This window comes from Agromyces sp. NPDC056965 (assembly GCF_042673425.1).
GTDB lineage: Bacteria > Actinomycetota > Actinomycetes > Actinomycetales > Microbacteriaceae > Agromyces.
Genome location: NZ_JBHURI010000001.1, coordinates 57,672 through 112,561, shown reverse-complemented (window position 1 = coordinate 112,561; position 54,890 = coordinate 57,672). Strand labels below are relative to the sequence as shown.

General features: G+C 70.8%; 55 protein-coding genes (2 of these 55 cut by a window edge). 33 read left to right on the top strand and 22 right to left on the bottom strand.

Features of this window, described 5'->3' with window-relative positions; genetic code table 11:
- Positions 1–744: the 3' end of a TM0106 family RecB-like putative nuclease gene (locus ACFTQE_RS00520; protein ID WP_376923225.1), read on the top strand. It extends 2,835 nt beyond the left edge of the window; the window shows 744 of its 3,579 coding nt (coding positions 2,836–3,579); the start codon falls outside the window, past its left edge; its stop codon occupies positions 742–744.
- 4 nt (positions 745–748) lie between these two features.
- Here ACFTQE_RS00520 and ACFTQE_RS00515 read toward each other — a convergent pair whose 3' ends face one another.
- Positions 749–1,177 (bottom strand): YdeI/OmpD-associated family protein, encoded by a 429-nt coding sequence (locus ACFTQE_RS00515; RefSeq protein ID WP_376923224.1) that lies wholly within the window; start codon positions 1,175–1,177, stop codon positions 749–751.
- Between the two features lie 152 nt (positions 1,178–1,329).
- On the opposite strand from ACFTQE_RS00515, the gene ACFTQE_RS00510 reads away from it, so the two are divergent.
- Positions 1,330–1,605 (top strand): glutaredoxin family protein, encoded by a 276-nt coding sequence (locus tag ACFTQE_RS00510; protein WP_375835633.1) that lies wholly within the window; start codon positions 1,330–1,332, stop codon positions 1,603–1,605.
- A gap of 154 nt (positions 1,606–1,759) precedes the next feature.
- Complete coding sequence (locus ACFTQE_RS00505) at positions 1,760–2,329, top strand: hypothetical protein (protein WP_376923223.1); 570 nt, start codon at positions 1,760–1,762, stop codon at positions 2,327–2,329.
- Here the strand turns inward: ACFTQE_RS00505 and ACFTQE_RS00500 are convergent.
- Complete coding sequence (locus ACFTQE_RS00500; RefSeq protein WP_376923222.1) at positions 2,298–3,296, bottom strand: LLM class F420-dependent oxidoreductase; 999 nt, start codon at positions 3,294–3,296, stop codon at positions 2,298–2,300. The genes ACFTQE_RS00505 and ACFTQE_RS00500 overlap by 32 nt on opposite strands.
- A 123-nt stretch (positions 3,297–3,419) precedes the next feature.
- Between ACFTQE_RS00500 and ACFTQE_RS00495 the strand changes: the two genes are divergently transcribed.
- A complete protein-coding gene (locus tag ACFTQE_RS00495) occupies positions 3,420–3,767 on the top strand; it encodes a hypothetical protein (RefSeq protein ID WP_376923221.1) in 348 nt (115 codons plus the stop codon).
- Positions 3,768–3,831: 64 nt separating this feature from the next.
- Here ACFTQE_RS00495 and ACFTQE_RS00490 read toward each other — a convergent pair whose 3' ends face one another.
- Positions 3,832–5,016, bottom strand: coding sequence for a hypothetical protein (locus ACFTQE_RS00490; protein WP_376923220.1), 1,185 nt, complete (start codon positions 5,014–5,016; stop codon positions 3,832–3,834).
- An 84-nt stretch (positions 5,017–5,100) separates the two neighbouring features.
- Positions 5,101–6,543, bottom strand: coding sequence for an FAD-binding oxidoreductase (locus ACFTQE_RS00485; RefSeq protein ID WP_376923219.1), 1,443 nt, complete (start codon positions 6,541–6,543; stop codon positions 5,101–5,103).
- 278 nt (positions 6,544–6,821) lie between these two features.
- Here ACFTQE_RS00485 and ACFTQE_RS00480 point away from each other — a divergent pair, with 278 nt between their 5' ends.
- A complete protein-coding gene (locus ACFTQE_RS00480; protein WP_376923218.1) occupies positions 6,822–7,907 on the top strand; it encodes an LLM class flavin-dependent oxidoreductase in 1,086 nt (361 codons plus the stop codon).
- Between the two features lie 162 nt (positions 7,908–8,069).
- Positions 8,070–9,827, top strand: a complete 1,758-nt coding sequence (locus ACFTQE_RS00475) for a PHP domain-containing protein (RefSeq protein ID WP_376923217.1) — start codon at positions 8,070–8,072, stop codon at positions 9,825–9,827.
- 49 nt (positions 9,828–9,876) lie between these two features.
- Here the strand turns inward: ACFTQE_RS00475 and ACFTQE_RS00470 are convergent, their stop codons facing one another.
- Positions 9,877–10,116 (bottom strand): PLDc N-terminal domain-containing protein, encoded by a 240-nt coding sequence (locus tag ACFTQE_RS00470; protein WP_376923216.1) that lies wholly within the window; start codon positions 10,114–10,116, stop codon positions 9,877–9,879.
- Positions 10,117–10,328: 212 nt separating this feature from the next.
- On the opposite strand from ACFTQE_RS00470, the gene ACFTQE_RS00465 reads away from it, so the two are divergent.
- Complete coding sequence (locus ACFTQE_RS00465) at positions 10,329–12,692, top strand: arylsulfatase (RefSeq protein WP_376923215.1); 2,364 nt, start codon at positions 10,329–10,331, stop codon at positions 12,690–12,692.
- A 57-nt stretch (positions 12,693–12,749) separates the two neighbouring features.
- Here ACFTQE_RS00465 and ACFTQE_RS00460 read toward each other — a convergent pair whose 3' ends face one another.
- Positions 12,750–13,166 carry a transferase gene (locus ACFTQE_RS00460; protein WP_179551228.1) on the bottom strand — a complete coding sequence of 139 codons (417 nt, stop codon included), beginning with the start codon at positions 13,164–13,166 and terminating at the stop codon, positions 12,750–12,752.
- Positions 13,167–13,378: 212 nt separating this feature from the next.
- On the opposite strand from ACFTQE_RS00460, the gene ACFTQE_RS00455 reads away from it, so the two are divergent.
- The 3 genes from ACFTQE_RS00455 (at position 13,379) to ACFTQE_RS00445 (ending at position 18,741) form a co-directional block, all read left to right on the top strand.
- The gene (locus ACFTQE_RS00455) at positions 13,379–15,172 is read left to right on the top strand and encodes an ABC transporter ATP-binding protein (RefSeq protein WP_376923214.1); all 1,794 of its coding nucleotides are present in this window, start codon (positions 13,379–13,381) and stop codon (positions 15,170–15,172) included.
- On the top strand, positions 15,169–16,062 hold the full coding sequence (locus tag ACFTQE_RS00450; RefSeq protein WP_376923213.1) for an energy-coupling factor transporter transmembrane component T: 894 nt from the start codon (positions 15,169–15,171) through the stop codon (positions 16,060–16,062). The genes ACFTQE_RS00455 and ACFTQE_RS00450 overlap by 4 nt, the downstream gene beginning before the upstream one ends.
- A 198-nt stretch (positions 16,063–16,260) precedes the next feature.
- Complete coding sequence (locus ACFTQE_RS00445; protein ID WP_376923212.1) at positions 16,261–18,741, top strand: N-acetylmuramoyl-L-alanine amidase; 2,481 nt, start codon at positions 16,261–16,263, stop codon at positions 18,739–18,741.
- Between the two features lie 63 nt (positions 18,742–18,804).
- On the opposite strand, the gene ACFTQE_RS00440 is transcribed toward ACFTQE_RS00445, so the two are convergent.
- Positions 18,805–19,761, bottom strand: coding sequence for an FKBP-type peptidyl-prolyl cis-trans isomerase (locus tag ACFTQE_RS00440; protein WP_376923211.1), 957 nt, complete (start codon positions 19,759–19,761; stop codon positions 18,805–18,807).
- A gap of 180 nt (positions 19,762–19,941) precedes the next feature.
- Here ACFTQE_RS00440 and ACFTQE_RS00435 point away from each other — a divergent pair, with 180 nt between their 5' ends.
- From ACFTQE_RS00435 to ACFTQE_RS00420, 4 genes are read left to right on the top strand one after another with little or no spacing between them, the layout of a single operon-like run.
- A complete protein-coding gene (locus ACFTQE_RS00435) occupies positions 19,942–20,763 on the top strand; it encodes a class I SAM-dependent methyltransferase (RefSeq protein ID WP_376923210.1) in 822 nt (273 codons plus the stop codon).
- 51 nt (positions 20,764–20,814) lie between these two features.
- On the top strand, positions 20,815–21,156 hold the full coding sequence (locus tag ACFTQE_RS00430) for an ArsR/SmtB family transcription factor (protein WP_376923209.1): 342 nt from the start codon (positions 20,815–20,817) through the stop codon (positions 21,154–21,156).
- Between the two features lie 3 nt (positions 21,157–21,159).
- Positions 21,160–21,666 (top strand): SRPBCC family protein, encoded by a 507-nt coding sequence (locus tag ACFTQE_RS00425; RefSeq protein ID WP_376923208.1) that lies wholly within the window; start codon positions 21,160–21,162, stop codon positions 21,664–21,666.
- Complete coding sequence (locus ACFTQE_RS00420; protein ID WP_376923207.1) at positions 21,666–22,283, top strand: dihydrofolate reductase family protein; 618 nt, start codon at positions 21,666–21,668, stop codon at positions 22,281–22,283. Before ACFTQE_RS00425 ends, ACFTQE_RS00420 begins: the two co-directional genes overlap by 1 nt.
- A 30-nt stretch (positions 22,284–22,313) precedes the next feature.
- Here ACFTQE_RS00420 and ACFTQE_RS00415 read toward each other — a convergent pair whose 3' ends face one another.
- From ACFTQE_RS00415 to ACFTQE_RS00395, 5 genes are read right to left on the bottom strand one after another with little or no spacing between them, the layout of a single operon-like run.
- Positions 22,314–23,153: a sulfurtransferase gene (locus ACFTQE_RS00415; protein WP_376923206.1), complete on the bottom strand. Its 840-nt coding sequence runs from the start codon at positions 23,151–23,153 to the stop codon at positions 22,314–22,316.
- 50 nt (positions 23,154–23,203) lie between these two features.
- Positions 23,204–24,496, bottom strand: coding sequence for a Gfo/Idh/MocA family protein (locus tag ACFTQE_RS00410; protein ID WP_376923205.1), 1,293 nt, complete (start codon positions 24,494–24,496; stop codon positions 23,204–23,206).
- Positions 24,493–25,311, bottom strand: a complete 819-nt coding sequence (locus ACFTQE_RS00405; RefSeq protein ID WP_376923204.1) for a carbohydrate ABC transporter permease — start codon at positions 25,309–25,311, stop codon at positions 24,493–24,495. The genes ACFTQE_RS00410 and ACFTQE_RS00405 overlap by 4 nt, the downstream gene beginning before the upstream one ends.
- On the bottom strand, positions 25,308–26,255 hold the full coding sequence (locus tag ACFTQE_RS00400) for a carbohydrate ABC transporter permease (protein ID WP_376923203.1): 948 nt from the start codon (positions 26,253–26,255) through the stop codon (positions 25,308–25,310). Before ACFTQE_RS00400 ends, ACFTQE_RS00405 begins: the two co-directional genes overlap by 4 nt.
- A 10-nt stretch (positions 26,256–26,265) precedes the next feature.
- Positions 26,266–27,582, bottom strand: a complete 1,317-nt coding sequence (locus ACFTQE_RS00395; RefSeq protein WP_376923202.1) for an ABC transporter substrate-binding protein — start codon at positions 27,580–27,582, stop codon at positions 26,266–26,268.
- A gap of 185 nt (positions 27,583–27,767) precedes the next feature.
- On the opposite strand from ACFTQE_RS00395, the gene ACFTQE_RS00390 reads away from it, so the two are divergent.
- The 5 genes from ACFTQE_RS00390 (at position 27,768) to ACFTQE_RS00370 (ending at position 33,887) form a co-directional block, all read left to right on the top strand.
- On the top strand, positions 27,768–28,883 hold the full coding sequence (locus tag ACFTQE_RS00390; protein ID WP_376923201.1) for an ROK family protein: 1,116 nt from the start codon (positions 27,768–27,770) through the stop codon (positions 28,881–28,883).
- Between the two features lie 245 nt (positions 28,884–29,128).
- Positions 29,129–30,322 carry an ABC transporter substrate-binding protein gene (locus ACFTQE_RS00385; RefSeq protein ID WP_376923200.1) on the top strand — a complete coding sequence of 398 codons (1,194 nt, stop codon included), beginning with the start codon at positions 29,129–29,131 and terminating at the stop codon, positions 30,320–30,322.
- Between the two features lie 10 nt (positions 30,323–30,332).
- Positions 30,333–31,202, top strand: coding sequence for a branched-chain amino acid ABC transporter permease (locus ACFTQE_RS00380; RefSeq protein WP_074259791.1), 870 nt, complete (start codon positions 30,333–30,335; stop codon positions 31,200–31,202).
- Between the two features lies 1 nt (position 31,203).
- Complete coding sequence (locus ACFTQE_RS00375; protein ID WP_376923199.1) at positions 31,204–33,186, top strand: ATP-binding cassette domain-containing protein; 1,983 nt, start codon at positions 31,204–31,206, stop codon at positions 33,184–33,186.
- Positions 33,183–33,887 (top strand): ABC transporter ATP-binding protein, encoded by a 705-nt coding sequence (locus ACFTQE_RS00370; RefSeq protein ID WP_056011741.1) that lies wholly within the window; start codon positions 33,183–33,185, stop codon positions 33,885–33,887. Before ACFTQE_RS00375 ends, ACFTQE_RS00370 begins: the two co-directional genes overlap by 4 nt.
- A 68-nt stretch (positions 33,888–33,955) precedes the next feature.
- On the opposite strand, the gene ACFTQE_RS00365 is transcribed toward ACFTQE_RS00370, so the two are convergent.
- Together ACFTQE_RS00365 and ACFTQE_RS00360 are read right to left on the bottom strand one after the other, a co-directional pair.
- Positions 33,956–34,564, bottom strand: a complete 609-nt coding sequence (locus ACFTQE_RS00365) for an ankyrin repeat domain-containing protein (protein WP_376923198.1) — start codon at positions 34,562–34,564, stop codon at positions 33,956–33,958.
- A gap of 131 nt (positions 34,565–34,695) precedes the next feature.
- Positions 34,696–35,706 carry an SMP-30/gluconolactonase/LRE family protein gene (locus ACFTQE_RS00360; RefSeq protein WP_376923197.1) on the bottom strand — a complete coding sequence of 337 codons (1,011 nt, stop codon included), beginning with the start codon at positions 35,704–35,706 and terminating at the stop codon, positions 34,696–34,698.
- 148 nt (positions 35,707–35,854) lie between these two features.
- Here ACFTQE_RS00360 and ACFTQE_RS00355 point away from each other — a divergent pair, with 148 nt between their 5' ends.
- The 8 genes from ACFTQE_RS00355 to mnhG all read left to right on the top strand — a co-directional run bounded on the left by ACFTQE_RS00355 (position 35,855) and on the right by mnhG (position 44,220).
- Positions 35,855–37,081, top strand: a complete 1,227-nt coding sequence (locus ACFTQE_RS00355; RefSeq protein WP_376923196.1) for a sensor histidine kinase — start codon at positions 35,855–35,857, stop codon at positions 37,079–37,081.
- Positions 37,078–37,704 (top strand): response regulator, encoded by a 627-nt coding sequence (locus ACFTQE_RS00350; protein ID WP_376923195.1) that lies wholly within the window; start codon positions 37,078–37,080, stop codon positions 37,702–37,704. The genes ACFTQE_RS00355 and ACFTQE_RS00350 overlap by 4 nt, the downstream gene beginning before the upstream one ends.
- 164 nt (positions 37,705–37,868) lie before the next feature.
- A complete protein-coding gene (locus tag ACFTQE_RS00345; RefSeq protein WP_376923194.1) occupies positions 37,869–40,922 on the top strand; it encodes a Na+/H+ antiporter subunit A in 3,054 nt (1,017 codons plus the stop codon).
- Entirely contained in the window at positions 40,919–41,425 is a 507-nt protein-coding gene (locus ACFTQE_RS00340) for a Na(+)/H(+) antiporter subunit C (RefSeq protein WP_376923193.1), read from the top strand. The genes ACFTQE_RS00345 and ACFTQE_RS00340 overlap by 4 nt, the downstream gene beginning before the upstream one ends.
- Positions 41,422–43,002 carry a Na+/H+ antiporter subunit D gene (locus ACFTQE_RS00335; protein WP_376923192.1) on the top strand — a complete coding sequence of 527 codons (1,581 nt, stop codon included), beginning with the start codon at positions 41,422–41,424 and terminating at the stop codon, positions 43,000–43,002. Before ACFTQE_RS00340 ends, ACFTQE_RS00335 begins: the two co-directional genes overlap by 4 nt.
- Positions 42,999–43,601 (top strand): Na+/H+ antiporter subunit E, encoded by a 603-nt coding sequence (locus ACFTQE_RS00330; protein ID WP_376923191.1) that lies wholly within the window; start codon positions 42,999–43,001, stop codon positions 43,599–43,601. Before ACFTQE_RS00335 ends, ACFTQE_RS00330 begins: the two co-directional genes overlap by 4 nt.
- On the top strand, positions 43,598–43,870 hold the full coding sequence (locus ACFTQE_RS00325) for a monovalent cation/H+ antiporter complex subunit F (RefSeq protein ID WP_376923190.1): 273 nt from the start codon (positions 43,598–43,600) through the stop codon (positions 43,868–43,870). The genes ACFTQE_RS00330 and ACFTQE_RS00325 overlap by 4 nt, the downstream gene beginning before the upstream one ends.
- Positions 43,867–44,220, top strand: coding sequence for a monovalent cation/H(+) antiporter subunit G (mnhG, locus tag ACFTQE_RS00320; RefSeq protein WP_074259783.1), 354 nt, complete (start codon positions 43,867–43,869; stop codon positions 44,218–44,220). The genes ACFTQE_RS00325 and mnhG overlap by 4 nt, the downstream gene beginning before the upstream one ends.
- Before the next feature lie 115 nt (positions 44,221–44,335).
- Here the strand turns inward: mnhG and ACFTQE_RS00315 are convergent, their stop codons facing one another.
- Complete coding sequence (locus ACFTQE_RS00315; RefSeq protein ID WP_376923189.1) at positions 44,336–45,121, bottom strand: enoyl-CoA hydratase/isomerase family protein; 786 nt, start codon at positions 45,119–45,121, stop codon at positions 44,336–44,338.
- A gap of 176 nt (positions 45,122–45,297) precedes the next feature.
- Between ACFTQE_RS00315 and ACFTQE_RS00310 the strand changes: the two genes are divergently transcribed.
- Positions 45,298–45,627 carry a hypothetical protein gene (locus tag ACFTQE_RS00310; protein ID WP_376923188.1) on the top strand — a complete coding sequence of 110 codons (330 nt, stop codon included), beginning with the start codon at positions 45,298–45,300 and terminating at the stop codon, positions 45,625–45,627.
- A 24-nt stretch (positions 45,628–45,651) separates the two neighbouring features.
- Here the strand turns inward: ACFTQE_RS00310 and paaE are convergent, their stop codons facing one another.
- From paaE to paaA, 5 genes are read right to left on the bottom strand one after another with little or no spacing between them, the layout of a single operon-like run.
- On the bottom strand, positions 45,652–46,839 hold the full coding sequence (gene paaE, locus ACFTQE_RS00305; protein WP_376923187.1) for a 1,2-phenylacetyl-CoA epoxidase subunit PaaE: 1,188 nt from the start codon (positions 46,837–46,839) through the stop codon (positions 45,652–45,654).
- Entirely contained in the window at positions 46,839–47,396 is a 558-nt protein-coding gene (paaD, locus tag ACFTQE_RS00300; RefSeq protein WP_376923186.1) for a 1,2-phenylacetyl-CoA epoxidase subunit PaaD, read from the bottom strand. Before paaD ends, paaE begins: the two co-directional genes overlap by 1 nt.
- A complete protein-coding gene (gene paaC, locus ACFTQE_RS00295; protein WP_376923185.1) occupies positions 47,390–48,259 on the bottom strand; it encodes a 1,2-phenylacetyl-CoA epoxidase subunit PaaC in 870 nt (289 codons plus the stop codon). The genes paaD and paaC overlap by 7 nt, the downstream gene beginning before the upstream one ends.
- Positions 48,256–48,561 carry a 1,2-phenylacetyl-CoA epoxidase subunit PaaB gene (paaB, locus tag ACFTQE_RS00290; RefSeq protein ID WP_375835668.1) on the bottom strand — a complete coding sequence of 102 codons (306 nt, stop codon included), beginning with the start codon at positions 48,559–48,561 and terminating at the stop codon, positions 48,256–48,258. The genes paaC and paaB overlap by 4 nt, the downstream gene beginning before the upstream one ends.
- Positions 48,561–49,550 carry a 1,2-phenylacetyl-CoA epoxidase subunit PaaA gene (gene paaA, locus ACFTQE_RS00285; RefSeq protein ID WP_376923184.1) on the bottom strand — a complete coding sequence of 330 codons (990 nt, stop codon included), beginning with the start codon at positions 49,548–49,550 and terminating at the stop codon, positions 48,561–48,563. The genes paaB and paaA overlap by 1 nt, the downstream gene beginning before the upstream one ends.
- A 117-nt stretch (positions 49,551–49,667) precedes the next feature.
- On the opposite strand from paaA, the gene paaI reads away from it, so the two are divergent.
- From paaI to ACFTQE_RS00265, 4 genes are all read left to right on the top strand, one after another.
- Complete coding sequence (gene paaI, locus ACFTQE_RS00280; RefSeq protein ID WP_375835670.1) at positions 49,668–50,078, top strand: hydroxyphenylacetyl-CoA thioesterase PaaI; 411 nt, start codon at positions 49,668–49,670, stop codon at positions 50,076–50,078.
- A gap of 135 nt (positions 50,079–50,213) precedes the next feature.
- Positions 50,214–51,473, top strand: coding sequence for a phenylacetate--CoA ligase PaaK (gene paaK, locus ACFTQE_RS00275; RefSeq protein WP_376923268.1), 1,260 nt, complete (start codon positions 50,214–50,216; stop codon positions 51,471–51,473).
- Positions 51,474–51,531: 58 nt separating this feature from the next.
- Positions 51,532–52,173: a TetR/AcrR family transcriptional regulator gene (locus ACFTQE_RS00270; protein WP_376923183.1), complete on the top strand. Its 642-nt coding sequence runs from the start codon at positions 51,532–51,534 to the stop codon at positions 52,171–52,173.
- Entirely contained in the window at positions 52,170–52,568 is a 399-nt protein-coding gene (locus ACFTQE_RS00265) for an STAS/SEC14 domain-containing protein (RefSeq protein WP_376923182.1), read from the top strand. The genes ACFTQE_RS00270 and ACFTQE_RS00265 overlap by 4 nt, the downstream gene beginning before the upstream one ends.
- A gap of 30 nt (positions 52,569–52,598) precedes the next feature.
- Here ACFTQE_RS00265 and ACFTQE_RS00260 read toward each other — a convergent pair whose 3' ends face one another.
- Positions 52,599–52,979, bottom strand: a complete 381-nt coding sequence (locus tag ACFTQE_RS00260) for a hypothetical protein (protein ID WP_376923181.1) — start codon at positions 52,977–52,979, stop codon at positions 52,599–52,601.
- A gap of 39 nt (positions 52,980–53,018) precedes the next feature.
- Complete coding sequence (locus tag ACFTQE_RS00255) at positions 53,019–53,234, bottom strand: hypothetical protein (RefSeq protein WP_376923180.1); 216 nt, start codon at positions 53,232–53,234, stop codon at positions 53,019–53,021.
- Between the two features lie 144 nt (positions 53,235–53,378).
- Here ACFTQE_RS00255 and ACFTQE_RS00250 point away from each other — a divergent pair, with 144 nt between their 5' ends.
- Positions 53,379–54,890, top strand: the 5' portion of a protein-coding gene (locus tag ACFTQE_RS00250) for a DEAD/DEAH box helicase (protein ID WP_376923179.1). 612 nt of this gene lie beyond the right edge of the window; only the first 1,512 of its 2,124 coding nucleotides appear in the window; its start codon is at positions 53,379–53,381; its stop codon lies off the right edge, out of view.

The following is a 54,890-nucleotide window of genomic DNA, read 5'->3' as shown; positions in this document are numbered from 1 at the left end:
GTGAGCCAGGGCAACCATCCCGAACCGATCGACACCTCGGCGCTCGGCTGGATCAGCGACGGCCACGACGTGCTGCCCGTCGAGTTCGGCTACTTCCTCGCCGAGAGCCGGCGCATGCACCCTGCCGTCGCCGAGCCCGTGTCGCGCCTCTCCTACGAGGGCGAGCTGCACTCGCACCCCGTGGCCTCCCGTCGCTCGCTCGAGGGCGTCCTCCCCGGCCTCACGGCCCTGCCCATCGAGCACTTCGGCAACACGACCTCGTCGCCCGAAGAGGCGCTCGCCGTCGTCGACCTGGCGCACTCCCTGCTCGAGCGCGACTGGGTCGAAGACGGGGTTCCGAACGACACTGCGCCGGGCGCGGCATCCGCTCGCCCGCTCACGCAACGCGACCTCATCGTCGTGACGCCCTACAACGCCCAGCTCACCGAGGTGCGGGCCGCGCTCGACGCGGCCGGGCTCACCGAGGTGCCGGTCGGCACGGTCGACAAGTTCCAGGGTCAAGAGGCCGTGGTCGCGATCGTCTCGCTCGCCGCGTCCTCGGCGGCGGCCGCGCCGCGCGGCGTCGAGTTCCTCCTCCTGAAGAACCGACTGAACGTGGCGATCTCCCGGGCGAAGTGGGCGGCGTACCTGCTCTACTCGCCGGGCCTGCTCGATGCCCTGCCGTACACGCCCGACGGCGTCGCGCAGCTCAGCGCGTTCGTGAGACTCGTCGGCGACCCGTCGCTCACGCCCGTGCGCGGCTGACGCGTCAGCCGAGCTTCGCCACGATGCCGTCGATGCGGCGCTGCCGGGTCTCGGCGGCCTTCGCACCCTCGACCGCCGTGACATGCGCCTTCCTCGCGCTCGGCGAGAGCGCGTCGAAGGCCGCACGCGCACCTGCACCGTCGAGCGCCGCCGCCAGGTCGGCCGGCACCTCGACCGTGCGCGGAGCCGTGTCGACCTCGACATCGACGACGATCGGGTCGCCGCCGCCGATGCCCGTCGCCGCTCGCTTGTCGGAGCTGAACGAGATCATGAACCGGCCGCCCATGACCGCGACGGTGCTGCGGTACTCGTAGCCGTTCACGACCACGACGACCGGGGGCTTCCTGCCCGCCCCGAGCGCCTCGATCACGTCGGGCGGCACCTCGATGCCGGTGTTGTTGCCGACCTGGGACATCGTCGTCTCGAATCGCATGCGCCCGAGTCTGCCACCACGCTCGTCTCACCGAAACAGGAACTCGACGCCACGAGCGACCGCTCCCACCTGTTCTCGGCGCGCAGACGGCGGAACGACCTGTTCTCGTGAAGCTGGGAATAACGGACAGGGTACCCACGTAGGTTATGGGTATGACTTCCCCTGCCACGGACCTGAACCCCGCCCGCGTCACGATGTACGGCGCCGAGTGGTGCAGCGACTGCCGCCGCTCGAAGCGCCTCCTCGACGCGCGCGGCGTCGACTACGAGTACGTCGACCTCGAGACCGTCGCCGACGGCGCCGACCGCGCCAAGGCGATCAGCGGCCGCACGCAGATCCCGGTGGTCGTCTTCCCCGACGGCACGCACTTCACCGAGCCGACCGACGCCGAGCTCTCGGCGAAGCTCGACGAGGCCGTCGCCGCGTAAGCAGCGCATGAGTGAACCGGCGCTCGGCGTTCGGATCGCGTAACAAACGGGAACGACGCCGACTCCGGGCGTAGAACTGAGGCATGCCTCCGATCACCGACCCGATTGCGGGTCTCGGACACCGAGACGGCGCTTCCGCGAAGGCGGACGGCCGATGACGCTCACGCGCATCCTGCCGACGCTTCGGCGTTCGATCCCCGACCCCATCTCGATGGATCGGTGGCCGGAGGCGACCAGCGTCACGACCACCGACGTCGCCGTGGGCGGCGTGTCGCTCCTGCGCCTCGCCGAGCTGTGCGGCACTCCCGCCGTGCACCTCGGCCGTGCGGTCGAGCCCGGCACCGGCGGCCGGGTCCCCTCGACCACGATGCACACGGGCGTCGCCGTGGTGCGAGTGCTCGAGGCATCCACGCGAGGCGGCCGCAAGGTCGTGATCGACGGCGACCTCTCGGCGCTCGACCCGGTGTGGGCAGAGGCCCGGCTCCTCGGGCGCGCCTCGGTGGCACGCGCGGTGCCGACGACGCTCAGTGCGGCGAGCGGATGCTCCGCGCCGGCGCCGATCGCGTTGCCGGGCGACCTCGAGGCCGGCGACCTGCTGGCGCTGCCCTACGCGGCGGTCACCGACGACGCGGGCGTCGCCCGACCGGCGAGCGGCTGGCACGCGAGCGACGACGGCTCCACCGGCGCGTGGGTCACCGCAGCGCGGGCACGACCTCTGCCGTGAAGAGCTCGAGTCCGGAGCGGTCGTAGGCCGCTTCGGGGAAGTAGTGGATCGCGTACCCGAGGCCGAGTTCGCGCCGCTCGGCGAGCTTCGCCGCCACCTCGGCCGGGGTGCCGACGGCGGCGTTCGGGGAATGGAAGTCCGCGATGTAGGCGGCGGTCTTCTCGGGGCCGAGGAACGGAGCGACCCTCGCCTCGATGACGGCCAGGCGCCGCGCGACGTCCGCTTCGTCGACGCCGACCACCGTGTTGAAGTTCGACGACCGGGTGATCGCCTCGAAGTCGGTGCCGAGGTTCTCGCAGTGCGCACGCAGCACCTCGCTCTTGTGCGCGAACTCCTCGGGCGTGCCCGTGAAGTTCGTGTACGAGGCGTACTTCGCCGCGATGCGGAGGGTCACCTTCTCGCCGCCGCCGGCGATCCAGAAGGGGATGCCGCCCGGCTGCACCGGCTGCGGCTGCACGACGGCGCCGTCGACCTGGTAGTAGGTTCCGTCGAGCGTCGCGCTGCCGGTCGTCCACGCCTGGTGCATGATCTCGACGCCCTCGCGAAGGCGCCCGAGCCGCTCGGGGATCGACGGGAAGCCGTAGCCGTACGCGCGCCACTCGTGCTCGTACCAGCCGCCGCCGATGCCCATCTCGAGGCGACCGCCCGAGACGTGATCGACCGTCGAGGCGACCTTCGCGAGGTAGGCGGGGTTGCGGTAGCTCATGCACGTGCACATCTGGCCGAGCCGCACGCGCGAGGTCGAAGCGGCGTACGCGGCCATGAGGCTCCACGCCTCGTGGGTCGCCTCGGTCTCCGAAGCCCGCGGCACGGTGTGGAAGTGGTCGTAGACCCAGATCGACTCCCATGCCGAGTCGGGGGCATCGGCGTACTCGGCGAGCGAGCGCATCGTCTGCCAGTGCTCGGCCGGCTCGATGCCGACGAGGTCGTGACGCCAACCCTGGGGAACGAACATTCCGAATCGCATGGGTTCCACCATATGGTCGCCGACGGGCTCAGCCGTTCGCGCCCGCCCTCCGTGGAACCCCGACCGTCGAACTCAGCGCCAGCACTGAGGTAGCCTCAGATTTCGCCCGGTACGTTCGGTCGAATGAACGGACTGCAGCACTGCGAATACTCTGCCGCCGACTTCGAGGCGATCGTCATCGAGACCACCGACACCCGACTCATCCTCGTCTCCGGCTACGGGCTCTGCGCGAGCCCGGGCTGGACCATCGAACTCGTCGCCGCGAATCCCGGCGTCGTGCCCCACCCCGAGAGCCTCTGGCTCGAACTCCGCGAGACGCCGCCCACCGGCGACCGGCCGCCCGTGCTCACCGAGACGAACGTCGAGGCGATGATCGAGGACGCGCACGCGCAGCAGGTCGTCATCCGCTTCCGCTGGCGCGATGGATTCGTGCTCCCGCTGCGCGAGCGGGTCGCCGCCGCGCGGCGCTGACGCGGGTCGCCGCCGCGCGACGCTGACGCGGGTCACCGCCGCGCGGAGCTGACGCGGCAGCTCCCTAGGCCAGCGCGAACCGCAACTCGGCCATCGCCGGACCCGACCACACCGTGCCGTCGAGGTCGTCGCTGCGCACCGTGACGACCTTGCCGCCCTTCGACATCACGAGCAGTGCGAGCTGCGGCAGCAGGTCGCCGGCATGGGTGCCGTCGCTGAGCTGCTCATCGGCCCCGTGCCCGCTCGCGAACTCGATCGCACCCGACTCGCGGTCGAGCGTGCCGTTCACCGAGGTCGTGAAGTCGAACCAGAACACCTCGACCGCGCCATCCGCCGCCTCACGGGCGATCGCCGCGAGGTCGCGCTCGACCCGGCCCGCCGTGCCCTCGGTCAGCTGACGCAGCGCCCCGTCGGCCTCGGCGACGTTCAGCCGCCCGAGCTGCACGCGCAGCGCCTCGTCGATCTCGGCGGCGCCGAGCCGGTCGGGAGCCCCCGGGACGGCGACGATGCGGCGGCCGTTGCGGATGCGGTCGATGAAGAGGCTCATCAAGGGCTCGGCGGCGAAGACGAAGAGCGGAACGCGGTCGTCGGGGTCGCGCTGCATGAGCTCCTGCCGCGTGGCGTCGGCGACGCGCTTCGCGTAGAGCTCGAAGAAGGCCTTGCGGCGCTCGTCGCCGCTCACGCCGCGGTCGCCGTGCTTGCCGCCGCGCGGCTTGTCATCGTTCTCGGGGTCGCGGTTGATGGCGTCGTCGAGGCTCTTGTCGTGCGACTCGTCGATGTCGAGGCGCACGGCCCGATCGGTCGGGGTCGCGTGCCACAGCGACCACTCGTTGGCCGACAGCGTGACCGCGAACGCCTCCTGGTCCTGACTCGGCGCCCGCAGCAGCTGGCCGAGGGTGAAGTGCGAGCCGACGTGCACGGCGTCGTCGAGCCGATTGGGCAGCACGAAGACCTCGCTGAACCCCGGGGCGACGAAGATCGCGATCGACCTGGCGAGTCCCGCCCAGATCTGCTGGTCGCCGATGATGGCATCGCGCTCGCGGCGGAGCGCCTCGAGTTCGGCGTTCGCGGCGCCCGACGACTTCACCCGTTCGATCGCCTCGTCGAACGAGCTCTTCACCGCCACCTCGGCACGCTCGCGCTCGCTCACGACGGGCGAGGTGGACGCGTAGATCGTGATCGACGGATGATGGAGCCCCGCCAGCGCGGTGAAGTCGGCTGCAGTGGGCAATGCGTAATGTACGGTCATCGTTCCTCCCCCAAGGTCGTGGCGACGACGATGTCGCTCGCACCCCAGCCTATGAAGGCCGAGGCGCGAGCGACAGTCCCCAACTCAGCCGATCGGGTGATTCGAACGGATCACCCGCGTCGGGTCGACCGCGGCCTTGACCGCGCGCAACCGCTCGAGATCGTCGCCGAAGAACCGCTCGGCGGGGCGAGCGCGCTCGGCGAAGTTCAGGTAGTCGATGCCGGCGCCCCACGGCTCGACGGCCGACAGCAGTCGGCGCAGCGACTCGGCGAGCGCCTCGCCGTTGTCGGGCATCACGATGCCGACGCCGAACATCAGGAATCCGGCATCGAACCCCGCGGTGACGCCGGGCTGCGGCGTGCCCTGAACGGATGCCGCAGCGCGCGCGACACCCGGATCCATCATGCCGCCGAGGTGGCGGACCTCGGCCGAGAGCAGTGCCGACGAGGCATCCGGACCCACCGCATCGACGAAGGCGCGGATCGCGGCCGGCGTCAGTTCGGTGAGCAGCATGCCGTCGCCGAGGCCGGGCACCGGCTGCGGCGGGTCCATGTGCAGCTGCAGGAGGTCGGCCGTCGGCTGCGGGTGCACCGTGTCGATCTCGGGCACGAGGGCGCGGAGCGGCGCGAGCAGCTCGTCGACCCGGGCCGGGTCTTCCTGCATCGCGACCTCGACGACGACGAGCGCACGGCCCGAGAGGAAGGGCGGCAGTTCCGGCATCGGCGGCAGGCGCAGCACGCGGGCGACCGAGGTGACCGAGGTCGGGAGACCGTCGGTCCATTCCGACCAGGCGGTGAACACCTCGGCGGTGCGCTCGATCGGCCAGAGCAGCATGCCGGCGCTCAGCGCGGGCACGTCGAAGAGGCCGAACTCGAGCGCGGTGACGACGCCGAGGTCGCCGCCGCCGCCGCGGAGCGCCCAGAACAGCTCGGGATCGTTCTCGGCGTCGACCCGGCGCGCTGCGCCGTCGGCCGTGACGAGCTCGATCGCGACGACGTGGTTCGCGGCGAGTCCGTGCGATCGGGCGAGCCAGCTCACCCCGCCGCCGAGCGTGTAGCCGACGACGCCGACGTCGTGCGCGGTGCCGGCGAGCGCGGTGAGGCCGAGCGGCGCGGCCGCGGCGACGACGTCGCCCCACTGGGCGCCGGCCTCGACCCGCGCGATGCGCGACTCGGCGTCGATCTCGACGCCCCGCATCTCGTGCGTGCGCAGGAGGATCGCGTCGGCGAGGCCGTCGGCCGCCGCGAGCGGGCCGGCATTGTGGCCGGTCGCCTGCGGCGCGACGGCGAGGCCGAGCTCCTTCGCCGCACGCACGGTGTGCACGACGTCGTCGGCGGTCGTCGCGACGACGATCGCGGCGGGGTGCTGGTCGACGGCGAGGTTCCAGGCGGAGCGGGCGGCGTCCCATCGCGGGTCGCCCGGGATGAGCACGCGACCGGCGATGCGGTCGTCGAGGAGCGCGAGCGCCTCGCGGAGCGAGAGCGTGGCGAGGTCGGTCGTTGCGGCCGACGGCACGGGGGTGTTCACGGATGCTTCCTTTCGGGGATCGTCGCGGGCCTGTGCGCGCACCTCGGGGCGGCGCTCCGACGGCCGCACTGGTCTCAGGCGGCGCTCGCAACGAGAACCCATACAACGTCGGCCCGGTCTCCCCCGCGTCAGGGGCCTCCCTCCGATCGTCTCAGTGGCAGCCCCGCCCGCCCATGGACCCAGGTCGCCGGTCGACCGCCGGCACCGCACGCACCGCACGGCACGGCACGGCACCGCACCGCGGAATACCCCGCGCCGCGGGCCGGTTGCCGTGAGGGATGACTCCTTCACCCCGACTCTCCGTGCTCGACCTCATCCCGGTGCGCACCGGCCAGACGAGTGCGGGTGCGCTCGCGGCATCCGTTCGCCTCGCGCAACTCGCCGACCGCCTGGACTTCACCCGGTACTGGTTCGCCGAGCACCACAACATGCCGGCCGTCGCCTCGACCACGCCGCCGGTCCTGATCGCGGCGATCGCGGCGAAGACCGAGCGCATCAGGGTCGGTTCGGGCGGCGTCATGCTGCCGAACCACGCCCCGCTCGTCGTCGCCGAGCAGTTCGCGGCGCTCGAGGCGTTCGCGCCCGGACGCATCGACCTCGGCATCGGACGCGCGCCGGGCAGCGACCCCGTCATCACGCAGCTGCTGCGCATCTCGGGGCCCACGGCCGATGTCGACCGATTCCCAGACCACATCGCCGACATCCTCTCGCTGCTCTCCCCCGACGGAGCGACGCTCCGGCTGACGAGCGGCCGCGAGTACGCGATCACGGCGACTCCGGCGGCGACGGATGTCCCGACGCTCTGGCTGCTCGGATCGAGCGACTACTCGGCGAAGCTCGCCGCGTCGCTCGGACTGCCGTACGTGTTCGCCAACCACTTCTCGGGCGACGGCCTCGAGCGGGCGCTCGAGCTCTACCGCACCGAGTACCAGCCGAGCGAGGCGCACCCCGTGCCCGAGACCTTCCTCACCGCGAACGCCTCGGTGGCTCCGACCCACGAAGAGGCGCGCGCCCGGGCTCTGCCCCAGATGCACTCGATGGCGCGGCTGCGCACCAACCGACCCATGCGGCCGCTCGAGACGGTCGAGGAGGCGCTCGCCGCCCCCGCCGACTCGATCGGCGACGAGCTCGTCGCGGCCATGGAGCAGCGCTGGATCATCGGAGACGCGGCGACCGCGGCATCCGAACTGCGCACCCTCGCCACCCGGCACGGAATCGACGAGATCATGCTCGCCCCCATCGGCGGCAGCTACGAGGGCGAACCGCTCGACGCGACCCCCGGGCGCGAGCAGACGCTCGAGCTGCTCGCCGGCGAACTGCTCGCTGGCGAACTGCTCGCGAACGACGCACCCGCTGCCGGCTGACCGAACCCGGCGCTGCGCGGGTCGTCATGGGCCCCGCGTCTCCGTTTTCGTTCGCGCGCCGGTCGACCGGGTGCAGCGATGCGTCCACCCTGCGTTCTCCCGGCAGCCATCTGCCGTTCCTACCGTACGGGCGTCCCCCGACGACTGGAGAAGCGAACGACCATGTGCGACCACAACGCCACTGAATGCACGGAGCCCCACGATGCCGACGCCGAGCTGGCGCGGCTCGGATTCTCACGCCGCGACATGCTGCGCACCGCGGGCATCGTGCTCGCCGCGGGCGCGCTGACCGGCGCGCAGTCCTTCGGAGCGGGAACCGCCCGCGCGAGCGCCCTCGGATCGACGGGAGGCGGCGGCGGGGACTCGGCGCTCACCTGGCTCGTCGGCGACCACCACGTGCACACCCAGTTCAGCCACGATGCGAAGTACCGCCTCGTCCAGCAGCTCGACGCGGCCGAGCGGTACGGCGTCGACTGGCTCGCCTTCACGGAGCACGCCAACTTCGCGCATGCGGAGCAGGGCGTCTTCTCGTCGCTCGAGCAGATCCAGCAGGAGCGGAACGAACGCGAACTGCTGATCTTCCAGGGTCTCGAGTGGTACATCCCCGCGGCCGAGCACGGTTCGGTGCTCGTGGCACCCGGTCCGGACTCCGCTCGCGTGCTGCGGGCCTTCGAGCTCGCGTGGGACGGCAAGCTCAATCGCTGGGAGCGGCCGGCGGATGCCGCGCAGCAGGCCGAATGGGAGCGCCGCGCCGCCGAGGCGATCGCCTGGCTCGGCGCTCAGAAGCGCGCCGGCGTCATCGAGGACGCCGTGGTGCTCGCGAACCACCCGCTCCGACTCGGCATCGATTCGCCGCACGAGCTCCGCGCCTGGCGGGACGCCGATCCCGACATCATGATCGGCATGGAGGGGGCACCGGGTGCTCAGGGCTCGGCGATCAGCCAGAACACCCGCGCAGGCGATCAGCGCGGCGAATACACCAACTCGCCACGCGCCGACAGCTGGCCGGGGTTCCCGGCCGACGCCTACCGTCCGTACGGCGGCTTCGACTGGGCGACCGCGACCGTCGGCGGCCTGTGGGATGCGATGCTCGCCGAGGGTAAGCCGTTCTGGATCACGTCGAACTCCGACAATCACCTGACCGTCAAGGACACCTGGGTCACGGGCGCCTATCCAGCAGGCGAGCCCTACGCGAGCCTCCCGAGCGAGTTCGACCGCTGGGCGGTGCTCGGCAAGCGCCCCGACCCCGTCGACACCGGCGCACCCCAGGGCGGCAGCGACTTCTGGCCGGGGCAGTTCTCACGTCTGCACACGGGGGTCACGACGCGCAGCTACGCGGGCGTGCTGCAGGCGATGCGCCTCGGGCGGATGTGGGTCGACCACGGACACCTGCTGAACGCCTTCGACGTGCGCGTGCGCGCGACCATGCCGGGCAAGGGTCGCGGTCGCGGCAACGGCGCGGGCAGCGGGTGGGGCAATGCGGCGGGCGCCGGCGCAACGCTGGGCGGACGAGTCGCCGCCCGGCGCGGGCAGGACGTCGAGGTGACGATCACCGTCACGACGACGGACTACGCCAACGCCGCGGGCATCGTGCCGCAGCTCGCGCACGTCGACCTCATCTCGGGTCCGGTGACCGGGGCATCGACCGACCCCGACGCGCTGCGCGCGCCAGAGACCCGCGTCGTGACGCGGTTCGACACGACCACGCGACGCGGCTCGTTCACGCTGACGCACGTGTTCGAGGACGTCGACCGACCGTTCTATGTGCGGTTCCGCGGCAGCGACGGCAAGCGTCAGGGCGCCGGGTACCACGGCGCCACGGTCGACCCGGGCGGCCCTCTGCGGCACGGCGACGGCGAGGGCGACCCGTGGCAGGACACCTGGTTCTACGCGAATCCGGTGTTCGTCGACGTGCAGTGAGGTGCGGGGGCGGCGACGCCGCTCCCGCTCCCCCCTCGCCTGGTTCCCCTCAGGCGAGCATCGCCTGATCTCCGCCTCGGCGGGACGACATGCCGCCGCCGCGCGTGATCAGGTAGACGATCGAGCCGACGAACGGCAGGACGAGGAGGAAGAGGATCCAGACGGCCTTCGCCCATCCGGTCAGCGTGCCGTCTCGGAAGATGTCGACGATCAGGAAGACGAAGATGCACAGGCACGCGATTCCGACGTAGACCCAGAAGAACACGGTCAGGTAGTCCCAGAGCGACATGGCCGTCCTTCCTCGCGGTCGGCGGAAACCGCCTGGATTCCCCTCGTGCGGCGCCGACAGCCTCATCGTGCTGGAGCGACCCCGCGCTCGCATCACGCGATCTGGGTGATTCGGCGGCTCGGGCACCCCGGTACCGTGACCCGGTCGCCACCGCCAGGAACTGCGGCCGCGGTGGCGACGGATGCCGCACTGCACACCCACGGGGGAACACCATGAAGCCAGATCGCCACGCGCGCACGATGCTGCCGATTCCCGACCGCCCGGCCCCCGGGCTCACGACCTACGACGCGAAGGACCCGGAGACGTCGTATCCGCCGATCGAGCCGCTCCTTCCACCTGAAGGCGCTCCGAACGTGCTCGTCATCCTGATCGATGACACCGGATTCGGGGCGTCGAGCGCGTTCGGAGGCCCCTGCCGGACGCCGAATGCCGAGAAGCTGGCGGCGCGCGGCCTGACGTACAACCGATTCCACACCACCGCGCTGTGCGCGCCGACCCGAGCCGCCATGCTCAGCGGTCGGAACCACCACTCGGTGGGCATGGGCAGCATCACGGAGACCGCCACGTCGGCACCCGGCAACAGCTCGCTGAAACCGAACACGAAGGCCCCGGTGGCGATGACGTTGAAGCTCAACGGCTACTCGACGGCGCAGTTCGGCAAGTGCCATGAGGTACCGGTGTGGCAGTCGTCGCCCATGGGACCGTTCGACGCATGGCCCACGGGCGGCGGCGGATTCGAGACCTTCTACGGATTCATCGGCGGTGAGAACAACCAGTGGGACCCCGCCCTGTACGAGGGCACCACGCCGGTCGAACCGCCGGCGACGCCCGAGGAGGGCTACCACCTCACGGAAGACCTCGCCGACCACGCCGTGAGCTGGATCCGCACCCAGAAGGCGCTGATGCCCGACAAGCCGTTCTTCGTCTACTTCGCCCCCGGCGCCACGCACGCTCCGCACCACGTGCCGAAGGAATGGGCCGACAGGTACAAGGGAGCGTTCGCCGATGGCTGGGACGCCCAGCGGGAGAAGACGTTCGCGAGGCAGAAGGAGCTCGGCATCATCCCCGCCGATGCGGAACTCACCGTGCGACACGACGAGATCACTGCGTGGGACGACATGCCCGCCGAGCTCAAGCCGGTGCTCGAGCGCGAGATGGAGGTGTACGCCGGCTTCCTCGAGCACACCGACCACCACGTCGGCCGGGTCATCGACGCGATCGACGGCCTCGGGGTGCTCGAGAACACCCTCATCTACTACATCATCGGCGACAACGGCGCGTCGGCGGAAGGCACCATCAACGGCGCCTTCAACGAGATGGCGAACTTCAACGGCATGGCCGCACTCGAGACGCCCGAGTTCATGCTCTCGAAGATGGACGAGTTCGGCTCGCCGACCTCGTACAACCACTACTCGGTGGGCTGGGCGTGGGCGATGGACGCCCCCTTCAAGTGGACGAAGCAGATCGCCTCGCACTGGGGCGGCACGCGCAACGGCACCATCGTCTCGTGGCCGAAGGGCATCACGGAGCAGGGCGGGCAGCGCTCCCAGTTCACCCACGTGATCGATGTGGCGCCCACGATCCTCGAGGCGGCCGGCCTGCCCGAGCCGACGATGGTCAACGGCGTGCAGCAGTCGCCCATGGAGGGCACGAGCATGCTGTACACGTTCAACGGGCCCGACGAGCCCGAGCGGCACGAGCTGCAGTACTTCGAGATGTTCGGCAACCGCGGCGTCTACTTCAAGGGATGGAGCGCGGTGACGAAGCACCGCACGCCCTGGGAGCTCATCGCCGACACCGTTCCGTTCGACGACGACGTCTGGGAGCTCTACGACGGCAGCGTCGACTACAGCCAGGCCCGCGATCTCTCCAAGGAGCATCCCGGCAAGCTGCACGAGCTGCAACGCCTCTGGCTGATCGAAGCGGTCAAGTACAACGTGCTGCCGCTCGACGACCGCACCGGGGAGCGGCTGAATCCCGACCTGGCCGGTCGACCGACCCTCGTGCAGGGCAACTCGCAGCTGTTGTTCTCGGGCATGGGCCGGCTCTCGGAGAACAGCGTCGTGAGCATCAAGAACAAGTCGTTCTCGGTGACCGCCGAGGTCGAGATCCCCGAGGGCGGCGCGAACGGCGTGATCATCGCGCAGGGCGGTCGCTTCGGCGGCTGGAGCGTCTACGTCGTCGACGGGACGGCGAAGTTCGTCTACAACGTGCTCGGCATCCAGGAGTTCGCGACGGTGGCGGATTCCGCGATTCCTGCGGGGAAGCACCAGGTGAGGATGGAGTTCGCCTACGACGGCGGGGGGCTCGCCAAGGGCGGGGGCGTCACCCTCTACTACGACGGTGAGGCGGTCGGAACGGGTCGCGTGGGAGCCACGCAGGCGATGGTGTTCTCAGCCGACGAGACGACCGATGTCGGCTACGAGTCGGGAACCGCAGTCAGTCCCGACTACACCCCGCAGACGAGCCGGTTCACCGGCACCATCAACTGGGTGCAGATCGACCTCGGAGACGACGATCACGACCATCTCGTGGACCCCGACGAGCGCCTGCGCATCGCGATGGCGCGCCAGTAGCCCGATCCGGGACGCCCGGCCGGGATCGCCGGTCGGGCGTTCGGACTGCCGCGCCGCTCAGGCGGCGAGGCCGAGTCGGCGCAGGTCGTCGCCGGAGGCGCGATACTCGTCGCCGTCGGCGATCGTGAGTTCGCGCGGCACGCGCGCTCCGTTCTGCACCTTCGCGTCGCGACCGATGCTCGCGTACGGGCCGACGACGGCGTTGCGGCCGACGACCGCTCGGCGGCCGATGTGCGCGTTGACGCCCACGACGGCGCGCTCGGCGACGATGGCGTCGCCCTCGACCCAGCCGCCCGGGCCGATCTGGGCGCCGCGTTGCACTTCGGCACCCGAGTCGACATAGGCCGTCGGGTCGACGAACGCGGTCGGGTCGACCTTGGCGGTCGTGGCCACGAGGCCTCGGCCGTTCACGTGCTTGCGGTAGCGACGCAGGATCCCGGCTTCGTCCTCGAACTCGACGTAACTGATGCCCACGTTCTCCTCCTTCCGGTGCGGTGGCTCCGCACCCGAACACTGGTACAACACCGGGGCTGACCGGGGAATTCCCGATGCCGACGGCCGGTGGACCGTCGAAGGTGGCGCGAGCGCCGAACCGCAACACGCAGGGTGCGAGGTTAGGCTTTCCTAAGCACTACGGATGCCGCGTCGCGGGCCGTCCGACCACTCCACCTCGCCCAGGCCCAGCCATGCCCCCAGCACCACTCCTCGCACTCGACCGCGTGAGCATCCGCCACGAGGGCGCGGATGTCGCGACCCCCGTCGACGTCTCGTTCGAGGTCGCCCGCGGCGAGGTCGTGCTGCTGCTCGGGCCGAGCGGGTGCGGCAAGTCGACGCTGACCCTCGCGCTCGACGGGCTCGTGCCGCATGCGGTGCCGGCCGCCCTCGAGGGAACGGTGCGCGTCGCGGGCCTCGACACGAGCGAGCACCCCGTCGGCGTGCTGAGCGAGCACGTCGCGATGGTCTTCCAGGACCCCGATGCGCAGATCGTCACCGGCACGGTGCTCGACGAGGTGTGCTTCGCGCCCGAGAACCAGCTCGTCGAGGCATCCGAGGTGCTCGAACGCGCCGAGCGCGCACTGAAGCTCGTCGGCCTCTGGGACCGCCGCGCCGAGAACCCCGACACGCTCTCTGGCGGTGGGCGCCAGCGCCTCGCGATCGCCTGCGCGCTCGCGATGGCCGCCCCGGTGCTCGTGCTCGACGAACCGACGGCGAACCTCGACCCCGCGGGCATCGACGAGGTCTACGCGGTGCTCCGCGAACTCGCGAGCGAACGCGACCATGCGGTCGTGCTCGTCGAGCACAACCTCGACGCCGCCGTCGACGTCGTCGACCGGGTGATCGTGCTCGACGCGAGCGGGCGCCTCGTGATCGACGGCCCGGCGCGCGAGGTGCTGCGGGAGCGCGCCGACGAACTCGTCGCCCTCGGGGTCTGGCTGCCCGTCTCGACGCTCGCGGCGATGCGGCTGCGCGACGCCGGCATCGTGCTCGACCCGCTCCCCCTCACGCCGGCCGAGCTGGCGACGGCGCTCGATGCGCTGCCCTCGCTCCCCGCTCCGCTCAGCGAGTCGTCGCCGGTGCGCTCGACCGCCCTGTCACCGCGGCCGACGCTCTCGATCGGCCCGGCGACGGGATCGACCGGCGCGATCGCCGTCATCGGCGAGACCGCGATCCGCGCCCGCGACCTCTCGGTGCGCCGCGGCGGTCGCCGCGGCCCGATCGTCGTCGAGGGCGTCGACCTCGACGTGTCGGCGGGCGATTTCGTCGCGATCGTCGGCACGAACGGCGCGGGCAAGACCTCGCTGCTGCAGGCGCTCGCCGGCGTGATCCCCGCGCCCCGCGGCGCCGTCGACGTGCTCGGCGTCGACCCGGCGCGCTGCGCCGCCCGGGAACGCGCCCGGCGCATCGGCTTCGTCTTCCAGAATCCCGAGCACCAGTTCATCGCGCCGACGGTGGCCGAGGAGCTCGCCCAGGGCCTGCACCTGCAGGGCGTCTCCGAGGCCGACGCCGCGCCGCGCGTCGACGCCATGCTGGCCCGCTTCGGCCTCGAGGCGCTCCGCGACCAGCACCCGTTCCTGCTCTCGGGCGGACAGAAGCGGCGCCTCTCGGTCGGGACCGCGCTCATCGCCGGCGCTCCGGTGCTCGCGCTCGACGAGCCGACGTTCGGGCAGGATCGGGCCCGCGCCTCCGAGCTGCTCGACATGCTCCGCGCGCTGAACGACGACGGCACCACCGTGCTCGTCGTCACCCACGACCTGCAGCTCGTCGCCGACTACGCGAGCCACATCGCCGTCATGGACAGCGGGCGGCTCCTCGGCGTCGGCCCCACCGTCGAGGTGCTCGCCGGCCCGCTCGTCGAGCAGGCGGGCCTGCGGCACCCGCCGCTCGCCCGGGCCACCCGCGGTCTCGCGCGGCACACCGCCTGGCATGCGGTGACGCGGATGTCGCAGCTCCCCGTCTCCTCGAAGGCGGCGGCATCGTGAGCGCGGCGCACGAGGGCGGCGCGCTCTCCCCCGAGCTGGGCGCGGCACCTGCGGAGGAGCGCGAGCACGCGCCATCCGCCGCCCTCGACCCCTTCGCCGAGCACCGCACGCAGCGCCCCGCCCGGTTCCTGTACGCCCTGAACCCGCTCGCGAAGCTCGCCGCACCCCTGCCGGTGATGGTCGTCGTCATGTTCAGCCGCGGCATCGCGCTGCCGCTCGCGTTCATCGTGTTCGCGGCGGCCGTGCTGCTCATCGGCGCTCGGCTGCCCGGCCGCGGGATCGCGGCGCTGCTCCTCGGCATCCCGATCGCGGCTCTCGTGCTCGGCGTCACGTTCGGCGTGTGGATCGATCCGTCGAGCGTCGCCGACCACCCCGCGGCATCCGTCACCCTCGTCTCGATCGGCGACTGGGACTTCACCCTCGCCGCTTACATCGTGGGCTTCGCGACCGGACTCCGCATCCTCGCGATCCTGCTGCTCTCGCTCATCGCGGGCGTCACCTCGACCGGCACCGAATTCGTGCGCTCGATGGTGCAGAACCTGCGCGTTCCGTACCGCCTCGGCTACACCGCCCTCGCCGCGCTGCGCTTCGTGCCGCGTTTCGGCCACGAACTCGAGATCATCAGGGCCGCCCACCGCGTGCGCGGCACGGATGTCGGGCGCGGGCCGATCGCCGCCGTGCGGCGCGCGCTCGGCTACATCGTGCCGCTGCTCGCCTCCGCGATCCGGCATGCCGAACGCGTCGCCCTCGCGATGGACGCCCGCGCCTTCGGCGCGCACCGCACGCGCACCGAGCGGCACTTCTCGCCGTGGCGAGTGCGCGACACGGTCTTCGTGGCGTGCTTCCTCGCGGTGAGCATCGTCATCGCCGTGCTGACCTGGGGTCGCTGAGCGTTCCAGCGCACGACGAAGGCCCCGACGGCCCGGCCGACAGACCACCGTCGCAGTCCTTCAGTGCGCAAATTTACGTTACGTATACGCCTCACCCCTTCCCTTTCGCACGTCGAGAGCATTAGCCTGTGGCGCGGCGGCTAAGCCGCCTCATCGACCACTGAAGGGATGTCGAGCGAGTTGATACGAAACGTAATCTTGAAACGAGGTGTCCCGATCGGGGCACTGGCCCTGCTGCTCGCCGTTCCAGCCACCGTCGCGACGAGCGCGGCCGCCGAAACACCGGCCTGCGGCTCAGTGCTCGGTACCGACACCCTCCCGGCTGCGTTCGCCGCCGCATCGACGGCCTTCGACGTGCCCGAGGATCTGCTGGCGGGCCTGTCGTATACGCAGTCCCGATGGGACGGACACGACGGCGCCGTCAGCGCCGACGGCGGCTACGGCATGTTCAACCTTCTCGACCACGCCCCGAGCCTCGAGCGCGGCGGCACCGCGACGGACTCGGAGCGCGAGGGCGCGTCGCCCCTCGACCGCGCCGCGGAGCTGACCGGACTCGACGAATCGCTGATCATGTCCGACGACGCGGCCAACGTGTGCGGCGCGGCCGCCCTGCTCGCCGAGTACGCCGGCCCCAAGGCCGACGCCGACGTCCCCGCCTCGTACGCGAGCGCGATCGACCGGTTCAGCGACTCCGACCGGTTCTCGGAGCGCGTCTTCGCGACGATCCGGGCCGGCGCCGAACGCAACCTCGCCGACGGCACGTCGGTGGCGCTCGCGGCCGACCCGACGCTCGTTCAGACCGCGGCCGCCGAGAACGATCCCGGCACCGACTGCCCCGTGGGCCTCGGGTGCGAGTGGATCGAGGCGCCCTACGCGAAGTCCGACCCCGCCGCCCCCGACGACACCGGCTCCTACGGCAACCACGACCTCGCCGACCGCACGGGCGAGGGCGGCCCGACGATCGACTACATCGTGATCCACGGCACCGAAGGCTCGTACTCGACCACCCTCAACCTCGTGCAGGACCCCGACTACCTGGCCTGGAACTACACGCTCCGCTCGTCCGACGGGCACGTGGCGCAGCACCTGGACCCGAAGGACGTCGGCTGGCACGCCGGCAACTGGTACGTGAACATGCACTCGATCGGTCTCGAGCACGAGGGCTACGCCGGCACATCCGGGTGGTTCACCGAGGCGATGTACCAGTCCTCCGCCGCCCTCGTGAAGCACCTCGCGGGCGAGTACGACATCCCGCTCGACCGCGCGCACATCATCGGACACGACCAGATCCCTGGCACGGTCAACGGCAACACCGCGTCGCAGCACTGGGACCCGGGCCCGTACTGGGACTGGGACCACTACTTCGAGCTCCTCGGTGCGCCGCTCGGCGGCGGCGCCACGACCGACGTGCAGGCCGGCGACCTCGTCTCGGTCGTCGCGGGTTCGGCCGACAACGTGCAGACCCTGACCGGGTGCAGCTACCGAGACGCCACGACCGGCGCCGCGACGACCGGCTGCGCGACGGACACCCGGGTCAACTACGTGGACGCGTACGCCGCTCCGAGCACGACCGCGCAAAAGGCGACGGACCCCAACCAGAAGACGAGCGGCTCGCAGCTCGTCTCGAACGTCGCGAGCCGGATCACCTCGGGCGCGCCGCTCGTGGTCGTCGCGACCGACGGTGAATGGGTGCAGGTCTCGTGGGCCGGTGCCGACGTCTGGGTGCGCAACCCGGCAGCCGCCCCGGTGTTGCGTCTGACGACGGGGGCGACGCTGGGCAACGCGGGTGCAGCGCCGGTGTCCGTCTACGGCCGCGCCTACCCCGAGGCCGAGGCCTACGCCGGCACCGACGTCGGCGTGCAGGGCATCTCTGCGCTCGAGGCCACGATCGCCCCAGGGCAGTCGTACGTGGTCGCCGACGACGAGGTCGCCGCCGACTACTACAACGCGCTCACCTTCGACGGGAGCATCCCGGGCGACCGCACCGACGTCGTCGGCACGACCGACTACGACCAGCTGTGGTTCGCGCACCGGTTCGTCTATGCGAAGGCGTCGGAGCTCGCCCTCCGCACGGCCGAGCAGAACCGGAACGCCGTCGAGGGCACCGGGGCGCCGACCGTCTCGGGCTCCGCTCGGGTGGGCTCGCGGATCGAGGCCACGACCGGCACCTGGTCGCGCAGCAGCCTCACCGGCTTCGTCTACCAGTGGCTCGCCGACGGCACGCCGATCGACGGTGCCACGGAGTCCTCGTTGACGCTCACCCCGGCCCTCGTCGGCAGCGACCTCTCGGTGCGCGTCACCACGGCAGACCCCGTGTTCGCCGTCGTGGCGCAGGAGTCGACCGCAACCCGGGTCCAGCCGGGCACGATCGAAGAGCTCCTGGCTCCGAAGGTCGCCGGCAGAGCGAGCGTCGGCCGTACCCTGACCGTCGACACCGGCGCCTGGTCGCCTGAGGGCGAGGTCGCCGTGCAGTGGCTCCGCGACGGCGAGCCGGTGCGCGGTGCGACGAAGACCGAATATCGGTTGAAGGGCCACGACCTGCGTCACCACGTGTCGGTGCGCATCACGGTCACGGCCCCGGGCTACGCCTCGAAGACGGTCGTCACCGATGCCGTGCGCGTCACCGCGGGCGCGGCGCCGCACGGGCACGGCGGACACGGCGGGCACACGCTCGGGTAGCCGAGCGCTCCGGCGAACGACGAAGGGCCGGACGGTCTCCCGTCCGGCCCTTCGTGTCGCCTGCTAGCTCGCGGCCTCGGTGCCCTCGATCTCCACGAGGAAGACGAGGGTCTGCCCGCCGAGCTCGTGCGCCGCGGCATCCGTGCCGTACGCGTACTCCGGCGGGATCGTCACGATGAGCTTGGTGCCGACCTTCTGGCCGACGAGCGCGGCGCCGAAGCCCTGGATGACGCCGTCGGTCGCGAAGGTCGCGGCGTTGCCGCCGTAGCTCTGGTCGAAGATCTCGCCCGTGGTCCAGCTCGTGCCCTGGTACTGCACGGTGACGCTGTCACCGGCCTTCACCTCGGCGCCGTCGCCCTCTTCGAGCACCTTCATCTGCAGCTCGGTCGACGGCTCGGTGTCGGGCAGGGTGACGGTCGGGGCCTCGCCCTCGGCGCCGAACTTCACCTCGGGCACGTTCTCGGTCCACTCACCGGGCGTCAGCGGCTCCTGCACCTCGACGACGTCGACGACGATGACGACGGTCTCGCCCGCCGCGACGCCGATGGTCTCGTTGCCGGTGTCGCCGTAGAGCGTCGAGGCCGGGGCGATCGTCACGGTGCGCGAGCCCACGGGCACGCAGTCGATGCCGGCCAGGAACGACTCGAAGACCTGCTCGTCGCCGACCGAGATCGTGGTCGGCTGCGAGAAGAGCGTCTCGCCGCTCGTGCCCGAGAACGCCGTCACGACGACGTTCATGGGGTCACCGGCCGCGGTCTCCTCGCCGTCGCCCTCGATGGCGATCGTGCGCTCGAGCTCGTCGGCCTCGAGCGGGGTGGTGAACGTGGCGGTCGGCGTTCCGGCGAACTCGCCTTCGACCTTCACGCCGTCGCTGAGCTCTCCGGCCTTGACGTCCATGCACGCGGCGGCTTCGGGCGTCTTCGTCGCTTCGGGCTCCGAGCCGCCGGCGCAACCGGCGAGGAGCAGGGCGGTCGCGGAGGCGAGCGCGAGGGGCGCGGCGCGGCGCATGGCACGGTTCATGGGAGGACGACTCGTTTCGATCAGGGGTGGAATTCCTCCAGTCTGCACCGTTCGGCTTTCGATTGCCTGAGTCCATGGTCACGGATTCCGCACGATCTGCGCCGCCCGCGCGATGCGGCTTCTCTGGGCGAGCCGCTCGGGATCCGCCGCATCTCGGCCGATCAGGGCCACAATGGGCGGATGGGGGACAAGTTGGGGGAACCTGATCTCGCTGGAGGATTCGCGGCTGCGGCCGCGGCATCCATCGAGCTCGACGACGCATTGTGGAATCCGATCTCGACGGCCGCGGTGGCGAGGGCGCACCCGCGGTTCGACGAGCTCGTGCTCGACGCGTGCTGCGGCGACGGGGCATCCGCCCTGCCGACCGCTGAACTCGTGGGCCCGGGCGGTGTCGTCGACGCGGTCGACTTCGCCGAGCCGCTCGTCGACGTGGCGCGAGAGCGGGCGGGCGAGCGGATGCCGCAGCTCAGGCTGCACGTCGCCGACGTCACGACGTGGGAGCCCACCGGGTACGACCTCGTGCAGTGCGTGCTCGGGGTCTTCCACTTCCCCGACCTCGACGCGGGCACCCGCCACCTGATCGAGCGCGCCCGCCCCGGCGGGAGGGTCGCGATCACGGTGTGGGCGCGCGGCGCGTTCGAACCGCTGCCCGAACTGCTCGCCGAGGCGCTGCCCGATGGCGGCGCGTCGCTCGACGACGCCGTGCCGCGCGCAGCCGGCCTCGAATCGATCGACACGGCCGGCAGCCTCGCGCAGTGGCTCACGGGGCTCGGCCTCGCGGGCGTGCGGTCGCACACGGTGCAGCGGCACCTCGACCTGACGCCCGAGCTGTCGTGGACGCTCGTCGAGGGCACCGCGCTGCGCTTCATGCTCGGCGGCCTCGGCGCTCCAGCGGTCGCGAAGGTGCGCAAGCGCTTCCTCGCGGCGATCGAAGCGCGCGGCGTGCCGTCCATCGACGTGACGACGCTCATCGCGATCGGTCAGCGCCCGGTCGAGGTGTGAGCTCGAGGCGACTCCCTTGAACGCCTACCCATATGGGTATATGTTGTTCTCATGGCACGAGCAGCGACCACATCGGACGTCTTCAACGCGATCGCCGAGCCGCGGCGCCGAGACATCCTGACCCTGCTGCGCGCCGGCGAACGGCCCGTGTCGGAGCTCGCGGAGGAGCTGGGGATGTCCCAGCCGGGAGCGTCCAAGCACCTGCGGGTGCTCCGCGAGGTCGGGTTGGTGCTCGACCGCAAGGCGGGTAAGCAGCGCGTGTACGGCCTCGACGCCGGCGGGCTGCGGGCGGTTCACGAGTGGACCGGCGGATTCGAGCAGTTCTGGAGCGAGAGCTTCGACCGACTGGACGCCTACGTGCAGGAACTCAAGCAGAAGCGGCAAGAGGAGTAGCTGATGACGACGAATGGACGAACATCGCAGGCGCAGTCCGCCACGGCCGATCGCGAGATCGTGATCTCCCGGATGATCGACGCCCCGCGCGAGCTCGTGTTCGAGGCGTTCACCGAGGTGCGGCACCTGTCGCAGTGGTGGGGACCCGAAGGGTTCACCACCACGACGCGGTCGTTCGAGTTCCGCGTCGGCGGCGACTGGGACTTCGTGATGCACGGACCGGACGGCACCGACTACCGCGAGTGGATCACCTGGACCGAGATCGTCCCGCCGGAGCGGATCGCGATGCTCCATGGCGAGTTCCACGGCGACCCGAACGCGTTCGAGTCGGTTCTCACGTTCGCGCCCGACGGGGAGTCCACCCGGATCGAGATGCTCACGGTGTTCCCCACCGCGGAGCTGCGCGACGAGGCGATCGAGCGGCACGGCGCGATCGAGGGCGGCCGGCAGACCCTGGGCAACCTGGCCGCCTACGTCGAGGAGATCGTCCGGACGAAGGCGGCCGGCTGATGGCGGGAACGGTGTTCTTCAGCGTCTCGATGTCGCTCGACGGGTTCATCGCTCCCGAGTCCCCCGAGGAGCTGATGGGGCAGCAGTGGATGGAGCTGCAGCAATGGGTGTTCCGACAGCGGTTCTTCCGAGAGAACCTGAAGCTCGGCACGGGCGGCGAGGAAGGGCGCGACAACGACATCGCGCGGGAGACGTTCGAGCGCACCGGCGCGAGCGTGATGGGCAAGCGCATGTTCGACGCCGGTGAGCGGATGTGGCCGGAGGAGCCCCCGTTCCACACGCCGGTCTTCGTCGTGACGCACGAGGAGCGCGACCCGTGGGTGCGGCGCGGGACCACCTTCCATTTCGTGAACGACGGCATCGCGTCCGCCCTCGACCGCGCCCGCGAGGCCGCCGGCGACCGAGACGTCCGCATCGCGGGCGGCGGAGAGACGATCGTGCGGTATCTCAACGCGGGCCTCGTCGACGAGTTCCACGTTGCACTCTCGCCCGTGCTGTTCGGCTCGGGAATCCGCTTGTTCGAGGGCGTCGACGCCGGCCGATGGGCCCTCGACCAGGTCGGCGCAGAGCCGTCGCCGCGCACGACGCATCTCAGATACGCCGTGCGCGCGCGGTAACCCGGGCAGGGTGGTCCCGGTTCGCGCTGCTCAGCGGGCCTCGGGGCCGACCGCGACCGCGCGGGTCTCGTCGTTCGACCACTGGCTCCACGACCCGGGGTAGAGCGCCGCGTCGATACCGGCGATCGCGAGCGCGGCGACCTCGTGCGCGGCGGTGACGCCGGAACCGCAGTAGGCGGCGACGGGCGCTCCCCCGATGACACCCGCGTTCGCGAAGTGCTCGCGCAGCGCCTCGGCCGACTTGAAGCGGCCGTCGGCGTCGAGGTTCTCGCCGCTCGGCGCCGACCTCGCTCCTGGGATGTGTCCGGCACGGGGATCGATCGGCTCGACCTCACCGCGGTAGCGGGGCGCACCGCGGGCGTCGAGCAGCACGCCCTCGCCCGGGAACGCGGCGGCCTCGTCGATGCCGATCACCGGCATGCCGCCGAAGCGGGCGGTCGCGTCGCCGGTCTCGGGCGGGACGTCGCCGGTCTCGAGCGGATGCCCCGCCGCCCGCCATGCGGCGAGGCCGCCGTCGAGCATGCGCACGTCGGCGACGCCCGCATGCCGGAGCAGCCACCACGCCCGAGCGGAGGACTGGTTGCCGAGGTCGTCCATCACGACGACGGCATCGCCGTCGCGCAGGCCCCAGCGCTGCATCGCCCTGGTGAAGGCCGCCTCGGTCGGCAGCGGATGCCGCCCCTGCCCGGTCACTCCATGATCGGCGAGCTCGTGGTCGAGGTCGACGTACACGGCGCCCGGGATGTGACCTGCGCGGTACGCGTCGGTGCCGTCGGGCTCGGCGAGCGACCAGCGCACATCGAGCACGACGATGCGCTCCCCCGAGGCGAGGCGGGCGGCGAGCTCTTCGGCGGTGATCAGGATCGGCATGCCTCCATCCTGCCTCCCCGAGGCGTGCGTCATCCGCACATGCCGAACGCTCACGGCACCGGGGCGACCGCCTCCTGCCAGACGACCGTCGACGACGAGGTTCGCGACTGCTCCGCGGCCCACACGATCCGGTGCGAGGCGAGACTCTCCTCGGGCCCCGAGAGCAGGGCGCTCTCGTCGCCGGTCCGCACTGCCGTGAGGAACGCCTCGACGAGTGCGTCGTCGGCGCCGCCATGGCCGTCGGCGGCACTGGCGTCGCCGACGGAATCGGACTCGATCTCGTACTTGCGATCCTCGACGAAGTCGTGGACTCGCAGGGTCCGACCGTCGCCCTCGATCGAGCCACGCGTACCGAAGATGCGCGTCTTCCTGAAGTCGAGCTCGGTGAACGCCGTCACGGTGAAGGAGGCCGTGATGCCGCCCTCGTACTCGAGGTTCACCACCTGGTGGTCGACGACATCGTTGCGGCCGTTGTAGACGCACTCGCCGTATGGCCCGTCTTCGAGGGCCTGCTCGATGCCGGCGGGAGAGACGTCGGTCGTGAGCACGGCGAGCGGCCAGCGCTCGTAGGTCTCGTCGCCGAGGAAGCCGCGGTAGATCCGGGTGGCCGCATAGGCGCAGGTCTGCTGCAACGGGCAGTCCAGGCAGCGATCCGCGGCGCCGACCGGCTTGTTCTCGGGGCGGAAGTGCAAGAGGTTGCCGAATGACGAGACCTTGCGGACCGGACGATCGATGACGTACGAGAGCCAGTCGATGTCGTGGCTCGACTTCGCCATCAGCATCGGGGCGGACGTGTCCTCCTTCGCCCAGTTGCCGCGAACGTAGGAGTGCGCGAAGTGCCACCAGCCGATCGGCTCGAGGTGCTCGACGGACGCGATCTCGCCGATCGCACCCGAGGCGAGGAGGCGCTTCAGCGCCTTCGTGTAGCCGCTGTACCGCATGACGTGACAGACCGCGAGCATGATGCCGGCCGATCGTGCGGCCGAGACGATCTGCTCCGTCTCGGCCTCGGTCGGCGCCATCGGCTTCTCGAGCAGGAGGTGGTACCCGGCTCGTGCGAGTCCGACGGCGGGCTCGACGTGGAATCGGTCGGGCGTCGACACCACGGCGGCGTCGGCGACCCGCGGCGTCTGCGCGGCGAGTTCCTCCCATGAGCCGAAGAACGAGATCTCCTGCCCGACCAGTTCGGCGACGATCGCCGCACGCCGCGACGCATCGGGCTCGACCACCGCGGTGATCGCGGCGCCCTGACTCGCAGCGCGCCTCGCGTACCCGGCGCCGCGCGAGCCCGCCCCGACGATCGCCAGCCGGATCGGACTGGTCGACGATGCATCCGTGTTCATTTCAGTGCCCCCTGGACGAGACCGGCGACGAACTTCCGCTGGAAGACGAAGTAGAGGATGACGATCGGCGCGATCACGATGATCGTGCCGGCGGCGAGCAGTGGGATGTTCTCCCCGTACTGCTGCACGAAGGTGCCGAGTCCCGACGGTGCGGTGCGCCGGCTCGGTTCCCGGATCAGGATGAGTGCGAGCAGGAACTGATTCCACGCCCACATGAAGGTGAGCAGCCCGTACGTCGTCAGCGCCGGCCGGGCTCCCGGCAGCAGGATCGTCACGAGGATGCGGAACCTGCCGGCGCCGTCGAGCTGCGCGGCCTCGATGATCTCCATCGGCACCGATTCGAAGTGGGCGCGCATCCAGAAGATGCCGAAGGGCATGAATGCGCCGATCAACGGAAGGATGACGGCCCAGTACGTGTCGATCAGGCCGACGTCGCGCATCGTGAAGTAGAGCGGGATGACGATCGCCTCGTAGGGAAGGGTGAGCCCGGCGATGAAGAACGCGAACAGGGCGGTCTTGCCGGGAAGCCGCATCGACCCCATCGCATAGCCGGCGAGCGTCGAGCAGACCACCGCGATCGGCACGACGACGACCGCGATGAACGCGCTCGACCCGATGAGCGAGCCGAAGCCGGCCATGCTCCACGCCGTGGCGAAGTTGTCCCACTGCGGATCCGTCGGCCATTCGAGGCGCGGCACGAGGGTATCGGTCGGCTGGAGTGCGGCCGAGATCAGTGCCAGGAAGGGCACGATGACGCTCACCGCCGCGATCACGAGGAATGCGAGCGAGAGCAGACGGGAGAGGCGCCCAGTCATGACTTCTCCGTTCCGAAGCGGCGGACGACCGCGACCAGGATGAGGATGATCGCGCTCAGCACCGTGGCGAGCGCGCACGCGACGCCGACCTCGTTCGAGGTGAAGACGAGCTGGTAGATGAGCACGCCGGGCACGATCGTCTGGTACCCGGGGCCGCCGCCGGTGGTGACGTAGACGATGTCGAAGCTGGCGAGGGCGGAGATCATCGTCACGGTGATCGCGACGAGGATCTCGGCGCGCAGGCCGGGCACGGTGACGTGCCAGAACTGACGGACCGGTCCGCAGCGGTCGAGGCGGGCCGCTTCGTACAGCGAGGGGTCGATCTTCTGGATGCCCGAGAGCAGGAGCAGCACGCAGAGGCCGGTCGTCACCCAGGTGCCGACGATGCCGACAGCGGGGTATGCCCAGACGAAGTCACCGAGCCACGCCCGCGCGACGTCGCCGAGCCCGACGGCTGAGAGCAACTGGTTGATCGGCCCGTCGGCGGCGTAGAGGTAGCGCCAGATCACACCGACGGCGACGAGCGGCAGGATCTGCGGAAGGAAGAGCACGGTGCGGACGATGCCCGAGCCGCGTCGTGGGCGAGCGGCGATGACGGCGGCGAGGATGACGCCGAGGATCACCGGGATCACCGTGTAGAAGACGATGAAGCCGAGTCCGTTGCGCAGCGCCAGGGTGAGCTGCTCGTCGGTGAACACCGCGACGTAGTTCTCGATTCCGGCCCAGGTCGCTGCGCCGATTCCGTCCCAGTTCCAGAACGAGATCCAGATGCTGTGCGCCCACGGGAAGACGGTGAACAGGGAGTAGACGGCGAACGCGGGAGCGACGTAGACGAGCGCCGACCACCCGCGACGGGGGCGGGCGCGGCGTTCGGCGCGTGGAGCTGCTGGGGCGGAGGAGCCGGCCGCGGCGGCCGACTCCTCCACTGGTGCGATGACGGTCATGGGTCGATGGCTACTGACCGTGCGTCTTGGCCCAGTCGCCCTGGACGGCTTCGAGGAAGCCCTCGACGGTCGACTGTCCGGCGATGAGCTGCTGCGTGCCCGCGGTCAGGGTGTCGTTCATGGTCGCTGTCGCGTTGTTGTTGAACGCGACGAGTCCGTCGGCTTCGGAGACCGCGGCCCACGCGGCGACGATGTCGCCCTGCAGGGTGCCGGGCTCTGCGACGGCGACCGTGGGGTCGTTCGGCATGAATCCCTGCGCGAACTGCTGCTCGCTCGCCTCGGGGGAACGCAGGAAATCGAGGAATGCCGCTGCCTCGTTGGGGTACTCGCTCTGTGCGGAGATCGCGTAGGCGACCGAGGTGCCGATGCCGGTGGTCGTCTCGTTCGGGTAGGCGATGAAGCCTGCGGCATCGCCGAGACCGTCGCCGATCTTGCCGGCATCCCAGATCCCGTCGACGAGGAACAGTCCCTCGCCTGCAATGAAGTTGTCGACGGCGCCCTGCAGGTTCGTTCCGTTCACCGTGGTGGCGTCGGAGGTGTAGCCCGCGGCCTGCCAGTCGACGAGCGTCTGAGCGGCAGTGGCGTTGCCCGCGGTGTCGAAGGTCTCACCCTCGTGTCCGAATGCCCATGCATTCGCGGCATCCGCGCCTTCGATGCCCTGGCCGATGAGCTGGACGATGAAGCTCGCATGGCCCTCGGCGTTTCCGAGCTGCACGGGAACGACGCCGGCGGCCTTCGCGACTTCGAGGGCGCTGGCCAGTTCGGCGGGAGACGACGGGGCGGCGATGCCCAGACGGTCGGCGATCTCCGTGTTGTAGTACAGGCCGACGAGGGAGAACCCGGCCGGCGCGGCGTACAGGGTTCCACCTTCGCCGAGAGTCGAGCCGTTGTCGGCCACGCGCCACTGGTTGAGCTGGTTGCTCGGGAAGAAGTCGTCCCATCCGTAGAGACCGGCATAGTCGTCGAGCGGGAGCACCAGGCCGTTCTTGACCGTGTTGCCGACCGAGTTCAGCAGCACGATGTCGGGCGACTGCTCGGAGGAGAGGTTGAGGTTGACGCTCTGGTTGTAGTCCTCGTAGTTGGTCTGCGAGTACTCGATCGAGATGTTCGGGTGCTCGGCTTCGAAGGCCGCGATGGTGGCCTCCGTCGCCGCACCGGACTCCGGCGTCGACATCAGTTCGAGCGTGATCTCCTGGTCGGTCAGGTCGAGGCTGGCCTCGACGGCCGTGCCGGATTCCGTGGCCGCGCCGCCGGGAGCGCACCCTGCGAGGAGTACGCCCACGGCGATGAAGCCGGTGGTGGAGAGGAGGAGAGTGCGTCGTTGCATGTGTGACTCTTTCTCGGGAGCAAGGAAGGATTGTGGATTACGCAGAACTCTTGCGTAATCGCCAATTATGGGAACCCGCCTCTGTCATGTCAAGTGCGAGCGGATCCCTTCCTTGCCAGAGGAATTGCGGTACCGTTCTTAGAGACGGCTATTTCGGAGGAGAATTGCGATTTGGAGAGACTGCGATGACCTCGCTCCGCGGAACCGATCTCGCGGCCATGCGGCGGCTGAACGGCAGGGCCGTGCTCACTGCCCTCTGGGAGACGGAGGACGCCCGGACCGTCAGCCAGCTCGCCCATGAGACCGACCTCTCTCGCCCGACCGTCGAAGCGGCGCTCGCCGATCTCGTGACCGCCGGACTCGTGCAGGTCGACTCGCCCCGCACGACCGGCGCGGGGCGCCCGGCCCGGGGCTACCGATTCGCCGCCGATCGCGGCGTGGTCGTCGGCCTCGACGTCGGCCCCCACGGGATCACGGGAATGGTCGGCGACCTGCGCGGCCGGGAACTGCATCGACAGCACCTCGACGATCTCGACCTGCAGGACGGCTCCGCGGCGCTCGCCGCAGTGACCTCGACCATCGACCATCTCCTCGCCTCGACGCCGCACACGCATGCCGACGTCGCCGCGATCACCGTCGCGGTGCCCGGCATCGTCGGCGTCGACGGCGAACTCGTGCTGACGACGGTCGTGCCCGACTGGCTCGAGTCCGGCCTGCCCGCCCGCGTCCGCGCCGCCTACCCGCAGGCCGCCGTGACCTTCGACAACGACACCAAGCTCGCCGCCCTCGCCGAGATCCGGCTCGGAACCGTCGGACCGGGCGAGACCGCCATCGTGCTGCAGGCCGGGTACCGAATCTCCGCGGCGACGATCGTCGAGGGCCGCGTCACGCGCGGAGCTCACGGCGCAGCAGGCGAGATCGGAGCACTCGAGCGACTCGGATGGAGCTCCGCCTACGAGCGACTCGAACACTCGTCGTCGCCCTACGGCTCCCCCAGGCAGTTGTTCACGGCCGCGAACACCGGCGACGCCGACGCGATCTCGATCGTGCAGTCGTTCACGACCGACATCTCCGACGGCCTCGGCGCACTCGTGCTCGCCGTCGACCCGCACGCGGTCGTCGTGGGCGGCGGCATCTCCGGCGTCGGCGAAGTGCTGGTCGCGTCACTGGCGGAGAACCTCGCCGCGCGCAGCCTCTTCCCACCCGAACTCCGCACCTCCCGACTCGGGGCCGCCGCCCCCTGCCACGGCGCACTCGTCCGCGCCGCCGACCACGTGCGAGCGCTCGAACTGTCAGCCTGACCCGAGCCGTCGGCAGACCCCGGGCCGATCGAACCGGCGGGCGAAATGCTCACCCCGTCTGGCACGAATGCGACCGGTCAGGTCGTTCTGCGCGCAACATCCATGTCTCCGATGCAGAACGCCGCCTTGCGGATGCAAGGTTACGCACCGTATCTTCGAGGGAGTTGAAATAGTGACCGAATGGTCGGTCATGAATCCCTACTCAATGACGAGAACCCGTGAGGGCTCAAAGGAGAGTTCACCCAATGCACCGTGCACAGCGCCGTCTGCTCCTCCCCGCCGCGGTCGCGGCATCCATCGCACTCGCCCTGACCGGGTGCGGCGCCTCGAACTTCGGCGGCGATTCCGGCGGTGACGCCGCCTCCGAAGACGGGCCCATCAAGATCGGCGCGGTGCTCGACATCACGGGCGTCGGCGCGAACCTCGGCGTTCCCGAGCAGAACACCCTCAACATGCTCGCCGAGCAGCTGAACGCCGACGGCGGCATCGACGGCCGCGAGGTCGAGCTGATCATCAAGGACAACCAGTCCACCGAGGATGGTGCGGCCAAGGCCACCACCCAGCTCATCGAGAACGACGACGTCGATCTCATCATCGGCTCCTCGCGCACCGGCCCCTCGCTCGCGATGCGCCCCCTCGTCGAGGCGGCCCAGGTGCCCACGATCTCGGTCGCCGCGAACGCCGCGATCGTCGACGGCTCCGAATGGGTCTTCAAGACCGCGCAGAACGACCTCGTCGTGCTCGAGCGCATCCTCGACGACGCCGAGTCGAAGGGCTACACGAAGGTCGCCCTCGTGCGCGACGCCACCGGCTTCGGCGAGGGCATCGCCGACATCATCACCGAGCTCGGCGAGGAGCGCGGCATCACCCTCACCGCGACCGAGGCCTTCGAGCCGAGCGCGACCGACTTCACCGCGCAGATGACGAACATCCGCGCCGCCGACGCCGACGCCGTCATCATCTGGGGCATCACCCCGTCGGCCGGCCTCGCCCAGGCCGCCTACGTGCAGCTCGGCGTGAACAAGCCGGTCTACCAGTCGCACGGTGTCGCCAACGACGCGTTCTTCGAGGCAGCCGGCCCCGCAGCCGACGGCGTCATCGCGCCGATGGGTCGCCTGCTGGTCGCCGACGAGCTCAGCGACGACGACCCCCAGAAGCCGGTCATCGACCAGTTCATCGCCGACTACACCGAGGCGTTCGGCAGCGCGCCGTCGAGCTTCGCGGGTCACGCCTACGACGCGTGGCTCGTCGGCACGAAGGCCCTCGAGGCCGCAGGCACCGAGCCGCAGGCGCTCCGCGACGCGATCGAGTCGACCACCGACCTCGTCGGCATCTCGGGCATCTTCACGATGACCCCCGAGAACCACTCGGGCCTCACCGCGGACGCACTCATCATGGCGCTCGCCGAGGGCGGCCGCTGGACCCTCTACGAAGAGTGAGCGGCATCCGTTGATCGACTTCCTCCAGCTGACGGTGGCAGGGCTCTCACAGGGGTCCGTGTACGCCCTGCTCGCCGTCGGCCTCATCGCCACCTACACCGTGCGCCACGTCGTGAACATCGCCCAGGGCGACTACGCGACGCTGGCCGGCCTCGGCAGCATCTCGCTCGTCACGGCCGGCCTGCCGCTGCCCGTCGCCATCCTCATCGCGCTCATCTCGGTGACGCTCGCCTCGGTGCTCATCGAGCGGCTCGTCATCGCGCGCGTGAAGAACCTCACGACGCTCGTCTCGATCATCCTGACCCTCGGCGTCTCGACGCTGCTGCAGGCGATCATGCTCCTCATCTGGGGTGCGGAGGCGAAGCGCCTGCCGGCCTTCCCCGGCAGCGACCTCACCCTCGGCGGTGTCAGCATCCGCTCGCAGGAGCTCTGGATGCTGGGCGCCCTCGTGGTCGTCGGCGGCGGCGTGCTGCTCTTCTACGAGAAGACCCGTTGGGGCAAGGCGCTGCGCGCGAGCGCCGAGCAGCCGGTCGCGGCCCGCATCGTCGGCATCTCGCCGGCCGTGGCCTCCGTCATCGCGTTCGCGATCGCCGGATTCGTGGGCGCGACGGCGGGCGTGGTCAGCTCGCCGATCTACCTCTCGATCTGGTCGGGCGGCCTGCTGCTCGGGCTCAAGGGCTTCGTGGCCGCGGTGCTCGGCGGGCTCGTCTCGTTCCGGGCCGCGATCGTGGGCGCGCTGCTGCTCGGCATCATCGAGTCGTACGTCGCCGGCTACGTGGCATCCGGTTGGAAGGATGCGGTCGCGTTCTTCATCCTCATCATCGTGCTGATCATCCGACCGGCCGGCCTCGTGCTGCGCCCGAACGCCGTGAGGGTCTGAGATGTCCTACCTGAACAAGGCCGCGATGCGGTCGAAGACCGGATTCTGGCCCAACAACCGCGGCACGATCCTCGGCGTCGCGGCGTTCGCGGTGGTCATCGCGATCATCCCGTTCACGGCGAGCTCGTCGATGATGAACATCGCCGTCTTCTCGATGATCTTCGCGCTGCCCGCGATCGGCCTGTCGCTGCTCATGGGCCTCGCCGGCCAGGTGAGCCTCGGCCAGGCGGCGTTCTTCGCGATCGGCGCGTACACCCACGCGATCCTGCTGCAGAAGTTCGAGATGCCCGGCCCCGTCGCCGCGGCCGGCGGGGTCGCAGCCGCCATGCTCGCCGCACTCCTCATCGGCCTGCCGATGCTGCGCCTGCGCGGTCACTACCTCGCGCTCGCGACGCTCGGGCTCGGCTTCATCGTCATGATCGCCGTGCGCGAGTGGGAGTTCACCGGACGCACGACCGGCATCTACGGCTACGGCAGGCCCGAGGTCTTCGGCGTGCCGATCGACAACAACGGACTGTTCTTCTGGTTCGTCGCCCCGTTCGTCCTCATCGGCCTCGTGCTCGCGCTGAACCTCACCCGCTCGCGGGCGGGCCGGGCGCTCTCGGCGGTCAACGACTCCGAGCTCGCCGCCGAGTCGCTCGGCGTGAACACCTACGCCCTGCGCGTGAAGGTCTTCACGCTCTCGGCGGGCTTCGCCGGCCTCGGCGGCGTCTTCTACGCCTACCAGGTGCAGATCGTCTCGCCGCAGGTCGCCGAGTTCCACGTCTCGGTCGAGCTGCTGCTGATGGTCGTCCTCGGCGGACTCGGGTCGGTCTGGGGCGCGGTCGCCGGCGCGTTCATCGTCGAACTCCTCTCCGAGGGCCTTCGCGACCTGATCCCCGCGATCATCCCGGGCGCCACGGGCGAGGTGCAGCTCATCGGCTACGGCCTCGTGCTGATCCTCGTGATCATCCTGCTGCCGGGCGGTCTCTACCAGGTGGTCAAGTCGGCATGGGCTGCGATCACGAGACGGCGGGCGGATGCCCCGGCGAAACCCTCCCCCTCTGCCGACAGCGGCTCGGGTGAGGTGCCCACGCGCGCCTTCGGCGGACTGCCCGGCGAGGCTCCGGCCGGTGCCGACGCAGTCGAGTCATCGGATGCCGCGGCATCCGATGCCCGGATCCCGACCGTCTCGACGCCGGTCGCGGCGGGCGAGCCGATCCTCGTGGTGTCGGGCCTCACGAAGCGCTACGGCGGCGTGGTCGCCGTCGACGACGTGACGCTCACGGTGCCCGCAGGGCAGATCATGGGCCTCATCGGCCCGAACGGCGCGGGCAAGACGACGTGCTTCAACATGATCACGGGCGCGATCGCGCCGACCTCGGGCACGGTGCGCTTCCTCGGCGAGGAGATCCAGGGCCGCAAGCCGCACGTCGGCGCGGAAGCCGGGCTCACCCGCACGTTCCAGAACCTGCAGGTGTTCTCGTCGACCGATGTCGTCGGCAACGTGTACATGGGTCGGTACCGCAAGGGCCGGGCCGGCATCCTCCGCGGAATGTTCGGGCTGCAGGGTCGCGAGCAGTACGCCCATGAGGAGATCGCCCGCGACATCCTCGACTCGATGCGCCTCGGCGACGTCGCGGGCCTCGCCGCCGGCGACCTGCCGTTCGGCCGTCAGCGCATGATGGAGGTGTGCCGGGCGCTCGCCGCCGAGCCCGCGCTGCTGCTGCTCGACGAGCCCATGGCGGGGCTCTCGGGCAGCGAGCGCGAGCTGCTCGCGCAGCTGCTGCGGGCGCTGCGCGACGCCGGGCTCACGATCGTGCTCGTCGAGCACGACGTCGCCCAGGTGATGGCGCTCGCCGACTCGGTCGCGGTGCTCGACGACGGCGTGCTCATCGCGCACGGCGACCCCGAGTCCGTGCGCAACGATCCGGCGGTCATCGTGGCCTACCTCGGCACCGATGCCGAAGAGGCCGAGGCCGAGCTGAAGGAGCTGGAGTCATGACCCTCGCAGTCGACCGCCTCGATGCGGGCTACGGCAAGCTCGCGATCCTCCATGAGGTGAGCCTCTCGGTGGCGCCGGGCGAGATCGTGACCGTCGTCGGGTCCAACGGCGCCGGCAAGACGACGCTGTTGCGTGCGCTCAACGGCCTCATCCGCCCGACCGCGGGCACCGTCACGATCGACGGCGTCGACATCACCGGCAAGCCGACCGAGAAGATGGCGTCGCTCGGGCTCACCCACGTGCCCGAGAACCGCCTGTGCTTCCCGACGCTCTCGGTGCGCGACAACCTCATGCTCGGCGCATGGAGCCGCGGCGGCAAGGGCGACCTCGCCGCCGTGCTCGAGCTGTTCCCGCGCCTGCAGCCGAGGCTCGGGCAAGCGGCGGGCACGCTCTCGGGCGGCGAGCAGCAGATGGTCGCGATCGGCCGGGGCCTCATGGCCTCGCCGAAGGCGATCATGCTCGACGAGCCGTCGATCGGGCTCGCGCCGAAGGTCGTGGCCGAGATCATGAAGGTGCTCACCGAACTGCGCGGTCGCGGCATGGCGGTGCTGCTCGTCGAGCAGAACGTGCGCGCCTCGTTCGGCATCGCCGATCGCGCGGTCGTCATGCAGCGCGGCCGGGTCGTGCTCGAGGGCACGCCGGCCGAGCTCGTCGAGCTGCCCGAGGTGCGCAACGCCTACCTGGGCGGAGCTGCGGCCTGACGGGCTTCGAACCGGTTCGCTGAACGGCGGATGCCTCGCGCTCGCGGGGCATCCGCCGTTCCGCGTTCTCAGTCGAGCAGGGCGACGATCTCGTCGTAGCCCTTCGCGCGGGCGTGACCGAGCGGGGCGACGCCGTCGCGGTCGGCGATCGAGCGGTCCGCCCCGCCCTCGAGCAGCACCCGCACGGTCTCCTGATGGCGCGGGCCGCCGTCGCCGAGGATGACGGCCTCGAGGAGCGAGGTCCAGCCGAGGTCGTTCACGTGGTTCACGTCGATGTCGGTCTGCAGCACGCGCTGCAGGTACTCGACGTGGGCGCGCTCGCCCGCGGGGATGACCGAGATGCCGCCGTAGCGGTTGACGATCGTGAAGTCGGGGTTCGCGGGCAGCAGCACCTCGGTCATCGCAATGCTTCCCGTGACGCCCGTGACGAGCCACGGGGTGTCGTGCCGATCGTCGAGGGCGTCGGGGTCGGCACCGGCCGCGACGAGCAGCTTCGCGGCCTCGACGTGATCGCCGGTGACGGCGAGCAGCAGCGCCGTGCGCTGCCGATCGTCGCGCGCCTCGAGATCGGCGCCGGCGCGGATGGCCCGGTCGACGGTGGCGGCGTCGCCCGCGGCGGCCGCGGTGAGCAGGGTTCCGTCGGGATCGGGCAGCTGGGGTGCAGGGGTCTCGGTCATCTGGACATCCTCTCGTGACGGTGCGGATGCGGGCGGGGGCGTCGTGCCGGCGCGGTCGTCGGGCTGCGCGGCGCACCCCGCGAACAGCAGCGCCGTCGCGACCGCGACGGCGCCCGCGCGTCGACGACGGGTCAGCCCCACGGCGACCCGACGACGTCGTACGGGCCGGAGGGCGCCGGCTGCTCGTCGAACTTGCTGTCGACCGCGAGCAGGCGGCCGTTCAGGATCTTGGCCGTCGTGTACACGCGCTCGGGGTCGCTCGCCCGCTGCGTGATCCGGCGCACGCTGTCGCCATCGGCCGAGACCCGCATGGTCGCCACCGCCTTCGAGAAGTTGCGGATCACGGTGAGTTCGTTGCCCTGTCGCACGAGGCCGTCGGCGTTCACGAGATCGGCGCCCTGCGTGTCGATCGCGGAGACCGAACCGTCGGCCGTGGCGAAGCGCCACAGCGCTCCCGTGTTGCCCTGCGCGACGATGAACGCGCTGCGGTCGGCCGAGAGCACGATGCCGCCGAGGTTGAAGCCCGCGACGCGATCGATCGTGCCCGAGGCATCCGCCCACAGCTCGGCCGACCAGACGTCGCCCGCCGCGGCGACGCGGAAGATCTGCGGGGCGTTCGAATTCGTGAAGTAGGCGGCGCCGTCGGCTCCGATCGCGACGTCGTTGAGGAACGCGTCCGGGGTGCCGGGGACGCGCAACGCTGCGAGGAGCTCGCCGTCGTGCGAGTACACCCACAGGTCGGGGCGATCGGGGTTGCCGATGCCGTTCGGGCCGCCGGCGATGTAGACGTTGCCGGCCCGGTCGACGGTGACGCCGCGGGCGGTGTACCTGCCGTCGGTGCCGTCGCCGGCGAGCCACTCCTCCGCCTGCGCGTCGCGGGAGCTGCCGCGGTGGATCTCTCCGCCGGTGACCTCGCTCACGTAGAACAGGCTCCGGCGCTCGTCGACGCCGATGCCCTCGAAGCGCGAGCCCGCCGCGTCTCCCGGGAGGACGTACCGGTCGGGGCGGCCCTGGCTCTGGCCGTGACCGTGGCCGCCGCGTTCGGCGGCGGACGCCTCGCCGGCTCCCGTGGTGACGGTCGCGGTCGCGATTCCGGCGGCGAGGCTCGCCGCGGCGAGCGCGGTTGCGATGATGCGCTTCATGGATCTCCCCATCTCTGGTGCGCCGTGTCTCGGCGTGCCCCTTCAGCCTCCGACGCCGCGATGGGGCCCGGCGTCGGGAGATCGGCTGCCATCGGATAGCCGATCGGATGATGCCGGGCGCGTGGCGCCGTGCCTAGGCTGGGCGATCATGTCCGTTTCCGACCAGACCGGGGTCCGCGGCATCCTCGCGCCCGTGGCCCGACTCGACCGCTGGCTGGCGCTCGTCTTCATCGTGCTCGTCGTCACCTCGGCGGTGCGGTACCTCGAACGCCACGGCCTCGGCGCCGACGGCGTGCTCGTGCTCACCGGCGCCGCGCTGCTCACGGTCGCGTACTCGCTGCGACCGCTCCTGCCGACGCGCTCGTGGTGGCCCACCGCATGGGTCGTCACGGTCACCGTGCTCTGGGCGCTCCTGACGCTCGCGGCCCCCTCGTTCGCCTGGTGCGCCGTGCCGCTCGGGTTCGCCGTGCTGCAGGTGCTGCCGTTCCGCGGCGCGCTGACGGTCGTCGTGCTCATGACGGCGCTCGTCACCGCCGCCGAGCTGCGCATCGCAGACGGCGTCGACCCCACCGTGATCGCCGGTCCGATCGGCATCGCGCTCGTGACCGTGCTCGTCTACCGGGCGCTGCAGCGCGAGTCGGCGGCGCGGCAGGCTCTGCTCGACGAGCTGACCGACGCGCAGCGCGAGCTGCTGCAGGCGCAGCACCGGGCCGGCGCGCTCGCGGAACGCCAACGGCTCTCGCGCGAGATCCACGACTCCGTCGGACAGCGGCTGGCGAGCATCACGCTGCTGCTCGCGGCGACCGAGCAGGACTGGGATCGGCGACCCGACCTCGCGCGCGACCACGTCGGCGTGGCGGCCGCGACGGCTCGAGACGGACTCGCGGAGGTGCGCCGGGTGGTGCACGGGCTCCCGCCCGTCGAACTCGCCGACGACGCCTCGAGCGGGGCGCTGCCGACGGCGTTGCGGCGTCTCGTCGACGAGGCCGGAGGGCCGGGCGCCGGACCCGACATCGGCCTGTACGTGCACGGCGACCCCGTGCCGCTCGCCGCCGACGTCGCCGGGGCCCTGCTGCGCTCGGCCCGCGGTGCGCTCGCGAACGCACTCGAGCACTCCGGGGCCCGTCGGGTCGCGATCACGCTGACCTTCCTCACCGACGAAGTGCGACTCGACGTGCGCGACGACGGCCGGGGCTTCGACTCCGAAACGGTCGCCGAGGCGTCGGACTCTCCGCAACCGGCTCGAGCTGGGCGGGGCCGCGGCCTGCAGGGCATCCTCGACCGCGCTGCCGGACTCGGCGGGCGGGCCTTCATCGAGAGCGCCCCCGGCGACGGCACCACCGTGTCGGTCGAGCTGCCGTTGGAGGGCGAATGAGCGTGCGCGTCGTGCTCGTCGACGACCATCCCGTCGTCCGCGCCGGGCTCTCCGCCCTCATCTCGGGCACCGACGATCTCGAGGTCGTCGGCGAGGCGCGCGACCTCGCGACGGCGCGCTCGGTCGTCGCCGCCACCCGGCCCGACGTCGTGCTGATGGATCTCGACCTCGGCGACGGCCCGGGCGGCGCGGCCGTCACCGCCGAGCTGCGAACGCTCGACGAACCGCCGCGGGTGCTCGTGCTCACGACCTACGCCACTGAGGCCGACATCCTGCGCGCCCTCGATGCCGGGGCGAGCGGCTACCTGCTGAAGGATGCCCCGGCGCCCGAGCTGTTCGCCGGGATCCGCGCGACCGCCCGCGGCGAGACGGTGCTCGCGCCCTCCGTCGCGGCCACGCTCGTGCGCCGCGCGGCGTCGCCCGGCCCCGTCGTCACCGAGCGCGAGGTCGCCGTGCTCGAGCTCCTGGCGCACGGCCTCGGCAACCGCGAGATGGCGAAGGAGCTGTTCGTCTCCGAGGCGACGGTGAAGTCGCACCTCTCGCACATCTACACGAAGCTCGGCGTCGACACCCGGGCCGGCGCGGTCGCCGCGGCGATCGAGCGGCGCATCATCCGCCGCTGATCACGGCCGCCGCACGTCCGATCGGGAGACTCCGAAGCCCTCGAGAACGTCCCGCCCGAGGCATCCGTCGTCGAATTCGATTCCGCTCTCGGCATACGACTCGCCCCGGACGGGATCGGTCCGCCCGGTAAACTGGCTGGACGGTGCGAGCGCGAGGAGGGTGAATGATCTTCAGCCTCGCCCTGTTCGGTGCGCTCGCCCTGATCACCCCGCTCCTCACGAAGTGGCTCGGTCGTCGGGTGTTCGCCGTCATCGCGCTGCTGCCCGCCGCGGTCTTCGTGCTGCTGCTCACCTGGATGCCCGGCGTCCTCGCCGGCACGCCCGTCGTCGAGATCGTGCCGTGGATCCCCACCCTCGACATCGCGCTGAGCTTCCGCCTCGACGCCCTCGCACTGCTCCTCGCCCTCATCGTCACGGGCGTCGGCGCCCTCGTGGTGCTCTACTGCATGCACTACTTCGACGACGACGAGCCGGCCCTCGGCCGCTTCGCGGCACTCCTCCTGGCCTTCGCGGGTGTCATGTTCGGCCTCGTGACCGCCGACGACGTGTTCATCCTGTTCACGTTCTGGGAGGCGACGAGCGTGCTCTCGTACCTCCTCATCGGCCACTACACGGGCCGGAAGGAGAGCCGCGGTGCCGCGCTGCAGGCGCTGACGGTCACGACCTTCGGCGGGCTCGCGATGCTCGTCGGCCTCGTCATCCTCGCGGTCGACGGCGGCACCACTTCGCTCTCCGAGCTCGTCGCGCACCCCGTCACGGGCGCGGCCGGCGAGTGGGCGATCGCCCTCGTGCTGCTCGGCGCGATCTCCAAGAGCGCCCTCGTGCCGTTCCACTTCTGGCTCCCGGCGGCGATGGCCGCGCCTACCCCGGTCAGCGCCTACCTGCACGCCGCCGCGATGGTGAAGGCGGGCGTCTACCTCGTCGCCCGCCTCGCACCCGGTTACGCCGACCTCGAGGTGTGGCACCCGATCGTCATCGGACTCGGCGCGCTCACGATGCTCGTCGGCGGCTGGCGAGCACTCCGCCAGTACGACCTGAAGCTCCTGCTCGCCTACGGCACCGTCAGCCAGCTCGGCTTCCTCGTGATGGTCACGGGATTCGGCACGCGCGACGCGGCGCTCGCGGGTGTCGCACTGCTCCTCGCCCACGCGCTCTTCAAGGCGACGCTGTTCCTCGTCGTGGGCATCGTCGACCACGCGGCCGGCACGCGCGACTGGCGGAAGCTCTCGGGCGTCGGGCGACGCATGCCCGTGATCGCGACGATCGGCTTCGTCGCGGCGGCGTCGATGGCCGGTGTGCCCCCGCTGCTCGGCTTCGTCGCGAAGGAGGCCGTGTTCACGGCCTTCCTCGACGCGGTCGCAGCCGGTGATGCCTGGGCCTGGCTCGCCCTCATCGCGGCGTTCGTCGGCTCGGTGCTCACGGTCGCCTACTCGGTGCGCTTCGTCTGGGGCGCCTTCTTCTCGAAGCAGGATGTCGCGGACTGCCCGCTGCACACCCCGAGCCCCGCGATCGCGGTTGCACCCGGCCTCCTCGCCGCCGCCAGCATCGTCGCCGCGTTCATGATCCCGTTCATCGAGCCGCTGCTCACGGCCTACGCCGACGAGCTGCCCGGCGGCCACGACTACCACCTCGCCCTCTGGCACGGTTTCGAGCCAGCCCTTGCGATCTCGGCCGTCGTGTTCGCCCTCGGCGCCCTGCTCGTCTGGGGCCGCCAGCGGGTCGCCCGCCTCCAGGCCGCCGTGGCACCCGTGCTCGACTCGGCCCGCGGGTACCTCGGCATCGTGTCGGTCGTCGACCGGCTCGCCGCGACCGTCACGACCACCATCCAGTCGCGGGGCCTGCCCGGCTACCTCGCGATCATCGTCGCGGTCTTCATCGGCGGCCTCGGCACGCTCTCGATCCTGAACACCTCGTGGCCGAGCGAGATCCGGCTGTGGGACTACCCCGCCCAGCCGTTCCTCGCCTTCGTCATGGCGGTCGCGGCGATCGCCGCCGCGACGGTGCGCCAGCGCATGACCGCGGTGCTGCTCGTGAGCGTCACGGGCTACGGCCTCGTGCTGCTCTTCGGCATGTCGGGCGCCCCCGACCTCGCCCTCACCCAGGCGCTCGTCGAGACCATCGTGCTCGTCGTCTTCGTGCTCGTGCTGCGGCGCCTGCCGAAGCAGATCGCCCAGCGCAATCCGCCGGTGCACAAGCTCGCCCGCGGCATCATCGGCGCGCTCGCCGGAATCGTCATGGGCGTGCTCGGCCTCGTCGCACTCGGCGCTCGCATCGAGCCGACGATCGCAGAGGGCCTGCCCGCCCTCGCGATCGAGGCGCACGGCAAGAACATCGTGAACGTCATGCTCGTCGACATCCGCGCGTGGGACACCCTCGGCGAGATCTCGGTGCTCGTCGCGGTCGCCACGGGCGTCGCGAGCCTCATCTTCGTCTCGGGCCGCACGGGCGGCGCCCCGCGCCTCGACCACGTCGAGGGGCTCGTGAACCGCCGCGACCGGCTGCGACCCGTGCCCGAGCCCGCGTGGTCGATCCGCGCGCCCCGCACGAGCCTCGCCGACACGGCGGGCGAGACGGATGCCGCGGGCGAGGCTGCGGAGACCCGGCAGACGTGGCTCCTGGCCGGCCGCACGATCTCGCCGCGCAACCGCTCGATCCTCATCGAGGTGCTCGTGCGCCTGCTCTTCCACCCCGCGATCATCGTGTCGGTGTTCCTCCTGTTCGTCGGGCACAACGCCCCGGGCGGCGGCTTCGCCGGCGGCCTGCTCGCGGGCCTCGCCCTCGTCGCCCGCTATCTCGCGGGCGGCCGGTACGAGCTCGGCGAGGCGGCGCCCGTCGACGCGGGGCGCCTGCTCGGCACGGGCCTGCTGCTCGCCGCCGGCACCGCCGCGGGTTCGCTGCTCTTCGGCGGCCCCGTCTTCGAGTCCGCCTGGTTCGAGACCGAGGTGCCGCTGCTCGGCACGATCTCGATCGGCACCTCGACGCTCTTCGACATCGGCGTCTACCTCGTGGTCGTCGGCCTCGTGCTCGACATCCTTCGTTCGCTCGGCGGCGAGGTCGACCGTCAAGAGGAACGCCAGACGGCCGACGACGGCGACGGCGAATTCACGACCGGTGACGGCGAGGGCTCGGCAGAGCACCGCGAAGGGGCCGAGCACGCCGACGGCGCCGAGTACAGCGGCGGCGCCCGCCTGCCCGAACCCGAGGAGGCCCGCCCATGACCGCCTCGCTGACCCTCGTCGTGCTCATGGCCGTGCTCTTCGGCGCGGGCGTCTCGATCATGCTCGAACGCAGCCTCACCCGGGTGCTCATCGGGTTCCTGCTCGTGGGCAACGCCGTGAACATCCTCATCTACCTCATGAGCGGGGCGCCGGGTCTCGCACCGATCCTCGGCGAGGGCGTCGACGCCGATGCCATCTCCGACCCGCTCCCCCAGGCGTTCGTGCTCACGGCCATCGTCATCAACCTCGGCATCACGGCCTTCATGCTCGCCCTGATCTACCGCTCATGGTGGCTCGCGCAGCTCGGCGCGAAGGGAGACCTCGTCGACGATGAGGAGGACATCGCCGAAGACGCCGAGGAGGCGGCCGACCTCATCCGCAGCTCGGCGGCCGACGACCAGGCCATTCAAGACCTCATCGACGCGAGCGACGAGGAACCCGACGAAGACCTGGAGCTCGAGGCATCCGCTCGCGACCGAGACGATGAGGAGGCGAAGTCATGACCGCCGTGCTCGTGCCCCTCGTCGTGCTGCTGCCCCTGCTCGGCGCGGCCAGCGCGCTGATCCTCGGCCGCCACCGCCGTGCCCAGATGGCCGTCAGCCTCGGCGTGCTCGCCGCGGTGACGGTGATCGCCGCGGTACTGCTCGTCTCGGTCGACACGAGCGGGCCGGCCGTCGTCTACATCGGCGGGTGGGATGCCCCGTGGGGCATCACCCTCGTCGTCGACCGGCTGTCGGCGATCATGCTCGTCATCTCGGCGATCATGCTGCTCGTCGTGCTCGTGTACTCCGTCGGGCAGGGCATCGCCGATCAGCATCGCGAGACACCGGTGTCGATCTTCCACCCGAGCTACCTGATCCTGTCGGCGGGCGTCTTCAACGCGTTCATCGCGGGCGACCTGTTCAACCTCTACGTCGGGTTCGAGATCCTGCTGTCGGCGAGCTACGTGCTGCTCACCCTCGGCGGCACTGGCGAGCGCATCCGCGCCGGCGTCACGTACATCATCGTGAGCCTCGTCTCCTCGCTCTTCTTCCTGAGCGCGATCGCCCTCATCTACGGGGCGACCGGCACCGTGAACATCGCGCAGCTCTCGGTGCGCCTCGCCGAGCTGCCGGGTGACGTGCAGCTCATGCTGCACCTGCTGCTGCTCATCGCCTTCGGCATCAAGGCGGCGGTCTTCCCACTGTCGTTCTGGCTGCCCGACTCGTATCCGACGGCACCGGCACCGGTCACCGCGGTGTTCGCGGGCTTGCTGACGAAGGTCGGCGTGTACGCGATCATCCGCACCGAGACCGTGATCTTCACCGAGAGCGACGTCACGGTGCTGCTCATGGTGATCGGCGGGCTCACCATGCTGATCGGCATCCTGGGCGCCCTGACCCAGGCCGACATCAAGCGATTGCTCTCGTTCACGCTCGTGAGCCACATCGGCTACATGATCTTCGGCATCGCGCTCGGCTCGCAGCTCGGCTACGCGGCGACCATCTACTACGTCGTGCACCACATCACCGTGCAGACGACGCTGTTCCTCACCACCGGACTCATCGAGCGCTTCGGCGGTGCGACCTCCATCAACCGGCTCGCGGGCCTCCTGAAGGCCTCGCCACTGCTCGGCGTGCTGTTCTTCATCCCCGCCCTGAACCTCGGCGGCATCCCGCCGTTCTCGGGCTTCCTCGGCAAGACCGGGCTCTTCCTCGCCGGCGGTGAGGAGGCCGCGGCCGACCCTGGCAACGCCTGGCTCGTGTGGATCGTCATCGCCGCCGGTGCCATCACCTCCCTCATCACCCTCTACGCGCTCACCCGCTTCTGGAACATGGCGTTCTGGCGCGGCCGGCGCGAACTCGAGGGCTACGAGTCGGTGCTGCTCGGCTCGGTGCTCGAAGCTCCCGAGGGTGCCACGGTCACCGCGACCCGCACCACTCCGGTGCTCATGGTCGTCGCGACGAGCGCGCTCGTCATGGTGACGGTCTGCCTCACGGTATTCGCCGGGCCCCTCTTCGAGCTCACCGGGCGTGCCGCCGCAGACCTCCTCGATGCCGGGGCGTACGTGTCCCTCGTCTTCCCGGGAGGCATCCGATGACGCACGCCGCAGCGGATGTCTCGCGCTGGCGCTCGGTCTGGCGGCAGTTGCCGCTGCTCGTCGCCCTCGTCTTCCTGTGGGTGTTCCTCTGGGACCAGGTCACCGTGCTCACGGTCGTGACCGGCATCCTGCTCGCGATCGGCGTCACCCGCGTGCTCTACCTGCCGCCCGTGCTGCTCAGCGGCCGGTTCAACCCGTGGCGGGGCCTGCTGCTCGGCCTGCGCATGATGTTCGACGTCACGGTCGCCTCGTTGCAGGTCGCGGTGCTCGCGATCGACCCGCGGTGGAAGCCGATGAACTCGATCATCGCCGTGCAGCTGCTCACCCGTTCCGACCTCGTGACCACGCTGACCGCCGAGGCGATCTCGGTCGTGCCCGGCACCGTCGTCGTCGACATCGATCGCGAACGGGGCCTCCTCTACCTGCACGCCCTCGGCACGCGCACGCGAGCCGACATCGATCGCGTGCGACGCGACGTGCTCGGCACCGAGGAGCGCATCGTGCTCGCGATCGGCACGCACGCCCAGGCGGTCTCCGTTCGCCAGGCCCGCCGCGAACGCCGGGCGATCCGCCCGCAGACGAAGGGATCCGGCTCATGACCTTCATCCAGATCGTCAGTCTGCTCGCAGGCCTCATGTTCGGCATCGGCGCGCTCGCCGCCGTCTACCGCATCATCCGCGGTCCGTCGATCCTCGACCGCGCCCTCGCGACCGACGTGCTGCTCGCCATCGCGATCTGCGCGCTCGGCGCCGAGATGGCGATCAACAAGCACACCGACACGCTCGTGATCATGCTCGTGCTCGCGATGTTCGCGGTCGTCGGCTCGATCTCGATCGCTCGGTTCATGGCGAAGCAGGACGCATCGTGAGCGCCGCCGAGATCGCGGTCGGGCTCCTGATCCTGGTGAGCGCGTTCCTGTCGATGGCCGCGGGCATCGGCATCGTGCGATTCCCCGACGTGCTCACCCGGCTGCACGCCGCGACGAAGCCGCAGGTGCTCGGGCTTGCGACCGTGCTCGTCGCGATCGTCGTGCAGGTGCCCACGTGGGGCGTGCTGACGACGGTCGTGCTCGTGATGACGTTCCAGCTGCTCACCCAGCCGATGACCGCCCACATGCTCGGCCGCTCGGCCTACCGCAGCGACCACGTGCGCCGCGACCTGCTCATCGAGGACGACCTCGATCGCGACATCGCCGAGCACGACCAGACGGGTCGCTGAACCGCGACGATCCCTCGCGAGATGACGCGAATCGACCTGCGGCCCTCACCCGAGGGTCGATTCGCGTCACCTCGGCGACCACGGCGGGCGGGCGGTGGCGGTGACGGTGGCGGTGTCAGCCGCGCCCGGTGAACTCGGGCTTCCGCTTCTCCTGGAACGCGGCGAAGCCCTCGCGGTAGTCGGCGGTGTCGCAGAGGGCGGACTGCGCGCGGTTCTCCTCGGACATCGACGCCCAGAGCCCGAGCCGGTCGTCGCGGAGCGCGGCGACGAGCCGCTTCGAGGCGACGAACGCCTGGGTCGCACCGGATGCCGCGGTGCGGGCCGCAGCGCGGGTGGCATCCGTCACCTCGTCGGCGGCGAAGACCTGGGAGAACAGGCCCGCCGCGACCGCTTCGGCGCCCGACATGAGGCGGCCGGTGACGATGAGGTCCATCGTGCGATGCGTCCCGAGACGCTCGACGAAGAGGGCGTGCCCGCCCGAGTCGAGCGTCGCGCCGAGGTTCGCGAACGGGGAGCCGATCTTCGCGGTGTCGGCGACGTAGACGATGTCGGAGGCGATGAGCAGGCCGAGGCCCACGCCGAGGCACGCGCCGTGCGCGACCGCGAACGTCGGCACGGGGATGCCGGCCATGCGCTGCAGGAGCGGCTCGACGAGTCCGCCGAGGTAGCCGAGCACGTCGTCTTCGCGCGGGTCGACGCCCGAGATGTCACGCCCGGCGCAGAAGGCCCGGCCCTCGCCGCGCAGCACGAGCGCGCGGATGTCGCCGGTCTGCGCCAGCCGTTCGGCCTCGAGGTAGGCCGCTGCCAGCTCGCCGATCGCCGCTTCGTCGAGCGCGTTGAGCTTCTCGGGGGCGTTCAGCACGACCTCGGCGACGCCGTCGGCCACGGTGAGTTCGATCATTCGCTGCTTCTCTCTTCTTCGAGTGTTCACGTTCAACCGACCTGCGCCCACCGTACCGACATCATTCGGCGGAACGCGTGATCACTCGGCGGATCGGGAGGACAATGGAGGAGTCCGGCCGCGCCGGTGCGCACCGCCCACCACGGTGGTTGCGTCCCGACTGCGGAGGCTGAGTGATGACGACGACACCGCCTGAGCACGGTCCGCCCGTGCCGAACCCCGAAACACCTCGACCCGAGGCGCTCCGAGAGTCGTCGGCGCCGCAGAGACCGAACGTCCACGTCACTGCGCTCATCGTGTGGCTCACGATCTTTCCGCTCGTCGCGATCACGAGCGTCGTCTTCGGCCCGCTGATGGCCGAATGGCACCCGGTGCTGCGCGCGTTCGTGCTCACGCTCATCGTCGTTCCGATCGCGGCGTACTGGCTCATGCCGCAGATGTTCCGGTGGTACGCGGCGCTCGAGCGGCGGCGCGCGGCACGGAACTCAGCGAAGCGCGGGCCGTAGCGTCGCACCGGCACGGGTGCGCGCTCACACATCGTAGTCGACGACGACCCGGTCGGACTTGGGGTGGGACTGGCACGTGAGCACGTAGCCGCGTTCGAGCTCGTCGGGTTCGAGGGCGTAGTTCTCGGTCATGGCGACGCTGCCCTCGATGATGCGGGCACGACAGGTGCCGCACACTCCCCCGGCGCACGCGAACGGCACGTCGGGCCGTACGCGGAGCGCCGCGTTCAGGATCGACTCGTTCGCGCTCACCGGGCTGTCGACGCTCGTCGACTGGCCGTCGAGCGTGAACTCGATCGCAACGGTCGGCTCACCGCGCTCGACCACGACGGGGCGACCCTGGCGCGGCTCGACCCGATCGGCGTCGGTCGTGAAGAGCTCGTACCGCACGTGCTTGACCGGCACCCCGCGCGCCTCGAGGGTGTCGCGGGCGAGCTGCACGAGATCGAACGGCCCGCAGAGGAACCACTCGTCGACCGTCTCGGGGCGGATCAGCACGTCGAGCATTCGGTCGAGCTTCTCGCCGTCGATGCGCCCCGACAGGAGCGGCGCGGTGCGCTGCTCGCGCGAGAGCACGTGGTGCAGGGCGAGGCGCGACGGGTAGCGGTCCTTCAGCTCGGCGAGCTCCTCGAGGAACATCACGTCGAGCGTGGAGCGGTTCGTGTAGACGAGCTCGAACTCGGATGTCTCCGAGCGCGACAGCACCGTGTGGGCGAGCGCCATGAGCGGGGTGATGCCCGACCCGGCGGCGATGCCGACGATGTGCTTGCCGTCGAGCGCGTCGAGGCTCGAGGTGAACGTACCCTGCGGGCTCATCACGTCGAGGGTGTCGCCGGCGACGAGTTCGGTGTTCGCCCACGTCGAGAACAGCCCGCCGAGGTCGCGCTTGATGGCGACCGAGACGCTGCCCCGCACGGGCGGCCGGCAGATCGAGTAGCTGCGGCGCAACTCGTGGCCGTCGAAGTCCTTGCGGAGCGCCACGTACTGGCCGGGCAGGTAGGTGTAGTCGTCGGCGAGCGCGTCGGGCACCGCGAAGGTGACCTCGACGGCGTCGGCCGTGAGCGGGCGCACCTCGGCGACCTCGAGCGAGTGGAAGCGCGCGCGATGGCGCTTCGCCACGTGTTCGCCACCGACCGTCGAGGCGAGGAACGACTCGGCGACGGCGGCGTCGCTCGGCGGAGTCGCGGTCGACCCCAGGTTGCGGGCGGCCATCAGAGCACCTTGAAGTAGTCGAAGGGCTCGAGGCAGTCGCGGCACTCGTAGAGGGCCTTGCACGAGGTCGAGCCGAAGCGGGCGAGTTCACGGGTGTTGAGGGAGTCGCAGCGCGGGCACTTCACGGCGAGCTGCACGCGCACGGGGCCGGCCGGGCGAGCGGCCGCACTGCCGCTCGGCGCCTGGATGCCGTAGCGGCGCAGCTTCTCCTTGCCGGCGTCGCTCATCCAGTCGGTGGTCCACGCCGGCGCGAGCACGAGGTCGACCCGCACCTCGCCGTAGCCGGCGTGCGTGAGGGCGAGCAGCACGTCGTCGCGCATGGCGTCGAGCGCGGGGCATCCGCTGTAGGTGGGGGTCAGCTGCACGCGAACGGCGCCGTCGTCGCCGACCTCGACCGAGCGGAGCACGCCGAGGTCCTCGATCGTGAGCACGGGGATCTCGGGGTCGGTCACGGTCGCGGCCACCGCCCACGCGCGCGCGGCCGCCGGGTCGCTCGGCACCGGCCGGGCGACCGACGCGGCGGATGCCTCGGCGCGCTGCGCCATCGCGGTCACCATGATGCTCCGGGGTGCGCGCGCGCGAGCACCTGCATCTCGGCGAGGAGCGGTCCGAGGTGCTCGGTGTGACGGCCGTCGCGGCCGCCGCCCGAGGCGATGAACGCGGTGCGGCCGGCCGGGCGCTCGAGCACGGCCTCGGCGAACACCTCGTCGATGACGGCCTCGAACGCCGGGCGCAGGGTCGACGGGAGCACCGCGACCCCCGTCGCGGCGAGCCGCTCGACGAGGGCGTCGTCGACGAAGAGCTCGTCGGCGTAGGGCCAGGTGTCGGCGATCGCGACGAGCATGCGCCGGCGCGACTCCTCGGTGCCGCCCGCGAGCCGCAGCACCCACTGGGTCGCGTGGTCGCGGTGGTAGTCGACCTCCTTCACCGACTTCGCGGCGATGGCCGCGAGCGTCGGGTCGGCCGAATCGACGAGCCGCGAGTACAGCTCGAACAGGTAGACGGATGCCACGAGCTGCCGCGCGATCGTGTGGGCGAAGTCGCCGTTCGGCTGCTCGAGGAGCCAGGCGTTGCGGAACTCGGACTCACCGCGCCAGTAGGCGAGGTCGTCTTCGCTGCGACCGGTCGCGGTGCCGGCGTAGTGCAGCAGCGATCGGGCGTGGCCGATGAGGTCGAGGGCGATGTTGCCGAGGGCCACGTCCTCCTCGAGCTCGGGCGCGCGGGCGATCCACATGCCGAGCTGCTGGGCGAGCACGAGGGCGTCGTCGCCGAGCCGCAGCGCGTACTCCGCGGCATCCGCCGAGGCGACCGCCGTGGTGCCGTCGGCCGCGGTGCCCGCGAGCTCCTCGGCGAGCGCGAGCCTGTCGACGGAGACGTCGCCGTGGAGGTCGCCGTGGGGGTCGAGGTCTGCGCCGCTCACAGGTGCTTCACCCCTTCGCTCTTCGTGTAGTAGACGGCGTGGCGGTAGTTCTTGCCTGCGGGGCTCTCGAAGAAGGCGCCCTTCGCGTCGGGATCGCTCGTCGTGATCGCGTCGGCGGGCACCACCCAGATCGAGACGCCCTCGTTGCGGCGCGTGTAGAGGTCGCGCGCGTTGCGCACGGCCATGTCGGCGTCGGGCGCGTGCAGCGACCCCACGTGCACGTGCGAGAGGCCGCGGTTGGCGCGCACGAAGACCTCCCAGAGGGGCCAGGCCTCGGTGCCGATCTCGCCGGGTGTCGACATCACGCCACCGCCCCTGCTGCGGCGAGCGCGCGCTCGGACTGCTTGCGGGCGTACTCGTGGGCCGCCTCGCGCACCCAGGCCCCGTCTTCGTGGGCCTCGCGGCGTCGGCGGATGCGCTCCGCGTTCGCGGGACCGCGCCCCGCGAGCACCTCGTTGAACTCGGTCCAGTCGATCTCGCTCATGTCGTACTCGCCGGTCTCCTCGTTGAAGCGCAGGTTCGGGTCGGGCAGCGTGACGCCCATGACCTCGGCCTGCGGCACGAGCATGCCGACGAAGCGCTGGCGCAGCTCGTCGTTCGAGAAGCGCTTGATGTTCCACGCCATCGACTGGGCGGAGTTCGGCGACTGGTCGTCGGGCGGGCCGAACATCTGCAGCGCGGGCCAGTACCAGCGGTTCACGGCGTCCTGCGCCATCTGGCGCTGCGCCTCGGTGCCCTGCATGAGTTCGAGCAGGATCTCGAAGCCCTGCCGCTGGTGGAACGACTCCTCCTTGCAGATGCGCACCATCGCCCGGCCGTAGGGGCCGTAGGAGGCGCGGCAGAGCGGCACCTGGTTGCAGATCGCGGCCCCGTCGACGAGCCATCCGATCGCGCCCATGTCGGCCCACGTCGGCGTCGTGTAGTTGAAGATCGACGAGTAGCGCGCGCGGCCCTCGATGAGCTGGTCGGTCATCTCCTCGCGCGTGATGCCGAGGGTCTGCGCGGCCGAGTAGAGGTAGAGCCCGTGGCCGGCCTCGTCTTGCACCTTGGCCATGAGGATCGCCTTGCGCTTCAGGCTCGGGGCGCGCGTGATCCAGTTCGACTCGGGCTGCATGCCGATGATCTCGGAGTGCGCGTGCTGCGAGATCTGCCGGATGAGCGTCTTGCGGTACGCGTCGGGCATCCAGTCGCGGGGCTCGATGCGGGAGTCGGCGGCGATGAGGTCGTTGAACCGGGCCTCCTCCACGGAGAGCTCCGGGTCGACCGCGCTGAGGTCTGCTGGAGAGGTCATCGTCGACTCCTGTGTCTCTGGATTCGGCATTACTAACCGATCGTTCAGTTAGTATATGCTCATCTCGAGCGCTGCGGCAACGGCGCGCGAACGCATGAACTCGATGAGGAGCTTCACATGGCGGATGCCTCGACCACTTCCACCCGCGCGATGATGCAGCGCGACCAGGCCTCCGCGGCGCTCGGCATGGTCGTCGAGGTCGACGAGCCCGGCCACGCGGTCGTCTCCATGCGGGTTCGCGACGACATGACGAACGGGTTCCACATCACCCACGGCGGCTTCGTCTTCACGCTCGCCGACACCGCGTTCGCGATCGCCTGCAACGAAGACGACACCATCACCGTCGCCGCCGGCGCCGACATCACCTTCCTGAAGTCCACGGTCGTCGGGCAGACCCTCACGGCCACCGCCGTCCGCCGCGCCCGCAGCGGCCGCACCGGCCTCTACGACGTCACGGTCGTCGACGAGCAGGGCGACGCCGTCGCCGAGTTCCGCGGCCGCTCGATCTCCACCAACCGCACCATCTGACCCAGCCACCCAGGAGCCCCCGTGTCGACGACGACCATCTCCCCCTCCGCCTCCGGCCCCGCGTCCGGCTCCGGCCGCGCGTCCATCTCCGGCCTCGCCCCAGCAGCACCCGACGAGCTCGACCCCGAAGAGCGGATGTCCCGCGCCGAGGTCGAGGCGCTCCAGCTCGAGCGACTGCAGCAGACCGTGCAGCACGCCTACGACAACGTGCCCCTCTACACGAAGAAGTTCGACGAGGCGGGAGTGCACCCCCGCGACATCCGCTCGCTCGCCGACGTCGTGAAGCTGCCCTTCACGACCAAGGAGGACCTGCGCCAGACCTACCCGTTCGGCATGTTCGCCGTGCCCATGGAGCAGGTCGCGCGCATCCACGCCTCGAGCGGCACCACGGGTCGGCCGACCGTCGTGGGGTACACGAAGGGCGACCTCGACCGCTGGGCGACGCTCATCGCGAGGTCGCTGCGGGCCAGCGGCATCCGCCCCGGCATGAAGGTGCACAACGCCTACGGCTACGGGCTCTTCACCGGCGGACTCGGCGCGCACGGCGGCATCGAGAAGCTCGGCGCGACGGTCATCCCGATGTCGGGCGGGCAGACCGCGCGGCAGGTGCAGCTCATCCTCGACTTCGAGCCCGACGCGATCCTCTGCACGCCGAGCTACCTGCTGACGATCGCCGACTGCATGGTCGAGCAGGGCATCGACCCGCGTTCGACCTCGCTGAAGGTCGCCGTGCTCGGCGCCGAGCCGTGGACCAACGAGATGCGCCACGAACTCGAGCAGCGCCTCGGCATCGACGCGCTCGACATCTACGGCCTCAGCGAGGTCATGGGCCCCGGCGTCGGCAACGAGTGCCTCGAGACGAAGGACGGGCCGCACATCTGGGAGGACCACTTCCTGCCCGAGATCATCGACGGCGACACGGGCGCCCAGCTCGCCGACGGCGAGATGGGCGAGCTCGTGTTCACCTCGCTCACGAAAGAGGCGTTCCCCGTCATCCGGTACCGCACGCGCGACCTCACGCGCCTGCTGCCCGGCACCGCGCGCCCCGGCATGCGCCGCATCGAGAAGATCACCGGTCGCAACGACGACATGATCATCCTGCGCGGAGTGAACCTCTTCCCGACGCAGATCGAGGAGATCGTGCTCGGCATCGAGCAGCTCACGCCGCACTTCATCCTCGAGCTGCGCCGCACCGGCACGATGGACGACATGACCGTGCGCATCGAGCGCCACCCCGACCTCTCGGTCGAGGTCTGCCAGGCCGCGACCGTCGTGCTCGCCAAGCGCATCAAGGAGGGCATCGGGTCGACCGTCGCCGTGCAGCTCGAAGAGCCGGGCGCGCTCCCCCGCAGCGAGGGCAAGTACAAGCGCGTCTACGATCTGCGGGGCGCGTGAGCGGATGTCGCGCGGCACCTGCCGCCCGCACTGACCGCCGGGTGCGAAGATGATGGCGATGAGCGAGAACGGTTCACTTCGACGGGGGCGCCCCGGGTACGACCAGCAGGGGATCCTCGAGGTCGCCGTCGCCGCGTTCAACCAGTACGGCTACGACGCGACCTCGATGGGCGTGCTCGCCGATCGGCTCGGCCTCTCGAAGTCCGCGATCTACCACCACTTCGCCTCGAAGGACGAGATCCTCGAGCGTGCGCTCGACGACGCGCTCAGCGCCCTCGAGGGGGTGCTCGGCGAATCGGGTGCCACGCAGGGCCGCGCGGCCGATCGACTCGAGGCCGTGCTCGGCGGCGCCGTGCACGTGCTCGTCGACAGGCTGCCGTCGGTGACGCTGCTCCTCCGCGTGCGAGGCAACACCGAGGTCGAGCGGCGCGCCCTCGCACGTCGGCGCGCCTTCGACCGGGCGGTCACCTCGCTCGTCGAGGAGGCGCAGTCCGAGGGGAGCCTCCGCTCCGACATCGACCCGAGCGTCGTCGCCCGCCTCGCCTTCGGCATGATCAACTCGATCGTCGAGTGGTACCGCCCCGGCGGCAAGGAGGACGCCGACCGGCTCGCCGGCGACGTGATCGCCATCGCCCTCGACGGCCTGCGCATGCCGACGTCGAACCGCGTACAGGAACTCATCGAACGGGGACCGGCATGATCGAACCACTCGACGGCCTGCCCGCAGGCGTCATCGGCTTCCGCGCCGTCGGCACGATCGAGGCCGAGGACTACCGCGACGTGCTCGACCCGGCGATCCATGCCGCGCTCGACGCTCGCGGCACGGTCGACTGCGTCTTCGTGATGGGCGAGGAGTTCGATCACTACTCGCTCGGCGCGATGTGGGAGGACGCGAAGCTCGTCGGCCTGCCGCACTCGGCCTGGGGCCGCGCTGCCTTCGTCACCGATCACGACGTGCTCGCCGGCATCGCGACGGCGTTCGGCGGACTCGTGCCCGGGGAGTTCCGGGTGTTCCCGCTGCCGAAGTACGACGAGGCGATCGAATGGGTGGCCGAGTCGGCGGCAACGGTTCCGCCCGCTGCGTCGTCGGACTGACGCGGCCGGCGTCGGCGGGCGCCGAATCGGTCAGTCGTCGCTGCGCATGCGGTCGCTGCGGGCGAGGAACGTCGCGGCGACGATCGTCACGATGCACAGCACCGCCGGACCGACGGTCTTTCCCACGTCGCCCTGCACCGCGCCGATGAACGAGTCGATGCCCTGCACGATCGTCATCGCCACCGCGATGATGAGCAGGCCCGCGTCGGACCTGAACATCGGCGCCACGAGCGCCATCACCACGAGCGCGACGCTTCGCGAGGTGGCGTAGAGCGCGTCGCTCGCCTCGAGCCCGCCGTCGATCACGGCGAGCACCGAGTAGGTGACGCTCACCCCCGCGCTGATGACCGTGACCGCGTAGCAGATCCAGAAGGCCGCACCACGGGTGGCGGCGCGCGTCGTTTCGCTCATGCGTTCAGGGTGGTGGGCGCGAAGGCCCCCGTCAAGCGATCAGGCCGCGGGGCGCGGCATCCGGTTCGCCAGGTGCCGGCGGGATGCCCCGTGGCGAGGTGCCCGCCCGGTCGCCCCTGCGGGCGCCGCCGGTGCTGCGCCGGCGGAAGCTTCGGCACTGCGCTCCAGCGCCACTCGGCGACGCTCGAGGTCGACGGCGATGCGCTCGTCGTTCGCGGCGACGAGGTGGGGAAAGGCGATTTCCGAGATCAACATGTCTGCTCCTGTGTGTCTGAGTCGAGACTCCTCGCTAAGGCGGGGGTGCGGCATCCGGAGATCGCCCTATTCCTCGCCCGGCCGTCTGAGGCGGGTGGGAGTCGCGCCCAGCCGCCTGTCGGTCGCGTGCGCCAGAGTGGGGGGATGACCATCGCAGCGCAGCCCTCCGACACCCGATCCGCTGCGCTCGCCGCCCTGCGCGAGCTCGTGGGGCGCAGCGACGCCGAGTTCCACGACGGGCAGTTCGAGGCGATCGAGGCGCTCGTCGAGGGGCGTCGCCGGGCGCTCGTCGTACAGCGCACGGGGTGGGGCAAGTCGGCGGTGTACTTCGTCGCGACGCTGCTGCTGCGGCGGCAGGGAGCAGGGCCGACCGTGCTCGTCTCGCCGCTCCTCGCCCTCATGCGCGACCAGATCGCGGCCGCCGAGCGGGCCGGCGTGCGGGCCGTCGCCATCAACTCGACGAACGCGCACGAGTGGAGCGACGTGCTCGCCCAGCTCGACCGCGACGAGGTCGACGTGCTGCTCGTCTCCCCCGAGCGGCTGAACAACCCGACGTTCCGCGAAGAGCAGCTGCCCACCCTCGTGCGGCGCATCGGCATGCTCGTCGTCGACGAGGCGCACTGCATCAGCGACTGGGGTCACGACTTCCGGCCCGACTACCGGCGCCTGCGCGACCTCATCTCGCAGATGCCCGCCGAGGTGCCGGTGCTCGCGACCACGGCGACCGCGAACAGCCGGGTCGTCGCCGACGTCGCGGAGCAGCTCGGCACGGGTGCGGCCGACGGGGGCGCCGCCCCCGAGGTCCTCACGATCCGCGGGCCGCTCGCCCGGGCGTCGCTGCGGCTCGGGGTGCTGCGCCTGCCCGATTCACCGAGCCGCCTGGCCTGGCTCCTCAGCCACCTCGACGACCTGCCGGGCTCGGGCATCATCTGCACGCTGACGGTCGCGGCCGCGAACGACACCGCCCGGCTGCTCCGCGAGCGCGGGCATGAGGTGCGCGCCTACACGGGCCAGACCGACACCGACGAGCGCACCGAGTCCGAGGGCATGCTGAAGCGCAACGAGGTGAAGGCGCTCGTCGCGACGAGCGCGCTCGGCATGGGCTTCGACAAGCCCGACCTCGGGTTCGTGCTGCACCTCGGCGCCCCGTCGTCACCCGTGGCCTACTACCAGCAGGTCGGGCGCGCCGGTCGTGCGAGCGAGAGCGCCGACGTGCTCCTCCTCCCCGGCACCGAGGACGCCGCCATCTGGCACTACTTCGCGACCGCGTCGATGCCCGATCAGGAGCGTGCCGAGCGCGTCATCGGCGCCCTCTCCGACGTGCCGGTCTCCACGCCGGCCCTCGAGGCGATGGTCGACATCCGCCGCACACCGCTCGAGCTGCTGCTCAAGGTGCTCGACGTCGACGGCGCGGTGCGCCGCGTGCAGGGCGGCTGGGTCGCCACCGGGCAGCCGTGGGTCTACGACGCCGAGCGCTACGAGCGCATCGCCGCCGAGCGGCTCGCCGAGCAGCAGCACATGATCGACTACGAGCAGACCGACGGATGCCGCATGGAGTTCCTGCAGCGATCGCTCGACGACGACACGGCGGCGCCCTGCGGGCGGTGCGACAACTGCGCGGGCGTCTGGTTCCCGCGCGAGATCGCGGCATCCGCC

Bases quoted from the DNA above. Each gene is read 5' to 3' on its own strand.
- ACFTQE_RS00495 (WP_376923221.1), top strand. From the start codon at position 3,420: ATGAACGGACTGCAGCACTGCGAATACTCTGCCGCCGACTTCGAGGCG.
- ACFTQE_RS00330 (WP_376923191.1), top strand. From the start codon at position 42,999: ATGACGCACGCCGCAGCGGATGTCTCGCGCTGGCGCTCGGTCTGGCGG.
- ACFTQE_RS00490 (WP_376923220.1), bottom strand. From the start codon at position 5,016: ATGACCGTACATTACGCATTGCCCACTGCAGCCGACTTCACCGCGCTG.
- ACFTQE_RS00405 (WP_376923204.1), bottom strand. From the start codon at position 25,311: ATGACTGGGCGCCTCTCCCGTCTGCTCTCGCTCGCATTCCTCGTGATC.
- ACFTQE_RS00440 (WP_376923211.1), bottom strand. From the start codon at position 19,761: ATGAACCGTGCCATGCGCCGCGCCGCGCCCCTCGCGCTCGCCTCCGCG.
- paaD (WP_376923186.1), bottom strand. From the start codon at position 47,396: ATGGTGACCGCGATGGCGCAGCGCGCCGAGGCATCCGCCGCGTCGGTC.
- paaB (WP_375835668.1), bottom strand. From the start codon at position 48,561: ATGTCGACACCCGGCGAGATCGGCACCGAGGCCTGGCCCCTCTGGGAG.
- ACFTQE_RS00410 (WP_376923205.1), bottom strand. From the start codon at position 24,496: ATGAACACGGATGCATCGTCGACCAGTCCGATCCGGCTGGCGATCGTC.
- ACFTQE_RS00340 (WP_376923193.1), top strand. From the start codon at position 40,919: ATGACCGCCTCGCTGACCCTCGTCGTGCTCATGGCCGTGCTCTTCGGC.
- ACFTQE_RS00360 (WP_376923197.1), bottom strand. From the start codon at position 35,706: ATGAAGCGCATCATCGCAACCGCGCTCGCCGCGGCGAGCCTCGCCGCC.
- ACFTQE_RS00370 (WP_056011741.1), top strand. From the start codon at position 33,183: ATGACCCTCGCAGTCGACCGCCTCGATGCGGGCTACGGCAAGCTCGCG.
- ACFTQE_RS00505 (WP_376923223.1), top strand. From the start codon at position 1,760: ATGACGCTCACGCGCATCCTGCCGACGCTTCGGCGTTCGATCCCCGAC.
- ACFTQE_RS00385 (WP_376923200.1), top strand. From the start codon at position 29,129: ATGCACCGTGCACAGCGCCGTCTGCTCCTCCCCGCCGCGGTCGCGGCA.
- ACFTQE_RS00480 (WP_376923218.1), top strand. From the start codon at position 6,822: ATGACTCCTTCACCCCGACTCTCCGTGCTCGACCTCATCCCGGTGCGC.
- paaK (WP_376923268.1), top strand. From the start codon at position 50,214: ATGTCCCGCGCCGAGGTCGAGGCGCTCCAGCTCGAGCGACTGCAGCAG.
- ACFTQE_RS00270 (WP_376923183.1), top strand. From the start codon at position 51,532: ATGAGCGAGAACGGTTCACTTCGACGGGGGCGCCCCGGGTACGACCAG.
- ACFTQE_RS00315 (WP_376923189.1), bottom strand. From the start codon at position 45,121: ATGATCGAACTCACCGTGGCCGACGGCGTCGCCGAGGTCGTGCTGAAC.
- ACFTQE_RS00255 (WP_376923180.1), bottom strand. From the start codon at position 53,234: ATGTTGATCTCGGAAATCGCCTTTCCCCACCTCGTCGCCGCGAACGAC.
- ACFTQE_RS00395 (WP_376923202.1), bottom strand. From the start codon at position 27,582: ATGCAACGACGCACTCTCCTCCTCTCCACCACCGGCTTCATCGCCGTG.
- paaA (WP_376923184.1), bottom strand. From the start codon at position 49,550: ATGACCTCTCCAGCAGACCTCAGCGCGGTCGACCCGGAGCTCTCCGTG.
- ACFTQE_RS00355 (WP_376923196.1), top strand. From the start codon at position 35,855: ATGTCCGTTTCCGACCAGACCGGGGTCCGCGGCATCCTCGCGCCCGTG.
- ACFTQE_RS00510 (WP_375835633.1), top strand. From the start codon at position 1,330: ATGACTTCCCCTGCCACGGACCTGAACCCCGCCCGCGTCACGATGTAC.
- paaE (WP_376923187.1), bottom strand. From the start codon at position 46,839: ATGGCCGCCCGCAACCTGGGGTCGACCGCGACTCCGCCGAGCGACGCC.
- ACFTQE_RS00325 (WP_376923190.1), top strand. From the start codon at position 43,598: ATGACCTTCATCCAGATCGTCAGTCTGCTCGCAGGCCTCATGTTCGGC.
- ACFTQE_RS00420 (WP_376923207.1), top strand. From the start codon at position 21,666: ATGGCGGGAACGGTGTTCTTCAGCGTCTCGATGTCGCTCGACGGGTTC.
- ACFTQE_RS00500 (WP_376923222.1), bottom strand. From the start codon at position 3,296: ATGCGATTCGGAATGTTCGTTCCCCAGGGTTGGCGTCACGACCTCGTC.
- ACFTQE_RS00365 (WP_376923198.1), bottom strand. From the start codon at position 34,564: ATGACCGAGACCCCTGCACCCCAGCTGCCCGATCCCGACGGAACCCTG.
- ACFTQE_RS00470 (WP_376923216.1), bottom strand. From the start codon at position 10,116: ATGTCGCTCTGGGACTACCTGACCGTGTTCTTCTGGGTCTACGTCGGA.
- ACFTQE_RS00515 (WP_376923224.1), bottom strand. From the start codon at position 1,177: ATGCGATTCGAGACGACGATGTCCCAGGTCGGCAACAACACCGGCATC.
- ACFTQE_RS00310 (WP_376923188.1), top strand. From the start codon at position 45,298: ATGACGACGACACCGCCTGAGCACGGTCCGCCCGTGCCGAACCCCGAA.
- ACFTQE_RS00335 (WP_376923192.1), top strand. From the start codon at position 41,422: ATGACCGCCGTGCTCGTGCCCCTCGTCGTGCTGCTGCCCCTGCTCGGC.
- ACFTQE_RS00415 (WP_376923206.1), bottom strand. From the start codon at position 23,153: ATGCCGATCCTGATCACCGCCGAAGAGCTCGCCGCCCGCCTCGCCTCG.
- ACFTQE_RS00390 (WP_376923201.1), top strand. From the start codon at position 27,768: ATGACCTCGCTCCGCGGAACCGATCTCGCGGCCATGCGGCGGCTGAAC.
- ACFTQE_RS00465 (WP_376923215.1), top strand. From the start codon at position 10,329: ATGAAGCCAGATCGCCACGCGCGCACGATGCTGCCGATTCCCGACCGC.
- ACFTQE_RS00455 (WP_376923214.1), top strand. From the start codon at position 13,379: ATGCCCCCAGCACCACTCCTCGCACTCGACCGCGTGAGCATCCGCCAC.
- ACFTQE_RS00400 (WP_376923203.1), bottom strand. From the start codon at position 26,255: ATGACCGTCATCGCACCAGTGGAGGAGTCGGCCGCCGCGGCCGGCTCC.
- ACFTQE_RS00350 (WP_376923195.1), top strand. From the start codon at position 37,078: ATGAGCGTGCGCGTCGTGCTCGTCGACGACCATCCCGTCGTCCGCGCC.
- ACFTQE_RS00345 (WP_376923194.1), top strand. From the start codon at position 37,869: ATGATCTTCAGCCTCGCCCTGTTCGGTGCGCTCGCCCTGATCACCCCG.
- ACFTQE_RS00430 (WP_376923209.1), top strand. From the start codon at position 20,815: ATGGCACGAGCAGCGACCACATCGGACGTCTTCAACGCGATCGCCGAG.
- ACFTQE_RS00260 (WP_376923181.1), bottom strand. From the start codon at position 52,979: ATGAGCGAAACGACGCGCGCCGCCACCCGTGGTGCGGCCTTCTGGATC.
- ACFTQE_RS00375 (WP_376923199.1), top strand. From the start codon at position 31,204: ATGTCCTACCTGAACAAGGCCGCGATGCGGTCGAAGACCGGATTCTGG.
- ACFTQE_RS00475 (WP_376923217.1), top strand. From the start codon at position 8,070: ATGTGCGACCACAACGCCACTGAATGCACGGAGCCCCACGATGCCGAC.
- ACFTQE_RS00425 (WP_376923208.1), top strand. From the start codon at position 21,160: ATGACGACGAATGGACGAACATCGCAGGCGCAGTCCGCCACGGCCGAT.
- paaI (WP_375835670.1), top strand. From the start codon at position 49,668: ATGGCGGATGCCTCGACCACTTCCACCCGCGCGATGATGCAGCGCGAC.
- ACFTQE_RS00265 (WP_376923182.1), top strand. From the start codon at position 52,170: ATGATCGAACCACTCGACGGCCTGCCCGCAGGCGTCATCGGCTTCCGC.
- ACFTQE_RS00435 (WP_376923210.1), top strand. From the start codon at position 19,942: ATGGGGGACAAGTTGGGGGAACCTGATCTCGCTGGAGGATTCGCGGCT.